The 42488-nt window shown below is 40.8% G+C and carries 36 protein-coding genes and 1 pseudogene; 28 read left to right on the forward strand and 9 right to left on the reverse strand.

From position 1 onward, the window contains the following. The 5 genes from WJP93_RS11980 to WJP93_RS12000 form a co-directional block, all read left to right on the forward strand. Nucleotides 1–1040 (forward strand): glycoside hydrolase family 2 TIM barrel-domain containing protein (locus WJP93_RS11980; protein WP_337548540.1); only part of this gene is annotated, 1040 nt, incomplete at its 5' end. Nucleotides 1041–1147: 107 nt separating this feature from the next. After that, nucleotides 1148–2179: an aminoglycoside phosphotransferase family protein gene (locus WJP93_RS11985; protein WP_227100059.1), complete on the forward strand. Its 1032-nt coding sequence runs from the start codon at nucleotides 1148–1150 to the stop codon at nucleotides 2177–2179. A 108-nt stretch (nucleotides 2180–2287) separates the two neighbouring features. Beyond that, complete coding sequence (locus WJP93_RS11990) at nucleotides 2288–2821, forward strand: prolyl-tRNA synthetase associated domain-containing protein (RefSeq protein WP_227100058.1); 534 nt, start codon at nucleotides 2288–2290, stop codon at nucleotides 2819–2821. A 235-nt stretch (nucleotides 2822–3056) separates the two neighbouring features. Next, the gene (locus WJP93_RS11995; RefSeq protein ID WP_337548542.1) at nucleotides 3057–4070 is read left to right on the forward strand and encodes a LacI family DNA-binding transcriptional regulator; all 1014 of its coding nucleotides are present in this window, start codon (nucleotides 3057–3059) and stop codon (nucleotides 4068–4070) included. A 575-nt stretch (nucleotides 4071–4645) separates the two neighbouring features. Then, nucleotides 4646–5284: a PBECR4 domain-containing protein gene (locus WJP93_RS12000; protein WP_337548544.1), complete on the forward strand. Its 639-nt coding sequence runs from the start codon at nucleotides 4646–4648 to the stop codon at nucleotides 5282–5284. Between the two features lie 305 nt (nucleotides 5285–5589). On the opposite strand, the gene WJP93_RS12005 is transcribed toward WJP93_RS12000, so the two are convergent. Beyond that, nucleotides 5590–6570 (reverse strand): AraC family transcriptional regulator, encoded by a 981-nt coding sequence (locus tag WJP93_RS12005; RefSeq protein WP_337548545.1) that lies wholly within the window; start codon nucleotides 6568–6570, stop codon nucleotides 5590–5592. 452 nt (nucleotides 6571–7022) lie between these two features. Between WJP93_RS12005 and WJP93_RS12010 the strand changes: the two genes are divergently transcribed. The 11 genes from WJP93_RS12010 (at nucleotide 7023) to WJP93_RS12060 (ending at nucleotide 19149) form a co-directional block, all read left to right on the forward strand. Beyond that, nucleotides 7023–8405 carry an ABC transporter substrate-binding protein gene (locus WJP93_RS12010; RefSeq protein ID WP_337548546.1) on the forward strand — a complete coding sequence of 461 codons (1383 nt, stop codon included), beginning with the start codon at nucleotides 7023–7025 and terminating at the stop codon, nucleotides 8403–8405. 123 nt (nucleotides 8406–8528) lie between these two features. After that, on the forward strand, nucleotides 8529–9518 hold the full coding sequence (locus WJP93_RS12015; RefSeq protein ID WP_337548548.1) for a sugar ABC transporter permease: 990 nt from the start codon (nucleotides 8529–8531) through the stop codon (nucleotides 9516–9518). Between the two features lie 12 nt (nucleotides 9519–9530). Next, complete coding sequence (locus tag WJP93_RS12020) at nucleotides 9531–10376, forward strand: carbohydrate ABC transporter permease (RefSeq protein WP_262537649.1); 846 nt, start codon at nucleotides 9531–9533, stop codon at nucleotides 10374–10376. An 84-nt stretch (nucleotides 10377–10460) separates the two neighbouring features. Next, nucleotides 10461–11483: a glycoside hydrolase family 130 protein gene (locus tag WJP93_RS12025; RefSeq protein WP_337548550.1), complete on the forward strand. Its 1023-nt coding sequence runs from the start codon at nucleotides 10461–10463 to the stop codon at nucleotides 11481–11483. A 24-nt stretch (nucleotides 11484–11507) separates the two neighbouring features. Next, the gene (locus WJP93_RS12030; RefSeq protein ID WP_337548553.1) at nucleotides 11508–12686 is read left to right on the forward strand and encodes an AGE family epimerase/isomerase; all 1179 of its coding nucleotides are present in this window, start codon (nucleotides 11508–11510) and stop codon (nucleotides 12684–12686) included. A gap of 5 nt (nucleotides 12687–12691) precedes the next feature. Then, complete coding sequence (locus tag WJP93_RS12035) at nucleotides 12692–13903, forward strand: glycosidase (RefSeq protein ID WP_317259062.1); 1212 nt, start codon at nucleotides 12692–12694, stop codon at nucleotides 13901–13903. A 19-nt stretch (nucleotides 13904–13922) separates the two neighbouring features. Further along, nucleotides 13923–15032, forward strand: coding sequence for an SGNH/GDSL hydrolase family protein (locus WJP93_RS12040; protein WP_337548555.1), 1110 nt, complete (start codon nucleotides 13923–13925; stop codon nucleotides 15030–15032). Nucleotides 15033–15111: 79 nt separating this feature from the next. After that, nucleotides 15112–16836 (forward strand): phospho-sugar mutase, encoded by a 1725-nt coding sequence (locus WJP93_RS12045; RefSeq protein ID WP_262537663.1) that lies wholly within the window; start codon nucleotides 15112–15114, stop codon nucleotides 16834–16836. A gap of 82 nt (nucleotides 16837–16918) precedes the next feature. After that, a complete protein-coding gene (locus WJP93_RS12050; protein ID WP_337548557.1) occupies nucleotides 16919–17974 on the forward strand; it encodes an electron transporter RnfD in 1056 nt (351 codons plus the stop codon). A 200-nt stretch (nucleotides 17975–18174) separates the two neighbouring features. Further along, entirely contained in the window at nucleotides 18175–18441 is a 267-nt protein-coding gene (locus tag WJP93_RS12055) for a hypothetical protein (protein ID WP_262537667.1), read from the forward strand. 39 nt (nucleotides 18442–18480) lie between these two features. Continuing rightward, a complete protein-coding gene (locus WJP93_RS12060; RefSeq protein WP_262537669.1) occupies nucleotides 18481–19149 on the forward strand; it encodes a phosphatase PAP2 family protein in 669 nt (222 codons plus the stop codon). Nucleotides 19150–19200: 51 nt separating this feature from the next. Here WJP93_RS12060 and WJP93_RS12065 read toward each other — a convergent pair whose 3' ends face one another. Beyond that, a complete protein-coding gene (locus tag WJP93_RS12065; RefSeq protein ID WP_337548559.1) occupies nucleotides 19201–20304 on the reverse strand; it encodes a hypothetical protein in 1104 nt (367 codons plus the stop codon). Between the two features lie 207 nt (nucleotides 20305–20511). Here WJP93_RS12065 and WJP93_RS12070 point away from each other — a divergent pair, with 207 nt between their 5' ends. From WJP93_RS12070 to WJP93_RS12080, 3 genes are all read left to right on the forward strand, one after another. Then, entirely contained in the window at nucleotides 20512–20709 is a 198-nt protein-coding gene (locus WJP93_RS12070; RefSeq protein ID WP_066559845.1) for a cold shock domain-containing protein, read from the forward strand. A 191-nt stretch (nucleotides 20710–20900) separates the two neighbouring features. Further along, complete coding sequence (locus tag WJP93_RS12075; protein WP_066559849.1) at nucleotides 20901–21422, forward strand: peptidylprolyl isomerase; 522 nt, start codon at nucleotides 20901–20903, stop codon at nucleotides 21420–21422. A 54-nt stretch (nucleotides 21423–21476) separates the two neighbouring features. Further along, nucleotides 21477–22349: a GNAT family N-acetyltransferase gene (locus tag WJP93_RS12080; protein WP_337548560.1), complete on the forward strand. Its 873-nt coding sequence runs from the start codon at nucleotides 21477–21479 to the stop codon at nucleotides 22347–22349. Here WJP93_RS12080 and WJP93_RS12085 read toward each other — a convergent pair. Together WJP93_RS12085 and malQ are read right to left on the reverse strand one after the other, a co-directional pair. Next, nucleotides 22254–22991, reverse strand: a complete 738-nt coding sequence (locus tag WJP93_RS12085; protein WP_118614206.1) for a lysophospholipid acyltransferase family protein — start codon at nucleotides 22989–22991, stop codon at nucleotides 22254–22256. The two genes, WJP93_RS12080 and WJP93_RS12085, sit on opposite strands and share 96 nt — an antisense overlap. A 17-nt stretch (nucleotides 22992–23008) precedes the next feature. Continuing rightward, the gene (gene malQ, locus WJP93_RS12090) at nucleotides 23009–24601 is read right to left on the reverse strand and encodes a 4-alpha-glucanotransferase (RefSeq protein WP_262537679.1); all 1593 of its coding nucleotides are present in this window, start codon (nucleotides 24599–24601) and stop codon (nucleotides 23009–23011) included. A gap of 237 nt (nucleotides 24602–24838) precedes the next feature. Between malQ and WJP93_RS12095 the strand changes: the two genes are divergently transcribed. From WJP93_RS12095 to WJP93_RS12115, 5 genes are read left to right on the forward strand one after another with little or no spacing between them, the layout of a single operon-like run. Then, nucleotides 24839–26410 carry a 4Fe-4S dicluster domain-containing protein gene (locus WJP93_RS12095; protein WP_337548563.1) on the forward strand — a complete coding sequence of 524 codons (1572 nt, stop codon included), beginning with the start codon at nucleotides 24839–24841 and terminating at the stop codon, nucleotides 26408–26410. Nucleotides 26411–26464: 54 nt separating this feature from the next. Further along, nucleotides 26465–27109, forward strand: coding sequence for a DUF5052 family protein (locus WJP93_RS12100; protein WP_308731273.1), 645 nt, complete (start codon nucleotides 26465–26467; stop codon nucleotides 27107–27109). Next, on the forward strand, nucleotides 27109–29142 hold the full coding sequence (locus WJP93_RS12105) for a hypothetical protein (RefSeq protein WP_337548565.1): 2034 nt from the start codon (nucleotides 27109–27111) through the stop codon (nucleotides 29140–29142). The genes WJP93_RS12100 and WJP93_RS12105 overlap by 1 nt, the downstream gene beginning before the upstream one ends. Before the next feature lie 21 nt (nucleotides 29143–29163). Beyond that, nucleotides 29164–29940, forward strand: coding sequence for an Imm44 family immunity protein (locus tag WJP93_RS12110; RefSeq protein WP_337548567.1), 777 nt, complete (start codon nucleotides 29164–29166; stop codon nucleotides 29938–29940). Between the two features lie 45 nt (nucleotides 29941–29985). Further along, nucleotides 29986–30276: a DUF2695 domain-containing protein gene (locus tag WJP93_RS12115; RefSeq protein ID WP_337548569.1), complete on the forward strand. Its 291-nt coding sequence runs from the start codon at nucleotides 29986–29988 to the stop codon at nucleotides 30274–30276. Between the two features lie 55 nt (nucleotides 30277–30331). Here WJP93_RS12115 and deoD read toward each other — a convergent pair whose 3' ends face one another. Further along, on the reverse strand, nucleotides 30332–31048 hold the full coding sequence (gene deoD / locus WJP93_RS12120; protein ID WP_337548571.1) for a purine-nucleoside phosphorylase: 717 nt from the start codon (nucleotides 31046–31048) through the stop codon (nucleotides 30332–30334). 107 nt (nucleotides 31049–31155) lie between these two features. On the opposite strand from deoD, the gene WJP93_RS12125 reads away from it, so the two are divergent. Next, nucleotides 31156–31413, forward strand: coding sequence for a hypothetical protein (locus WJP93_RS12125; RefSeq protein WP_066559870.1), 258 nt, complete (start codon nucleotides 31156–31158; stop codon nucleotides 31411–31413). A gap of 123 nt (nucleotides 31414–31536) precedes the next feature. Beyond that, nucleotides 31537–36354: a hypothetical protein gene (locus tag WJP93_RS12130; RefSeq protein WP_337548574.1), complete on the forward strand. Its 4818-nt coding sequence runs from the start codon at nucleotides 31537–31539 to the stop codon at nucleotides 36352–36354. A 78-nt stretch (nucleotides 36355–36432) separates the two neighbouring features. Here WJP93_RS12130 and WJP93_RS12135 read toward each other — a convergent pair whose 3' ends face one another. After that, nucleotides 36433–37029 carry a Maf family protein gene (locus tag WJP93_RS12135; RefSeq protein WP_262538743.1) on the reverse strand — a complete coding sequence of 199 codons (597 nt, stop codon included), beginning with the start codon at nucleotides 37027–37029 and terminating at the stop codon, nucleotides 36433–36435. A 226-nt stretch (nucleotides 37030–37255) separates the two neighbouring features. Here WJP93_RS12135 and WJP93_RS12140 point away from each other — a divergent pair, with 226 nt between their 5' ends. Beyond that, nucleotides 37256–38671 (forward strand): sugar transferase, encoded by a 1416-nt coding sequence (locus WJP93_RS12140; protein ID WP_337548577.1) that lies wholly within the window; start codon nucleotides 37256–37258, stop codon nucleotides 38669–38671. Between the two features lie 189 nt (nucleotides 38672–38860). Here the strand turns inward: WJP93_RS12140 and WJP93_RS12145 are convergent, their stop codons facing one another. Both WJP93_RS12145 and WJP93_RS12150 read right to left on the reverse strand, forming a co-directional pair. Continuing rightward, on the reverse strand, nucleotides 38861–39595 hold the full coding sequence (locus tag WJP93_RS12145; protein WP_118614228.1) for a LytTR family DNA-binding domain-containing protein: 735 nt from the start codon (nucleotides 39593–39595) through the stop codon (nucleotides 38861–38863). Between the two features lie 129 nt (nucleotides 39596–39724). Next, a complete protein-coding gene (locus WJP93_RS12150) occupies nucleotides 39725–40519 on the reverse strand; it encodes a gluconate 5-dehydrogenase (RefSeq protein WP_066563054.1) in 795 nt (264 codons plus the stop codon). A gap of 256 nt (nucleotides 40520–40775) precedes the next feature. On the opposite strand from WJP93_RS12150, the gene WJP93_RS12155 reads away from it, so the two are divergent. Beyond that, the gene (locus tag WJP93_RS12155; protein WP_337548579.1) at nucleotides 40776–41921 is read left to right on the forward strand and encodes a hypothetical protein; all 1146 of its coding nucleotides are present in this window, start codon (nucleotides 40776–40778) and stop codon (nucleotides 41919–41921) included. 166 nt (nucleotides 41922–42087) lie between these two features. Here the strand turns inward: WJP93_RS12155 and WJP93_RS12160 are convergent. Beyond that, a pseudogene (locus WJP93_RS12160) lies at nucleotides 42088–42488 on the reverse strand (hypothetical protein); the annotation flags it as partial.

Consider the following 42488-nt stretch of genomic DNA (forward strand, 5'->3'; position numbering starts at 1 on the left):
TGTTTGAGACAGAGGCATTTTTTGACGGTATTCAGCTGTGGAGCAGTAAATATCCGAATTTATATCTATTTAAACTTATTCTTTCAATGAGCGGACGACCAGAAGATGATTACATAGACCGTGTTGGTTTTCGAGAGGTCCGCATTGAAGGAAAAGATATTCTTGTAAACGGGGAGAAAATTTATTTGAAGGGTTTTAACCGTCATGAGGATTATGCGACAGTTGGATGCGCAATTCCATTCCAGTTAATGGTTCAGGACATGGATTTGATGCAGGAAATGAATGCAAATGCGGTGCGCACCTGCCATTACCCAAATGACGAGCGTTTTCTTGACCTTTGTGATGAGCGTGGGATGTATGTATGGGAAGAAAATCATGCAAGAGGCTTTGGCCTTGAGCGGATGCAAAATCCAAACTTTGATGTACAGTGTCGCGATTGTATTGATGAGATGATAGGCAACCATTTTAATCATCCATCCATCATTATCTGGGGAATTTTAAATGAATGTGCAAGTGAGACAGAAGAAGGAAGAGAAAAATATGCAAGACAATATGCGCAGATTCGTAGTCTCGATTCATCAAGACCGACTACATCGGCGACCTGCCGTCATTTAAAGGATATTTGTCTTGATTTGCCTGATATCGTGTCATTCAATATGTATTCGGGCTGGTACAAGGATGTTTCCATTGAGGAGACAAATGAAAGAGAGCTTGACTGGATTCAGAAAAGCGGTGGCAATGGCAAGCCTGTTATCGTCAGTGAATTTGGAGCGGCGGCAATTTATGGTTTCCGTGATCGGTCTCATTGTAAATGGAGTGAGGAAAGACAAGCCGATATCATTCGGGAAAACCTTGAGGTTTATATGAAAAATGAAGCAATCTGTGGCGTGTTTGTATGGCAGTTTGCAGATTGCCGTGTGACAGAGGAGGAATGGTTTTCCACGAGAGCACGCTGCCATAACAATAAAGGTGTTGTGGACGAGTATCGCAGACCAAAGTTCGCGTTTGATACAGTAAAAGAAATGTTTCAATCAAAATAATGGTTGAAAAAGCTGCTCTGGTAAATTTTCATCTGCTGTGCTATACTTTTTTTGTTGCCGTTTGTGTGTTGCAAGGCATGAAATTTTTCAAAGGGGATAGAAAGAGTATGAAGATAGAAATGAAAATGGAGATATGCGACATTGTCAAACAATTCTGCAATGAAGAACCCAAATCCATCGAGATCATTGATACAAGCCGCGGTGATGCTGATTTCAGAGAGGTGATTCTGGCAGAGGGAGCATCGGGACAAAAATATGTAATCAAGCTTGCGGATAATGATTTCACATTTCCAGAGAAAATTGAGATGTGGAAAAGGACCGTCGAAGCGTATCGCAGTCTTGGCTATTATTGTCCACGTATTTTTCACGATAGGACAGGGCAGTTTCCAAAAATTTCATATAAGGGTCATAATTGTGTTGCGTATCGAGAGGAGTATGCACCATATAGGTGTGTGCAGGAGCGAGGCCCCAAAATGACATATGAAACCACTTATCTGACGGATATATGGATTATGACGGCGAAAATAGCAGGAAAATACTTAGATTATGGAAAGTATCCGTCTGGCTATTGCCTGTTTGACACATTTTGCCCGAGCGATGAGGTGGACGAGGTCTTAGAAAATGCACTCAGCTGGAAAGAATATGCCGAGACGCTGCCGGAAGAGTTTACCGAACAGGTACAGCAAATCTGGCAGCTGTGGATGAAAAACAGAAGGGAGTTGGAGCAGATTTATCATACGCTTCCTACTTCTGTTTTTCAGGCTGATTTAAATCCAACGAATCTGTTGATTGACGAAAATGGAAAATTCGTTGGTGTATATGACTTTAATCTTTGCGGAAAAGATGTGTTCTTAAACTACCTGTTTCGAGAAATTTACGGCGAAGACTTTGAACCGGAAATTTCTCGAATTAAGGAAATGCTTCAGGTGGTCAGCAAGTATTACATATTTTCCGAAAGCGAAAAGAAGGCGGCGCTTATGCTGTATCGCTGCATTAAGCCTTTGTGGTTTACAAAGCTGCACAAGCTAAAAAGTCTGGAAGGTAATACCGAGGCGATAAAAAAGCATCTTGATGAGACACAGAAGAGCCTCACAGAGGAGATTGATTTTTCAGCATATATGTCTTATACAGGAAACTGAAAAATTAAGAAGAAATCAAGAAAATCGAAAAGAAAAATCGAGAAAAACCAGAAAGAAAAAATCGAAAAAGAATCAAGAAAAAATCAAGAAAGAGAGAAAGGCACTATCATGGAACTACAAAAAGGAAGACCAAAAGACACAGCGGGCAGACTGGAAAAAGAAATTCGCACCTATGATTTGTTAGATAAATTAGGTGTAGCATATGAGCGTGTCGATCATGCGCCAGCCATGACAATGGAGGTTTGCCAGGAAATCGACAAGGTATTGCAGGCAACAATCTGTAAAAATCTTTTCCTGTGCAATCGTCAGGAAACCAAGTTTTATTTATTGATGATTCCAGATACAAAGGTATTCCACACAAAGGATTTGTCTGCCCAGATCGGCTCTGCGAGATTATCCTTTGCAAAGCCAGAGTACATGGAGAAATTTTTGGATATCACACCGGGTTCCGTCAGCGTATTAGGACTGATGAACGATACCGAAAATCACGTTCAGCTCTTAATTGATGAAGATGTATTAAAGAGTGAATTTGTCGGATGCCATCCGTGCATCAACACATCCAGCATCCGTTTTCACACATCGGATTTGATCGAAAAAGTGCTTCCAGCGGTGAATCATGATTTTATCATGGTTACGTTATAAACATAGTTACAGGAAGGAACTGTTTGAATTCACAAATTGTTTTTGTGAATATTCCCAATATTAAATTCACTTGACATAATTATTAAAGCATTCTATACTTAAAATAAATTAAGAAAAGGTAATGATGCAGATTCGGACGATAGCAAGTCGATAAGATAATGCAATTAAGAATTGCTATAATTTGCATCGTTACAAAATACGACTACATAATTAAATATAGAATGGAGGCGGATTTATGGCACGAAAAGCAGTACGTCTGTCCGATATAGCAGAAAAGCTTGGTGTCAGCACAGTAACAGTTTCCAATGCACTTGCCAATCAGCGTGGTGTCAGCGAAGAGCTTCGCGAAAAAATTAAGGAGATGGCATCTGAGATGGGCTATCATGCACCAGGAACGCAGATAATGGCAAAAACGGCAGTAAATATTGGCGTGCTTGTGCAGGAACGTTATCTGGGAAATGGATCATCGTTTTATTGGAGACTTTATCAGGAACTTGCCATTGCCTGTGCAGCACACAATTGTCTTTTGGCATTCTGCGTGTTGAAGCCAGATGAAGAAAAAAATACAGTGCTGCCGGTTATGGTCAGTGATCATAGAATTGATGGACTTATAGTAATGGGAGAGATCAGCAGAGCATACTTAAGAATGCTTGAGAAAGAAGCTGGAATGCCGATGATTTTTCTGGACTTTTTTGCAGCAGAGTTTGATGTAGATTGTGTCATTTCAAATAATTTCTATGGCATGTACACAGCAACAAGGCATCTAATTAAGAAAGGTCATAAAAAGATTGCCTATGTCGGAAGCGTAAAATCAAGTAACAGCATTGCGGATAGGTACTTTGGATATTTAAAGGCGATGCGTCAGTACGGTCTTGAAGAACGTGAAGAATGGATTGTTGAAGATCGCACATCAGGTACTATGGAGATCATAGAGCCAAAGCTGCCAAAGGATATGCCAACTGCATTTGTATGCAATTGTGATCAGACAGCAAGTGTGCTTATTCATGAACTAGAAGGAAACGGCTACCGTGTGCCGGAGGATGTTTCAGTTGTTGGTTATGATAACTTTGTCTTTATGCCGGTATGCGATGTGGCTATTACAACATATGGCGTTGATATGCCGGAAATGGCAAAGGCGGCGGCAGAGCGTATTATCTCGAGGGTTAAAGGACTCGATAAGGGACCGGGTCGTCTTAGCATCATAAGTGGAAATTTGATTGACGGAGAGAGTGTAAGAGCGCTAATATAAAAATAAATAACTATTTGGAATGCAAAATATCAAAAAGAGCAGGTATGGAAAAAATACCTGCTTTTTTGCAATGGTTGTATTTATCCCAATGATTTGCAATGGTGGTATGATTTCATCTTACGTTGTAAATACACAGCTTTTAAATTTGAAGAACAGCATCTGGTCGCTGATTTTACCGCTTTGTGTTTCTTCATTTAATGTTGTAATATGTAAGACTTTCTTTAAGACAAATATTCCGAAATCAGTTATTTTTGATTTCTAAAGTGTTGATTTTTTTGAAAAATCGTATATAATATAAGTAAGAACAGAGATGTTCTCGATGTAAGAGCATCGTTAAAAGTTGTACTGCAGGTGGAGCAGGGTAAAGGTCCATCTCTTTAGATGTTTTAAATGGGCATCGAGCTTAGCAACTTAGATAAAGTTGTAGTCCACGTGGGGGACTTAATGATTTCCACGTCGTTATGGGTATTTTTACTGAATACCGAGGCTGACAACCAGCAGAAAACTCTTTAATAAAAGAAATTTTTAGAGGAGTGTGGTTAAAGATCACACTCCTCTTTGCGTATGAGGTATAAATGGCAACAAAGACAGATAAGAAAAATATGATACGACAGAATATCATAGACTCCGCAGCAATATATAGTCAAAACTTGGCAGGAAAGGTGTTTTTATATGTATATGGAAATGAATTTTTTGAGGTGTCTTTTCCTGTAGATCATTTTCTGCATTTGACAGGAGTGGAGACTAGATTGTCCGCAAAAGATTTTTATAAAAATGCGAAGAGGGCAATACTTACGAATAATCAGTTCTATTTCGATACAAGACATCCGTATGCGAATGCGAAAAAGAAACTGCCATGCTTAAAGCGATTGCCAGAGTTAACAAATGATACAGTGTGTATTCTTAAAGATATGCGAACGCTGACTATTGTGTATAAACTGAGTGTTACGAATTTGGAATTTACCTTGGGATTAACGGAGAATACAGACGATAAAGGAAATAAAATTAATGACTTTTTCTTACCAATGTCTCTAAGAGTAGAGGATTCATCAGTTGAAAAGAGTAATGATGGAGAAGTAGTAGATTTTATTTTTTCCAGAGATGCATCTGTATCTAGGTATGAGACTTTGTTGGTTAAAGATGAAAGTAAAAATATACCAAATTGTATTAAACATTTGATTAAAGAAAACTTTTACGATGATTCAAATGGATAAATACATAGTATATTTGCTGCAGTGGCAAAAAATAAAGCGGCCAAGATTGCTGTTAGCAGTTGCCGTAGCCCAAATGTGCGGAAGAAAGCGATTTTCGCGAATGATGACAGTATGTAAATGGTCCCCGAGGTGAATGTGCTTTACTGAGACAATCGTCTGCTACGCAGCCGGGGACGTTGTAGCGGGGCTTTCAAAATAACCTGTGATAATAAATTATGTAACAGGCGCCTGCGGAATTGGGTCCGTCGACAAAGTCACTTCACCGAGTGGGTCTTCGTAACTTACCGGGATCGCGGGCCACATTTTTACCGGGCTGCATTCACACTTTGGTACCTTTTCCGATACGCTCCCGGTGTCATTCCATACTCCCTGCGGAACAGATTAATAAAATGATTCGTGTTTTCGAATCCTACGGCTGTGCTGATTTCTCCGATACGGTCATCACTACACGTTAAAAGCTCACATGCTTTTTGCAGGCGAAGACAATTTAGGTAGGCAATTGGTGACTGCCCAAACGCTGCTGTAAATTCATGGGCAATACGAAAACGACTGATTTTGTATTGAGTTTCTAATTCTGCCAGCGAAAAAGGTTTGGCAAAATTTTTATGAAATGAATTACGAATAGAAATTAAATAAGAAGGAATCATATATGGGAGGCTCGACTGCGCATGGCAGCGAGCCTCTTTTATAGTTAAGCATAAAAGGCTGGTAAGCTGTTCGTCTAGCCAAAGTGGATCATTCTTGCAGTCTGAAAGAGCATCATACAGATGAGAAAGCTGTACAGGCAGCATAGAAGAACCAGAAATTACAAAAGGCTCTTTAGCTGAATCGGAGAATAGTTTATTATAATAAGAAATAGATGATCCTGAGAGAAAGAATAGATAAAACTTCCACGGTGCATTTTCTAGGTATAGACGCCAGCGCTTCGAGAGCGGAAAGAAAAACAGGGAGTATTTTTTTAAAGAATAATGGTCGAAATTATTATGATCAGTGTCATCCTTAGTTATATTCTGTGCGGTATTTTTGGTGAACTCTAAAAAACCTCGTCCTTCTGTGATGAGGAGAAGACAATAGCCGTCAGTCGGTGCAAAGTTAGCATCAAAAATGCGGATATCTGAGAGTGAGAGCGCTGCAGGAAGAAAAAGCGGCGGTTCAGGATCAAAGAGAGGGGGAATGAGTGGATTGGCATGTTCGATTAAACGTCGCATAGCTGATACGGAAACTTTTGATGCAGACGTCATGCCTGACAAAAAAATAGATAAAAAATTTGCAGTAGTGCTGACCATGTTAAAATACCCCTTTCTATACAAAAATGTAACTATTCATAAAAATATTCGAACGCAATATTGTTTGATCATTAGCAAGAATCATATATTTTTTTATCCCAGATCACAGTATAAACACTTTTTACTAAAAAAGCAATAGTTTTAGCACGAAAAAAGATTAAATTTAATAATGAATAAAAAGATTAAATTAACTAAAAAATAAGGAAAATATAAAATAAAACAGCAATCGACAAACAATAGCAAAAATTGTATCTGTAAATAAAAATAAAACTTTGATTGTGAAAATCCATAATGAGTGAATAAAACTGATTAGGGTTATTATGCTATTTTTGAAAAAATTACAAGATTCTTATATAAAAAACAAGATTAAATGATGCAAAATGCAAAAACACATGCTATTATAAGGCCATATAAATTAAGTTAAATTAACTTAATAAAACGGAGGTAAATTTATGAGAGTAAGAAAAATGACTGCACTTATGTTAGCAGGAGCAATGACAGCATCTATGGGAACTTTTGTATTTGCAGATGAGGCAAATGAGCTGCCAACAATCGATTCCATTAAGCTTGGTGAGGATTACACCGATCTGACTGCTTCAATCAAGGTTTTAACACACAGAACTGATATTGTAGACACCATTTTCCAGGATTATATCAAGAAGTTCAATGAGTCTTATCCAAACATTACGATTGAGTACGAGGCTGTTACTGATTATGCAGAGGACATTAAGCTTCGTCTGACAACAGATGATTGGGGCGATATCTGTGGTATACCAACAAATCTTCAGAAGAATGAGCTGGAAGATGAATTCATCAGCTATGGTGATAAGAAAACTCTTGATGAGAATTATGTTCTGTTAAATAATTTCGCTTATAACGGAAATGTTTATGGAATTCCTTCTACCGGTAATGCACAGGGTATCGTATATAATAAGAAGGTATTTGAGGAAGCAGGAGTTACAGAGCTTCCAAAGACACCAACCGAATTTATTGAAGCACTGCAGAAAATTAAGGATAACACAGATGCAATTCCGCTGTACACTAACTTTGCAGCAGGCTGGACCATGGGTGCATGGGATGCTTATATCGGCGGATGTGCAACAGGTGATCCTGACTTTATGAATTACGGTATGGTACATGGTGAGAATCCATTCGCAGATAATGGTGATGAGACTGGTCCATTTGCAGTTTACAACATTTTATATCAGGCAGTTTCACAGGAGCTTGTTGAGGATGACCCGACAACAACAGACTGGGAAGGCTGCAAGGGTATGATCAACAATGGCGAGATCGGCTGCATGGTTCTTGGTTCCTGGGCAGTTGTTCAGATGCAGGAGGCAGGCGATAATGCAGATGATATCGGATATATGCCATTCCCGATCACAGTAGACGGCAAGCAGTATGCATCAGCAGGTCCTGACTATTGCTATGGTATCAATGTTCATTCTGATTATGACAATCAGTTGGCTTCCATGATCTATGTAAAGTGGCTGACCGAAGAATCCAACTTCTCATATGATCAGGGCGGTATCCCGATCTGTGTAGGCAATGAGTATCCAGATGTACTTGCTGCATTTGATGGCGTAGAGCTTGTAGTAGATAATCCGGCACCAGAAGGTGAGGAAGATCTGTTTGGTGAGATCAATACTGAGTCTGAAATTTCCTTGAATGCTGATAATACACATGTACAGGATGTTCTTGAGCATGCGCTTAATGGTGACAAGACTATGGAAGAGATCGCAGATGAGTGGAATCAGGCTTGGACAGATGCTCAGGAAGAGTATGATATTACTCCTGCACCATATGTATATGGATCTGGCGTAGCTGCTGAGTAATAAAGTTCGTTTTGAAAAGAAAAAGTAAAAAATAGGGTGCAAACCTTACACAAACGGCACATCTGAGTTTTCAGGTGTGCCGTGTATGATAAAAGGGTGCGTTTTTAAGAAGGAGGAAATGCAATGGCTGCTTCCGCTACAAATATGAAAACAAAGAAAACATTTGGGCAGTGGTTTAAAAGCAGAAAGGTTCAGCAATGGCTGGTAATTGTATCATTTATGATTGTGCCTGTGCTGTTGCTTCTTGTTTTTTCATATGTTCCGTTTGCCAAAATGTTTGAATTTAGTTTATATAAGATGAAATCTTACGACAGCAAAAACAATACATATGTGGGATTTAAAAATTATATTGATGTATTTACAAGAGATGACTGTTTTAACTCATTAAAGCTAGCTGGATATTATATCGTGGCATCATTTATTCAGCTGGCAATGGCATTGTATTTTGCAACAATTCTGTGCTTCAAGGTAAGAGGAAGCTCTTTATTTAAGGGACTTATCTTCTTCCCATATCTGATTAGTGGTATCGCAATTGGATTTATTTTCAAATTTTTCTACACAAGAGGCTTCGTACTCGATACTGTTTTGTCATGTCTCGGATTAAATCCAGAGAATCTTCCATACTGGTTAAAAGATACAAGAATCAACAATGCGTCCCTTGCGGCAACATCTGTATGGCGTTACATGGGACAAAATATGGTACTTTTTCTTGGTGCAATGATGTCTGTTGATCCATGTCTTTATGAGGCAGCTTCAATTGATGGTGCAAATGCATGGCCTAAATTCCGCTATATCATGCTTCCAAGTATCAAATCTGTTATCGTATTAAATATGATTCTTTCTATTTCAGGTTCATTAAGTGCATTCGAGCCGCCATATGTTATCACAGGCGGTACCTTCGGAACAGCAACATATTTCGTTATGATGAACAGCTTAGCACATGAGAAAGGCAAGATTGGTCTGGCAGCAGCTATGGCAGTTGTATTGATGGGTCTGATCTTTATTGTAACGATCTTCCAGCAGGTAATAATGAAGCTGATTGATGAAGAGGCGAGAGAAGAGAGAAGAAATCGTAAAATACAAAAACAGCTTAGAAAACAGGGTATCAAATAAGGAGGAATTGACATGACTGCAAAAAATCGTATTGCGAAATATCTGTGGATGTTTATTAAATATTTTTCGCTGATTCTGGCAGGTTTTATTGCCGTGCTGCCGGTTGCCAGCTGTGTGATCACCGCCTTTAAGACACCGGAGGAATATGCGTCAACTAATGTTATGACGCTCCCTGGAAAATTTTATTTTAAAAACTTTACAGAAGCATTTCAAAAGGCAAACATGGGAGTGGCATTCCTAAACAGCTTGATCATTCTTGTTGTTGTATTGTTCTTCTCAATCATGTTTGGTGCCATGCTTGCCTACATCTTAAATCGTTTCACCTTCCCAGGCAGAGGCATAATTAAAAATCTGTTCTTATTTGCCAGCCTTCTTCCTGGTATTGCAATGCAGGTTACTGTTTACAAGATCATGTACAACATGCATTTGATCAATTCCATACCAGGTTATATCATTCTTCTTTGCGGAACTGATATTATTTCCGTAACAATCTTTATCCAGTTCTTTGAGAATCTTCCAAATTCACTGGATGAATCAGCTATCATGGATGGATGTACATATTTTGGTGTATTTTTTAAGATCTTACTTCCGCTGTTAAAGCCGGCAATTGTCACCGTTATGATCTTAAAGGGTGTTGGTACTTATAATGAGTATTACATGGCAAACTTATATCTGCAGGATAAGTCACGTCTTGTAACAGTTGCAACTTCACTTTACAAGTTTACAGGTCCTCTTGGAAATCAGTATAACTACATCTGTGCAGGTGTTATCATTACACTTCTTCCGGCATTGATTATCTTTATTCTTTGTCAGAAGCAGATTTACAGTGGGCTTGCTGCAGGTTCAGTAAAGGGTTAATGACCGCAGTTTTACCTAGAAACTTTAACGAAAAACAAATATATAAGGTGCGCGGCTTTGTACGTGCGCAGAAATGAGGGAAATATGAGCAAAGTTAAAATGATTAGTCCAGAAGTAAAGAACGTACCATGGCAGGAGAAGCCAGAAGGGTTAAAAGGGGCTCCTATCTGGAGATATAGTGAAAATCCGATCATTGGAAGAAATCCAATCGAGGGCGTTGCAAGAATATTCAACAGTGCAGTAATGCCATTTGAGGATGGATTTATAGGTGTATTCCGTGGCGAACAGACAAACGGTATCCCATATATTTATTTAGGCAGAAGCAAGGATGCGATTCACTGGGAGTTTGATTCAAATAAAATCCCATTTGTAGATGAGGATGGAAATCCGTTTATGCCGATCTATGCATACGATCCTCGTCTTGTAAAGGTTGAGGATACATATTATATCATTTGGTGTCAGGACTTCTACGGTGCTTCTATTGGAATGGCAAAGACAACTGATTTTAAGACATTTGTTCGTCTTGAAAATCCATTTATTCCATTTAACCGCAATGCTGTTCTCTTCCCAAGAAGGGTTAATGGAAACTTCATGATGCTCTCAAGACCAAGTGACAGCGGACATACACCATTCGGTGATATCTTCCTTTCAGAGAGTCCAGATATGGTTTACTGGGGTAAGCATCGTCATGTTATGGGACGCAGCAGTGAATGGTGGGAAAGTGTAAAGATTGGCGGAGGAGCAGCTCCGATTGAAACATCTGAAGGATGGTTGTTATTCTATCATGGTGTTTCTGGTACATGCAATGGCTATGTGTACAGCATCGGCGGCGCAATCCTCGATATTGACAATCCGTCTATCGTAAAGTATCGCTGTGAGAACTTCCTTTTGACACCAGAAGAGTGGTATGAGGAGAGAGGCTTTGTTCCAAATGTAACATTCCCGTGTGCAACGATCCATGACAGTGTTTCTGGTAAGATTGCTGTTTACTATGGATGTGCAGACAGCTATGTAGGACTTGCCTTCACAACAGTTGATGAGATTGTAGATTATATTAAGACACACAGTCATTTAACAGAGTCTGACACTGAGATCGGAAGAAGATAAAAGGCAAACAGGAGGCAGCGTGTCATGCAGGAAACATATAAAATGAAACAGCAGATACAGGATCATCTTGATAAAGTCATCCTGCCATTTTGGGAAAGTCTTAAAGATGATGAGTACGGCGGATTTTACGGTTACATGGATATAGATTTAAATGTGGACAAAAAGGCTGTCAAGGGATGTATTTTAAATAATCGTATTCTTTGGTTTTTTGCAAATGCGTATTTGAACCAAAAGCGTCCAGAGCTTCTTTCTTATGCAAAGCATGCATATGAATTTTTAAAAGAGGCATGTCTTGATAAGACATACGGCGGTGTTTATTGGTCTGTTACATTTGATGGAAAGCCTGAGGAAGATATGAAGCATACATATAATCAGGCATTTGCGATTTATGCACTTTCTTCCTATTATGATGCATCAGGTGATACAGAGGCGCTCGATATTGCATTTAGCATTTATGATGTGATTGAGGCACACTGCAAGGATGATAAGGGATATTTAGAAGCATTTGACCGCAATTTCCAGCCAGTAAGCAACGAAAAGCTCTCAGAAAACGGCGTCATGGCAGAGAAAACAATGAATACGCTGCTTCATGTATTTGAAGGCTATACGGAGTTGTATTGTGTGACAAAGGATAAGAGGGTAGGAGAAAATCTTCGCTGGATGTTAGACATTTTTGCGAAAAAGGTATATAATCCAGATAAGAAGCGTCAGGAAGTGTTCTTTGACAAGGATTGGAATACACTGATTGATCTGTATTCATATGGTCATGATATAGAGACATCATGGCTGATTGACAGAGGATTGGAGATTTTGAATGATCCGGCTGTGACAGAAAAGCTCTCCCCGATTACAGATATACTGGCAGAGCAGATTTACAAAATTGCTTATAAAGATCATTCTGTAATCAACGAATGTGAGAGAGGTGTAGATAACACAACGCGTGTATGGTGGGTTCAGGCAGAATCTGTTCTTGGTTTTATGAATTATTATCAGAAGCATCCAGAAAAGACAGAGTACTTTAAGGCTGTACAAGATATCTGGGAATATATTCAAACGTACATGGTTGATAAGCGCCCTGGTTCTGAGTGGTTCTGGGATCTTGATGAAAATAAGCAACCGTCAGACAAAAAGCCAATCGTAGAGCCGTGGAAATGTCCGTATCACAATGGACGTATGTGCTTTGAAATGGTTAATAGGCTTTAAGAGCAATGAAGAAGACAGGAGGAGATAATACAATGAAGCTTCATGAGCAGTATTATGTGGAAAAAGCAAAAGTAGAGAAGCTGATTGCAAAGAAGAATCAGAAGTCAGATTTTTATAATGGTATTTATGATCGTTACACTGATCCAGTTTTGACAAGAGAGCATATCCCGGTTGAGTGGAAATATGATGTAAACCCAGAGACTAACCCGTATTTTATGGAGCGTCTTGGCGTGAATGCCGTATTTAACTCTGGTGCTATTGAGTTAAACGGAAAATATTATTTAATTGCCCGTGTTGAGGGAAATGACAGAAAGTCCTTCTTTGGCATAGCAGAGAGTGATTCACCAGTAGACGGTTTTCGTTTTTGGGATTATCCGGTGCTGCTTGATGATATCTGTCCAGAAGAGACAAATGTTTATGATATGCGTCTGACAAAGCATGCAGACGGCTGGATCTATGGTGTATTTTGTTCTGAGAGCAAAGATACAAAATCAAGTGATCTTTCAGCAGCAGTTGCAGCAGCAGGAATCGTGCGCACAAAGGATTTAAAGCATTGGGAGCGTCTGGACAATTTAAAGACACTTCATTCTCCTCAGCAGAGAAATGTTGTGCTTCATCCAGAGTTTATTCATGGCAAGTATGCATTCTATACCCGTCCAATGGATGATTTCATTGATACTGGAAGCGGCGGCGGAATCGGATTTGGTCTTTGCGAGGACATTGAGCACGCTGTTATTGATGAGGAGATTATCACCAGCAAGAGAAAGTATCACACAATCACTGAGGCAAAGAATGGTGCGGGTGCTGTTCCGATCAAGACAGACCGCGGATGGATTCATATCGCACATGGTGTAAGAAATACAGCAGCAGGTCTTCGTTACGTTATTTACGCATTTGCAACTGCACTTGACGATCCATCTAAGGTAATCGCAGAGCCATCAGGCATGTTAATCGGACCAAGAGATTGGGAGAGAGTCGGCGATGTATCAAACGTTGTATTCACAAACGGTGCGATTGAGAAAGATGGAAATGTGTATATTTATTATGCAGCAAGTGATACAAGACTTCATGTGGCATCTACAACAATAGATAAACTTATAGATTATGTATTCTCAACTCCATCCGATCCAGGCAGAAGTGTTCTTTGCGTACAGCAGCGATGTGATTTGATCAGAAAAAACTTAGAATATATCAATAAGTGCAAAGAAGAAGAGTAAAAAAGGAAAAAATTAGGATATGGACAATATGACACGATTAAAAAATCTGATGAAGCGAGCTGCAAACGGTGAATCTCTTGTAATCGGGTTTTTAGGTGGTTCTATCACGCAGGGAAGTCTATCGTCAACACCAAAGACTTGCTATGCGTATCTAGTCTATGAGTGGTGGAAAAAATCATTTCCAAACGCGGCATTTTCCTTTGTAAATGGTGGAATTGGCGGTACAACTTCTCATTACGGCGGTGCGCGTGCATGGAAGGATGTACTATGCTATCGTCCTGATATTGTGACGGTTGACTTTTCAGTTAATGATGATGCAAATGAGTTTTTTGAGGAGACTTACGAGGGAATGCTTCGTCGTCTGCTTGCGGCACCGTCTGATCCTGCAGTAGTTGTGTTAAACAATGTATTCTACGATATAGGAAAGAATGCTCAGAATTATCATAACCGTATTGCAGATCACTATGGTATCCCACATGTCAGCATTAAGGACACTGTTTATCCTGATGTGGAAAGCGGTAAGATCGTGCGTGCTGATATCACGCCTGATAATTTGCATCCAAACGATAAGGGACACCGCCTCGTTGCAGATGAAATCTGCAAGCTTCTTGATTCCATAAAGGCAGAGATGGAAGAAGAAACGATTGCGGGCGAAAATATCGAAGGCAAAAGCACAAAGACAGAGGCATCGGTATTGCTTCCAGCACCACTCACAGAAAATGCTTACGAGCATAGCCGATTGATTCAGATTCAGGATAACGAAGCTATTCTGGATGGCTTTTTGGTTGATCCAATTGAGAAAAAAGGAATGCTTGATATTTTTAAAAATGGATGGACAGCAGCGCATACAAATGATAAAATTAGTTTTGAGATCGAATGCAGATGTCTGGCTGTTCAGTACCGTAAATCGGTACAGCAGCCGGTACCAAAGGCCAAGGCAGTAATTGACGGCGATGAGGCACATGCGGTGATTTTGGATGGAAATTTTACAGAGGACTGGGGTGACTGCCTTTATTTAGAACCACTTCTGCATCATGCAGAAAAGAAGGTTCACAGGATTGAGATCATAGTAACAGATGCAAAGGATATTGTGCGGCCGTTCTATCTGGTATCACTGATTGTTTCATGAACGACATGTAACCTTGTGACGAAGACTGTGCTGAGCCACAGCGCATTCGAGAAGTTAATTTAGAAAGGACAAGAAAAACATGGACGAGAATGTTAAGAAAAATTATGAGTACTGGTGTACATCCCCAATCTTTGATGATGCCACAAAGTCAGAGTTAAAGTCACTTGAGGGTAATGAGGATGAGATCTTTGATCGTTTTTATAGAGAGCTGGAGTTTGGTACAGGTGGTCTGCGCGGTGTAATCGGTGCAGGTACAAATCGTATGAACTTCTACACTGTAGGAAAGGCTACACAGGGTCTTGCAAACTTTATCAACAAGCAGGGTGCTGCAGCAAAGGGCGTTGCAATTGCATTTGACTCTCGCCGTATGTCTCCTGAGTTTGCGGATACTGCTGCATGTGTATTAGCTGCAAATGGAATTAAGGCATATATTTTTGATAGTCTGCGTCCAACACCAGAGCTGTCCTTTGCACTTCGTACACTTGGATGCACAGCAGGTATCGTTGTAACAGCCAGCCACAATCCGCCGGAATATAATGGATACAAGGTATACTGGGAGGATGGCGCACAGATAACAGCTCCTAAGGATGCACAGATCATTGGCGAAGTAAATGCAATTAAGGATTATGCAGAGATCAAGAAGATGACTACAGAGGAAGCAAAGGCTGCAGGACTCTATGAGGTAATCGGAAAAGAGATCGATGACAAGTACATGGAAGCATTAAAGAAGCTTGTTCTTCATCCAGAGGCAATCAAGCAGATGGCATCTTCCTTAAAGATCGTTTATACACCACTTCATGGAACGGGAAATGTACCAGTTCGCCGTGTATTAAAAGAGCTTGGCTTCGAGCAGGTAACTGTTGTTCCAGAGCAGGAGCTGCCAGATGGCAATTTCCCAACAGTATCCTATCCAAACCCAGAGGACAAGAAGGCATTTGCACTTGCACTTGATCTGGCAAAGAAGGTTGACGCAGATCTTGTCCTTGCAACCGATCCAGATGCAGACCGTCTTGGTGTATATGCAAAGGATACAAAGACTGGCGAGTACAAGGTATTTACAGGAAATATGTCTGGCATGTTAATCTGTGAGTACGAGATGTCACAGAAGAAGGCACTTGGCATTCTGCCGGATAACGGTGCACTTGTTACAACAATCGTATCCTCTAACATGGCTCAGGCTGTAGCAAAGGAATACGGCATGAAGTTTATCGAGTGCCTGACTGGATTTAAGTATATTGGAGAGCAGATCAAGTTCTTTGAGCAGACTGGAAGCAACGAGTATGTATTTGGCTTCGAGGAGAGCTATGGCTGCCTTGTTGGAACACATGCAAGAGATAAGGATGCTGTTGTTGCTGTTATGGCACTTTGTGAGGCTGCTGCTTACTACAAGACTCAAGGAATCACACTGTGGGATCAGATGTTAAACATCTACAACAAGTATGGTTACTACAAGGAAGATCTGTTCACCATGACCTTCAAGGGTGCAGATGGTGCAAAGAAGATGCAGGATATGATGGACGCATACCGCAAGAACACACCAAAGCAGGTTGGTGCATATAAGGTACTGCGCCTGCGTGATTACAAGAACGATGTCATCACCGATCTTGCAACTGGCGAGACTGTACCTACAGGATTGCCAAAGTCAAATGTACTTTACTTCGAGCTTGAGAATGATGCATGGTTCTGTGTTCGTCCGTCTGGAACAGAGCCAAAGATTAAGTTCTATGCAGGTATTAAGGGAACTAGCCTTGAGGATTCTGCAAAGAAGCTTGATGAGCTGATGGAAGCAATTAGAAATGCATAATTAAACCGTGTAAAAAAACAAGATTGCTGCAGACTGGCTTTAGGCTGCTAGTCTGCAGTGTGTGATGTGAGGAAAATAAAATATGAAGATACTGCCTAATAACAGCAGTCTCATATATAGTGGAAGGATCGACTTGAGCGATCCTTTTGCTATAGTATGGACATATCCGGGAACATTTGTAAGAATGAAATTTAAGGGCACACAATTATTTATCCATGTGCGCAATAAGCATAATTACTGGAATAACTATCTTGGCGTTGCCGAAGGTGATGCACAGACAAAGCTTCTGCTTCCAGAGGAAGGTGAGGCGACAATAGAAATCCCGCTGCAGACAACACAAGATAACATTCATGAGGTGACGATCTTTAAGCGTCAGGATGCCTGCCATGAGCTGACGATTCTTGGCTTTGAAATTAATTGTAACACTGATGATGAATGTGAGCTTCTTGAGGCATCGCCATTGCCGCCGCGGCGCATAGAAGTGTACGGTGATTCTGTCTCAGCAGGAGAAGTATCAGAGGCAGTTGACTATGTCGCAAAAGCAGATCCAGAACATAACGGAGAATACTCAAACAGCTGGTATTCCTATGCATGGATTACAGCACGAAAACTTGATGCACAGCTGCATGACATCGCTCAGGGCGGTGTAGCTCTTCTTGATAATACAGGCTGGTATCATGAGCCAGACTATATTGGTATGGAACAAGTTTGGAATAAGATGCGCTATAATCCTGACTACGGCACTGTGAAAGAGTGGGATTTTTCAAAGTATACGCCAGATATTGTTATAGTAGCCATTGGTCAGAATGATTCACATCCAGATGACTATATGAAAACTGATTATGAAGGTGAGAAGGCTAAGAACTGGAGAACACATTATAGACAGTTTTTAGCAAAGTTAAGAGAAACTTATCCAGATGCATGGATTATCTGCTGTACAACACTTTTGCAGCATGATATCGGCTGGGATATGTCTATAAGTCAGGCTGTTTTAGATATCGCTGACAAGAAGATTTCCCACTGCGTATTCCAACGAAACGGAAAAGCAACACCGGGACATCTTCGTATTCCAGAGGCAGAGGAGATGGCAGAAGAATTATGCCATTACATCCACAGCCTAAACATTGAAGGATACTAATAAAAGGTAATTAATTGACGAGTAGCTTGACATTTACGGTTAGAATACTTATAATGACAGGTGCTTTCGTATGAGATCTGATAGCAGGCTGTTGGAGATAACAAGGCTGGCTATTTACAGCAGGTAAAGTGGCCAAGTTATAGATGGACAAGTTTATTTTAACATACGGAAAATCATAAGAATGGATAAGAGGTAGTACTATGTATTATGTACCGGATGGCACCACAAAGTGCGGATTCTATGAGTGCAAATGTTGTCGGAGTCGTTTTCTGTCGCTGCAGACAATGAAAAAAATCCCATGCCCTTACTGTGAGCAGGATGCTGATATGGAGATTGGACCAGACGAGTCAATGGAAGAATTGACAGACACGGCAGAGCTTCAGGAGATTGTAGAGGGCGAAAATGTGGAGAAAATGGATCGACTGCTTAGCCTTGCAATCACAGGCGGCGATTACGAATGGCTGTAATCAAAAGAGACATTAAAGGGATGTGAGTGAGGTGTCTGAATGAAAAAATTGTATGAACGCGCCTATGTATTTTTTCAAAAATATCCGTTGATGATATCCATCGGATATATGTGTATTTATTTTCCGATTTTCTCTTTGCTAGAGCAATTTTGCGAGCCAAGGTATGTGATTCACTGTGCGTTAGATGATATGATTCCATTTAATGAATGGTTTGTTATTCCGTATGTTATCTGGTTTGCATTTGTGCCAGGGATGGTGCTGTTTTTTCTTAGAAAAAGTAAGGAAGATTATATTAAATGCTGTAAAGTTATTTACGGAGGAATGTCAATCTGCCTTCTGATTTATTATCTATTTCCAAATGGTCTTTCTCTTCGACAGCCGCTTGAAGACAAGAATATTTGCTGCATGATTGTTAACCAATTAAGAAGTGCCGATACGCCGGCAAATGTCTGTCCTAGTATCCATGTTTCAAGCACGATTGGCATTTTGTTTGTCCTTTTCCATTCGGAAAAGCTAAAGAATTATCGAAAGCTTAAAGCAACTATGCTAGTACTAGGAACCTTTATTTGTATTTCCACTGTTGTGATAGATCAGCATTCTGTAGTAGATGCTGTGTGCGGTATGATGCTAAGTGCTGTTTTGTTTTATTTAGTGCAGCTGTCAGAGGTGCCAGATCAAGTTACTGTATTTGAAGAAGTTAAGCGATAATAAAAAATGCTGTGTACGTTTTTATGTACACAGCATTTTTTGATGGATTAATTAATCCTTTGGCATAACAATTTTAGGCATCTTGTGCGGTGGCTGATTTTTTGGACCGCCATTTTTTCTGGTTGGATCTGGCTTGCCAAGGAATTTTTCAAGATCATCTGGCATATAGGTTTTTAATTCTGTCCATGTAGCAGCAAGGGAGAGTGCAGCAATAACAATGTAGATAATCTCGCAGACAGCAACGCTTTCGATGACTCCAGTTGCACGTACTGCAAAGAAGATTCCGAAAATTAGCTGAACGCAGACAGCCTTGAACATACTTGTCTTTGCCTTGCGATTTAGGAAAATGCCAATTAAAACAGCAACGCCAAGGAAGGTCAGCAGCTGGAATACAAGATCAGTTCCCAAAAACAGAAATTCCAGTGATGGTGTCTGGATAAATTCAGCCATAGAATTAAGTCCATTTTGAATCTCAGAAGGCTCCATACCCTCAGTCAGCATAGAGGAAACACTAGAAATAAGCTGTCCCTGATTGATTGAGATGGCAGCGGAAAGATAGCTCATCACATAGGAAAGACCCTGTGTCACGATTGGAAGAAGTCCAACACCTAAGCCAAGAAGCACAGAGCTTGCAAATGCATTATTTTTGTTTTCTGGTAAGTTTGCTTCCTCAGGATTCATATTTTTTCGCATTGAGTGGCGCATAGAGAAGCGTGAGCATACAAATATTGCCAAAAAACTAAATACGATTAAAAATGTGACGTGCATAACATCTGCCGCAACTGTGTTGGATGATAAAAACTCCTTAACAGGTGCAATTTGTGCAGCTAAAAGCTCGATGACAGTAGGAATGATGCCAACGCCGACCATGTAAGCAAGAAGTCCAAAAGTCAATGCATACACATCAAAACGGAAACGGTTTTTCATACGGATGATCAAATACACTGGAACAGCAATCATAACAGCAAGTGCGATCACCATTAAAATGATTGACAGAACTGGCACACGCATGGAATAGTCAAAGGCAAAATCCTCTGGCACCATAGATGTGACGGCTCCACCCTCAGCAGCAGTTTCAGCAACCGTTTCGGCTATGCTTTCAGCTGCAGATTCAGCGGCAGTAGAGGCCGCTGCGATGATAGATAAGAAACTCATAATTCCTCCTTAATTGCTTCAATATTCAGTACAGAAGCGTATAAATTTAACTATATCAAAGATGAAAAACAGTGTCAATATAAGCTGTTTATACTTCATTATTTTTTTAGGATTTCATTGACAATGTTTGGTCAATGTGTTATGCTAACCGTGTTGGCGCGATAGCAGAAGCTGCAACGCTGCAATTTATTTTTTGGAGGTATCACCATGAAGGGTACAGTTAAGTGGTTCAATAATCAGAAGGGTTATGGTTTTATTTCTGATGAGTCTGGTAAGGATGTATTCGTACACTACTCCGGACTGAACATGGAAGGCTTCAAGTCTCTGGACGAGGGCGCTTCTGTAGAGTTCGATGTAATCGACGGAGCTAAGGGACCGCAGGCTGTTAACGTTACAAAGCTGTAATTGAAACAAGCCGCCGCGATTAATTTCAATTATACCATGTACCTATTCTTTTTTAATAAATGAAATATCGTATTAGGTAGTGAGATTAAAAGCAAAAGACATAACAGTTCGCTGTTATGTCTTTTTCAGCTTAAACACAAAAATCTGCGCGTTTTGTTCGCGCAGGCAGACAGAAAGGTTTGGTTATTAAAATGGCACAGAATCCAGTAGTTACTATTGAGATGGAAAATGGCAGTGTGATCAAGGCAGAGCTGTATCCACAGGTTGCCCCGAACACAGTAAACAACTTTATCAGCCTGGTAAAGAAGGGATTTTATGATGGCGTAATCTTCCACCGCGTAATCAGCGGTTTTATGCTGCAGGGAGGAGATCCGGACGGCACAGGTATGGGTGGCCCGGGCTACAGCATTAAGGGTGAGTTTACACAGAATGGTTTTCAGAATGATTTAAAGCATGAGCCGGGTGTACTTTCCATGGCAAGAACGATGATGCCAAATAGTGCAGGCAGCCAGTTCTTTATTATGCATGAAGCAGCGCCGCATTTAGACGGTGCATACGCCGCATTTGGTAAGGTAACAGAGGGTATGGATGTAGTTAATGCAATTGCAGCAGTACCGACAAACTACAACGACAGACCGCTTGAGACACAGCGCATGAAGAAAGTGACTGTTGAGACTTTTGGTGAGGAATATCCAGAGCCAGAGAAGTGCTGATTTTAAGGAAGTTAAAAGTTCTATGCGCGTGACTTTTGACCCTGGTATCATAATATGAAAAAAACAAAAATGACAGAAAAAGGCGAAGTGGTTCTCACCGATTCGCCAGAAGAGGCCCGCACTCTTCAAAAAAGCATTCCTGTCATCGGCATATGTACTCCCGGACAGGATAAATCCTGGTCCGGGATTTCTTTTTTAGCCGAGGATTGGGAAGATGTGGATGATGAATATGCAGAACTTGCGTACTGCAGATATTATCATCTGCCAAGGGTATTGGTTTGTGGAGAGTGGTCAGTGGTAAGTGAACAAAAGTTAGTGATTGGTGGCCAGAATTTTGAAGAACAAACACATACTTGGTTAATTCGAGAGGCAGACAAAAAAGATGCGAAAGCATTTGAAACACTCTATAATGACGATGAAGTAAAGCGCTTCCTACCTTATCCACTAGAAAAACAGGCGCAAACTTGTAAAGACTGGGAAGACTGGATTAAAAGCCTGCACCAGTATGTTTATCCATCGGAAGAGCCATCTATGTGGGTATTAGCAGATGAAAATGATGATATGATAGGGCGGATAGGGCTCGAATACAAAGAGAAAGATGAAGAAAGTGGTATCCCTAGCGGATATTATCTAGGCTATGCGATATTGCCAAAATGGAGAAAAAAAGGACTGGCCGCGAAAGCAGCCAGTCGATTATTAAAATATTGTTTTGAATATTGGCAGCTAAAAGAAGTCTATCTTCTTTGCAGCAGCGAAAACATGGCATCTGTAAAAACAGCACTTGCGTGCGGATTTACAAAAATGTCATCAATTGAAGTGCCGATACAAAACTCAGTCTTCCTTCAAGATATCGTCGAGCATTGCCTGAATGATCGTGCGTGTGTAAGCACCAGCCTGCTTTTTTTGTTCGCGAGGAAGGCTCTTTAAGTCAATCGGCTCACCAAAACGAATTGTGATCGCAGCACGGCGGATGAATGGAAAGTGATTTTCCAAAACATCTGCTGAGTGCGCGATTGCAACAGGAACAACAGGACATCCAGCCTTGTCAGCCATCTTTAAGCTGCCTTCCTTAAATTCAAGCATACTGCCTTCTTCACCACGGTTTCTAGTGCCTTCTGGGAAGATCCATATAGAATGACCGTTTTTAAGCTCATCGACACCAGCGAGGATTGTTTTTAAACCCTCTTTTACGTTGCTTCTGTCTAAGAACAGGCAATGAATATAGCGCATCCAAAGACGAAGAAGCGGAACCTTTGCCATTTCTTTTTTAGCCACATATCCGGTAATACCTGGAAGCAGGCGATAGGATGTGATGATATCAAAGTAGCTTCTATGGTTGCCTACATACAGCACAGCGCGATCCTTTGGAATGTTTTCAAGACCCTCTGCCTTGACCTTGGTGCCGCTTACAAAGAGAAGCACACCAAAGATCCACTGAATCATGCGTCTTGAAATCCGATCCTTAAGATCGGGATTTTTTTTGCCAATTAACCATAAGATGAATGCAGGTATGCATCCAATTACCAGATAGAGAATGGCAATAAGCAAAACTAGTATAAGTCTTATCATGGAAACCTCAATTCAATTTATTCCTCTGGAGCAAGTCCAGGTGCAGTCTCACCAGGCTTAATGGAGCCTTCTGGTCCTTCCTCCTCCTCGATTGGCTCAAGCGGCTCGCATCTGCCAAATAACTCAGTCATCTTGCGAAGATTTGCTGCTAACTCAGGAGTCAGGTGATCCTTGCGGAAGCGGAATGCCCAGTTGCCGCCGGCAACAGATGGCGTGTTCATACGACAGTCACTGCCAAAACCAAGAAGATCCTGAATAGGATAAATAGCGTAGCGTGCGATAGAACCCATAGCCGCACGAATCATATCATAATGAATGATATTTCCGTCAGTATTTAAGTAGCGGCGAACACGATCCTGCAAAGCTGGCTTAAGAGTCTGATACCAGCCCATGGTGGTGTCATTGTCATGTGTTCCTGTGTAGCAAATGCAGTTCTCAGTGGTGAAACGATGCGGAAGAATGTCATTGTCTTTTGGATCACCAAATGCAAACTGTAATACCTTCATGCCAGGCAGGTTAAAGTCATCTCTTAACTTCTCAACGCGAGGAGTGATGATGCCAAGATCTTCAGCCCAGATCGGAAGATCCTTGCCGAATACTTCCTGCATACGAAGGAACAGATCCTCATTTGGTCCCTTCTTCCATTTTCCGTGCATAGCAGTTTCTTCACCATATGGAATTGCATAGTACTGCTCAAATCCGCGGAAATGATCGACACGGATGTAGTCAACCATATTTAACTGACCCTTGATACGACGCATCCACCAGTCATAATGTGTCTTTTTGTGGTAATCCCAGTCATACAGCGGATTGCCCCAAAGCTGTCCTGTAGCAGAGAAATAATCCGGCGGAACTCCGGCAACAACGGTCGGATAGCCATCCTTTTCAAGCTGGAACAGTTCACGGTTTGCCCACACATCTGCACTGTCAAGTGCAACAAAGATCGGAATATCGCCGACGATCTTGATGCCATTTACATGTGCATAATCGCGAATTGCGTTCCACTGACGGAAGAAGATGAACTGAATGTACTTGTAGTATTCGATGGAATCAGCCAGACGCTCACGCCATGCAGCTTTAATCTCCTCATCAGGGTCACGCAGATCATCTTCCCACTCCAGCCAGCATGCACCGCCGTGTGCGTCCTTACCTGCCATGAAAAGTGCATAATCGTCCAGCCAATCCTTTTCGTGCTCACAGAACACATCAAATTCCTTAAGCATACACAGATCAGCTGATTCCTTAAAGATCTCATAGGAACGATGCAGGATGCGCAGCTTTGCTGGAATAACGTCGCCATAGTAGATGTGATCTGGATTAAAGTGCGGATAATTGCGTAAATCATCACCATAAAGAAGACCGTCCTTGATCAATTCATCAGGGCTGATTAAAAGCGGCTGTCCTGCAAATGCTGAGAATGCCTGATAAGGAGAATCTCCATATCCTGTGTGGCCTAACGGTAAAATCTGCCAGAGGCTTTGTCCGGCACCAGTCAGGAAATTGATAAAGTCATAAGCACCCTTTCCGAAGTCACCGATTCCGTATGGAGAAGGGAAGCTTGTTGGGTGGGCGAGTACGCCTGAGTAACGTTTAGATAATGTTTTTGCCATAAAGGTACCCCAAACCTTTCTCTTAGATTATAGTATAATAGTTTTACGGCAGTTAGAAAAATATTGAACTTTCATACTGCTACGTTTGAATAAATACAAGTATAACACTAAAAGAAAATATTTACAAGATCACATGATTTGTGTCAAGGCATTTTTTTCTTGAATTTGGAACGTGTATCGGGTATACTGAAAACGTAGCAGATAAGTAAGGAAAGAAGCAAAAAGAAGGAGAATGAAATGAGCGTCAGAGGAATTCACACCGATGTAACAGATATGCGTGAAAAAATATTCACCGAAGTAGCAAGACTTGCTTACGAAGGCGGAGATTATTCCCGTTTGGAGGAGCTTCCATATAAAATCGTGCCGGGAGAGTTGGCCAGCTTTCGAGAAAGTGTATTTACAGAGAGAGCCATTGTCGGAGAGCGTCTTCGACTTGCGATTGGACTACCAAACCGTACACTCGCTGAGCATGCACCAGTGGCTGATGGTGTAAATGAAAGTGCAATCACAGAGCGTTACTATGAGCCGCCGCTGATCAACATCATCAAGTTTGCCTGTCATAAGTGTCTTGATAATAAGACAGTTGTGACGAACATGTGTCAGGGATGTACTGCACATCCGTGTGAAGAGGTATGCCCGAAGGGAGCCATTGTTGTAAAACAGGGTGGAAAATCAAAGATTGACCCGGAAAAATGTATCAATTGTGGACGCTGTCGTGATGCATGCCCATATGGTGCGATTGTTAAGATGGAGCGCCCGTGCGCAAAGGCATGTGGTATGCACGCAATTCATAGTGATGAGTATGGCAGAGCAGATATTAATTACGACAAGTGTGTATCTTGTGGTATGTGTCTTGTAAACTGCCCATTCGGCGCAATTGCTGATAAAGGACAGATCTTCCAGACAATCTTAGCCATGAAGGCTGGAACGAGAGTATATGCAGCTGTAGCTCCGGCATTTATCGGTCAGTTTGGACCAAAGCTTACACCAGAGCGCTTCCGTGAGGCGATGAAAGAGTTAGGCTTTGCAGATGTGGTAGAGGTTGCGGCAGGAGCCGATCTTTGTACGATTCAGGAAGCAAAGGATTTCCTTGAAGAAGTGCCTGAGAAGATTCCATTTATGGGAACATCATGCTGTCCGTCATGGTCTGTTATGGCAAAGACTGAATTTCCGCAGTATGCTAACTGCATTTCCATGGCTCTGACACCAATGGTATTTACAGGCCGTATGATTAAAAAGGCAGATCCTGGATGTAAGGTAGCTTTTATCGGACCATGTGCAGCTAAAAAACTTGAGGCAAGCCGCAGAAGTGTGCGAAGCGATGTTGATTTTGTACTGACCTTTGAGGAAGTTATGGGTATGTTTGAGGCGAAGGGTATTTCCTTTGATGATATAAAGGCAGGAGATCCGCTTCATCATGCAAGTGGAGACGGAAGAAATTTTGCTGTTGCGGGTGGTGTTGCAAATGCAGTTGTGAATGCAATTCACCAGATTGATCCAGATCGCGAGGTCAATGTAGTTTGTGCACAGGGACTAGACGAGTGCCGTAAGATGATGCAGATGGCAAAGGCTGGAAAATATAATGGATACTTGCTTGAAGGTATGGCATGTCCGGGAGGCTGCGTAGGCGGTGCCGGAACGATTCAGCCAATCAAAAAATCAGCAGCAAATGTAGCAATGAATAAGAAAAATGCTCCATTCCCATCTGCAACACAGAGTGAATATAAGCAGATGATTGACTTTTTGGAGGAAAGGTCGGAAAAGACGCCTACAGCAGAGGCAGCAAAGTCAGAAGAGAAATCTGAATAAAAATATTTTGTCTAGCTGCGAATTTGCCTGCATAGCAAGGAAAGTGAGAGGGGTATGGATAAAAGACGAAAGAAAAGGGTATGGTTTTTGACAGTCCTGGCAACAGTGGCTGCTCTGTCACTCTTCGTTTTTAGCGGATGCGCAAAGCTTGCATCCGCGATCAACGATATCAAGGGCAGCCTGATTGGAAATCAGTATACCATTTACACGTATGATAATTTTGGAAATCTAGTACTAGAGACAAGCGGAAAGAAGATCGACATTGCCGGAAATCCAGTCAAAAATACTAGCTACGATGAAAACGGCAAGGTTATTACCGGATATGAATTATCATCTGTTATCACAATCACTATTGATGGCAATGAGATTGAGTCATGTGGCGATACCTGCATCTTTGTGCAAAAAGGACTGACTCCAGATGTTGATTTTACAACTGAGACAATTCAAAGTTCAGGCTCTGTTTTAGACATTACATCCTTGTCTGCAAAGCTGAATCAGTACAAGAACAAGTTTGGAAAAGCGCGTGTCGTAGTAATTAAATCGCAGCTTGGAAATCCAATCATGGCATTTTCAGGAGACAGTGTCTACTGGGAGATTCCGGAGGATTTGCCAAAGATGACAAAGCTTATGATTGACGGAAAGGCACTCTATATTCACAGGGCAAACTTCCAGATTATTGATAAGGAATTGATTGAGTAATGGAAAATCGACAATCAAAAAAGAATGTTTTAAAACTTAGTGTTTTTGCTTATATTCCGATAGGAATTTTGATGCTTTTAATGTCAGTTCTTGGAGCTGTATTTCAGAGCAAAACGTGGAATATAGAAATTTTTTGCACGATCAAAATTTGTGAGATAGTGGCACTTGTGCTTCCGCCTGTCTTGTTGGTGATTGGACTTTATCAGAAGAAATGCTATCAAAAAAAGTGGGATCAAGGTACATTTGCAAAAGAACGGCAATTTCTTATTGAACAGAGAAGTAAGGCACAGGATGTGACAGAACAACAACTGAAGGTACTGCCTAAAATTCGAAAGAGTGCAGATAATCGTGCAAGGCTTTTAATTGCTTGCTCGGTAATAGGAGCAATTTCAGCTGGGATTATTGGAAATGCGGTCGTCTATATCATTGTCGCCATTTATATGGAAATGGGACTTTCTAGACTTTGTTTTCGAAAAGAGAGTGATCCGTTTATACTAGGTGACAATGATCTTTCGAAAGAAAAATATCCGTACTTGTACCAGATGGCCGAGCGTGCGAGAGATGCACTTCATTGTAGCGGAGACATCGTAATTACGGTCACAGGTGAGTGCAACATCGGAATCAAAAAGGTTGCTGGCTATTACAATATCGAACTGGGAGTGATGTTAGCTGGAATTGAAAGCGAGGACGAACTTTTTGCGATGTTCCTTCACGAATTTGCTCACATGAAAGAGGAAAAGCAGGATGGTTCTGGAATCGAATACGAATACCGAAATTGGCTTTTGTATGGTATGGTGGAGAGCAATCTCCAAGCAATAACAGAGTGGATGTTTCTTTATCAGGATACTCGCTATCAGTGCGAATTTGAATTGTATGAGTATGCTAGTTCGCTGATGAAGGAATTGAAAGCTGACCAGTCGATGGCAAGTGTGCGTCAGGCAGCAGCCTCAGGACTTTTAAAGCTTTTTTATTTTGATGTATTTTCATGGGAAGAACAAGGAAATAATTTTGCTCCGCTCTACGCACCGAAACAACCATCTAGCCATTTTGTAACTGAGCAGATTGATTATTGGCAACAACAGCTGTCTAAGCGCGAGGTAGATTGGCGCAACTTGATGGAGCATGAGCTACCGGCACAGTCAGATTCTCATCCGACAACTAAGATGCGTCTGGATGCACTTTGGATCACTTCATATCAGCTTGTGAAAGATACGAGTTGTGATACATATCGCAAAGAACAGAAAGCTGTTTGTGGGTTGATGGATCAGCTGATTTATTGCGAATTAAATGAGGAGTATGAAGAAAATCGCAAAGAGCAATATTTAGAGCCGTATAAGCAGATTCAGGAATGGAAAGATAAGGGACAGCCAATCTTGCAACATGAATATGCAGGAATCTTGGATGCACTCCTTCAGGTAGGAGAGGTGGAAGAGGCTCTTTCGTTTTGTGATCGAGTGATACGAGAACTGCCCCCTGAAATTTCTGCCTATGCTTATTTTACAAAAGGACGAATTTTAATCAGACGGTATGATGAGCGTGCAATTGAGTTGATTTATCAGGCAATCGAAAATAATTCGAATTTGATTCAAAATGGATTGGATGAGATTGGGTATTTTTGCTGTCTGATAGGAAACCGTGCAGAGCTAGAGCGCTATCGCAAAATGGCCGATGAGTTTATGCAGAAGAACGAAGATGAATATCGTCAATTGGGTATCTTAACACCGTCGGATCAACTTGAGCGCGAAGAACTTCCAGATGGAAAATTAGACACCATTCTTTCTTATATCCATTCGGTTGACGAGAACCAAATTCAACATATTTGGCTTGTTCGAAAGATTCTTCCAACTGGTATGGCTTCCAGTGTATTTATTGTGCAGTTTAAGAAAGAATGTCCACCGGATCAACAGGAAGAAATTTACCAAAAACTATTCTGCTATTTGGATACACTAGACGACAGGTGCTATTCTCTGATACTTTATGATAAGTTGATGTGTAAAAATTTCAAAAAAGTGAAGGGAAGCTGCGTTTGTTAAAAAATAATGGTAGATTCACTTTTGGATGATATCAGAAAAAATGAGTATGGAAGCGCGTTGACAAGTGTTGGTGTATTCGCAATCATAATGAAGGAAGAAATGTATGATTCTGGTGGCTACTGTGAACGACAATACTACAGTAAGGTGAGGAAGGAAGCAGATATCAGGTTGCGGTTAAATTATAAAAGTTTCTGTAATGCAGAACCTGAAAAACGCGTGGAACTATATGAGCAGCATGTAAGCAGAGCGTTAGAAATAGCAGCCGACAAAGCGAAAATTGCTGATCCTGAATTTCAAAGGGACAAGTTAGTATATGATGTTAGACAGGCATTTGGTCTAACAGAAAAGGAAGAAAAAGTGAAAAATAAAAGTACAGTTATTTATCTGGCAGGGGAGACAGAGGAAAGGGCTGTGAAATGTTTTCGTGAAGTAATGCAAGTAGTTGATCCGATGTTGGATGAAATAAGAGCCAGAAGCTACGGAAATGCATTGAGAGAGCTTGGCATTTTTGCAGTCATTATGAAAGAAAGTTCTTATGAGGAAAGCTGTTGGAAAGAGAAGCGATATTATAGTGCTACAAAGACGGCTGCAGAGGTGAGACTGCGAATAAATTATAGAAATTTTGTTTTTGCAAAGCCAGAAAATCAGATTAATATGTATAAGGAACTGATTATAAGAGCATTTGAGATTGCTGTGGAAAGGATACAAAAAATCGACAAGCAGTTTTGCGGTGAAGAACTGCTTTGTGATGTAAATAAAGCATTGGGAGCAGTGAAAAGAAACTTGTATTGGGTTTGAGTAAATGATATAAATATTGCTTTTAATCACTATGGAGGAAAAAACATGGGAGAAATGACAAAAAATCAAAAAAAGGAAGCACTTCGTGCATGGAGACAAAAAGAGAAAAAAAGCTACTGCTTAGAGCAGGAAGAAGTGGAGGAGCTTTTTGAATATCTAGAGGAAGCTTTACAAGCGGAAGAGTGCGATCATTCGTTAAAAAATACAGAACAGTGGATACTTGATAACATTGATGATGAAGAAAGACGCGATCAAGTAAGACGAGAAATAAAAGAAGATGGTGGTTACTGTGACTGCGAAGTGTTGGGTAATTGCTACGAGGAGTATGATATTTAAATGTATAAAAAAGGTGCGCCGAGGAAAGTAATCGGCGCACCTTTTTCATAATGTTTTATAAATTTTCAAGAGCAATCTTCATCATGTTAGTGAAGCAAGTCTGACGTTCTTCGGCAGTAGTGATCTCTGGGCTTATAAAGCTGTCAGAGATTGTTAAAAGGCAGGCTGCTTCTTTGCCTAGTACCGAAGCATTTGCAAACAGTGCAAAGCTTTCCATTTCAACAGCCAGACAGCCGCGCTCGTCGCGAAGCTTTTCCCAATAGGTTGGCTTTTCATCAGACGGCTGACGGTAGAAGACGTCACTAGAGTGAATTGCACCCTCAATCATATTAATTCCAAGACGCTTTGCGGCAGTGCGAAGGGAATCATTGAGTGCTTTGGATGGATAGCTCTCATCCTTGTCGTAGCCAGACTGAACCTTTGCATAGGTGGACTCACTGACTGCGGAAGTAGCAAGAACAACATCATAAATCTTTGCGTCAGAGCTGTAGCTTCCAGCGCTTCCGATACGAATGATACGGTCTACATCATATTCCTTAAATAACTCGTAGGAGTAGATACCGATACTTGGCATACCCATTCCGCTGCCCATAACGGTAACTGGTTTTCCATTATAAGTTCCGGTATAAGCAAGCATACCACGTACTTCATTTACAAGAACGGCATCCTGTAAAAAGGTATCAGCGATAAATTTTGCGCGCAGCGGATCGCCAGGCATTAAAACAGTTTTTGCAATCTGACCTTTTTGTGCATTATTATGTGGTGTTGGCATAAAAAAACCTCCTGTCTTTTCTGAAAAAGTGTTATACTAGATTTAGTATAACATAAATTTAATGGTATGCCAATATAAATTTGTGCAGATGAGAAGGGAGAATATCAATGTTTGAACGAAAAAAGGCATTAAAGGAAATCGAAGAAAAATTAAATACAGTTCAAATGTATTTGGAAAATAATTATAAGGATCTTACGCTGCAGTCATATAAGGATGCAAAAGAAGTGGTTGAGCGGTATGAGAAAAGCGGTCTGCTAAAACAAAAAGATAAGGATATGATTCAGAAAAAGATGGCAGAGTTTGATGCCAAGCTTGTGCACTACGGACATACGAATGTATCAGAGTTTTTAAAAGAGCGCTATTAGTTTTCGTAAGGAATTTGTAAAGAATAACGTGTTTTATTAAGGTGACATTGCAGAGAACGGCTGTTATACTGAAAGTAAAGAAAAGGTGAGGGAGAATGACCCTGACCGGACAGGAGGTCCGATATGATGAAGATGAAACGACAAAAAGCAAAATGGAGTGCAGTGTTGACATCAGCCGCTATGCTCATGATTAATATTCCAGTATCGGCAGAGGAACAAAGCCAATATATAAATGGAGTTACTCAGATAAATGGATATACAGAATTTGAGCAGCCGCAGGTGATCGAAAATCAGGATATGGCACAGCTTGGCTACAGCGATATCCGTGCATATGAGATTGAGAATGCAGGAGAACTGGCATGGTTTGTTCAGCATTTTTATGCAGGAGATTTAGAGACACAGAATGTAAGCTTAGCCGACAACATTGACATGAGCGCGTTAGCAGCGTATTCATGGACACCGCTTGGATATTATAATGTCGAGACACAGACAGGAAAAAGCTATGACGGTGTATTTGATGGAAATGGTTACAGTATCAGTAATATCATTCTGAACCAGATAAACGGTGTGGACTTAGTCAGCAAGGTATCAGAAGAACAGGCAGCAGTGCTTGGAACACAGCCTATTGAAAATATTGCGCAAAATGCGCTTGCAGGTGTATTTGGCTATATTGGAAGTGCAGGCCATGTTACAGAGCTTAAACTGGAAAACACATCTATCACGTCAAATGCAGATGCAGGTGTGTTAACAGGACGAAATGAAGGAAGCATTAGTGCCTGCGTCACATCAGGCGCATCAGTGACTTCTTCAAAAAGTGATGCGTTTGTAAGTGAGTTTGCTGCTGATAATGAAAACAGGATTGAATCTGTTTACTCAAGTAATTTCAGCATTACAAATATGTTGGGAGAAGATGCAGTTACGCCGATTCTGTTAAATTATGCACCAGGATATTCAAGCATAACAGGAAATGGAAGCGTATCAGCTGCATTTACAGAGCATAAGGAAAGTGTAGAAAACAGTCTTTTTGTGACAGAAGCGCCTGCAGGTGTAACAGTACTTGACACGTCACAGTTTGCAGATGGAGCGGCAGCATGGTCATTAAATTCAGGTTTTACAGATCCAAAGTTTTCACAGCTTATAGGAACGGATCAGATGCCTGTATTGATTAAAAAGACAGACGAGAGTTACTCACGTGTCTATAAGTGGACACTTGATTATGCGGATGAAGCAAGAGAGGATTCTGTTGTCTATACAAATGGTATTGTGCCAGACAGCATTTTTACAGATGGATGTCAGTGGCAGATGGCAGGAGCAGATGGCACGCTGACTGATGTTGTATCAGGTATGGCAATTGAAAATGATGTAACATTAATTGAAAAGTCAGTCGAACCAACGCCAGAACAAACTCCGGAGCCGACACCAGAACCAACGCCTGAACCTACACCAGAGCCGACACCAGAACCAACCCCAGAACCAGTTCAGAAGATGGATCCGGTTTACACAACTCCAGTTGGACTGGAAGGATATGTGACAAGACCATTGTCAGAGATTGAGCTTCCGAGTGATTCTAATGGTCATTTTGAGTGGCAGACTGATCCTGCAACGACACTTCCAGCACAAGAGGAAGCACAAGCAGCAGTTCGTTATGTTCCAAATGACACTGAAAACTACAATATAGTAGAAAATATTGTCATTACAATCAAGATCAATAAATTAGATCCGACACCGCAGACGCAGTGTCCAGACAGTATCAGTATTGATGAGGGACAGTCACTTGCAGCTGTTGAATTGCCTGAAGGATGGAGCTGGCTTGAAGCAAGCATTATCCCGGAAAATGGTATTTATACAGCAGTTTATACACCAGAAGACACGTCTATCTATAATACAATTACTGCATCAGTAAATGTGACTGTAAATCCGACAAAGCCAGCCGATACAGAACCGCCTGTTATCGCAGGAATTGAAGATGGAAAAACATATTGTGAAGCACAGACAGTAACGGTGACAGATGAAAATGCTGTTACAGTTACAGTAAACGGACAGCCAGTTTCACTTGATGAAAATGGAAGTTTTACGTTAGAGCCGGGAGAGAATCAGTTAAGTGTTTCTGCAGTAGATGAGGCAGGAAACATGACTACTGTAATTGTAATCGTGAATAATGGTCATACATTTTCAGAGGGAAGCTGCGTCATCTGTGGTGCATCTGATCCTGATTATGTGCCAGAACCTACAGAAGATACAAATATTCCTGATATCACGCTCACAGCATTAAATGAGGATGGTACTGCGGCAGACGGACAGGGTACAGATGGCTGGTATCGCACAAAAAATATTACTCTCACTGCACCAGAAGGCTATAACATTATTGAAAATCTGTATGACAGATCAGGCAGAATGCCAACTCTTGATATTGAATTAGAGGAAGGCGAAAACCATATCGTATATTATCTGATAAAAGAAGATAATACAACAGTCAGTGAGCAGCGTACAAAGATTTTATATCTTGATACAAAAGCCCCACAGATCAATGGTCTTGAAGAAGGAAAGGTTTATTGTGAAGCAGTAACCTTTAGTGTTGTGGAAGAAAACCTTGATCTTGCATCAAGCAGCATTCCAGAGTCAGTAAGCCAAAATTCAGATGGAAGCTTTACTGCATCACCGGCAGCAGGTGTTCAGAAAATCGTATTATGCGATAAGGCAGGAAATGAGACATCAGTTCATATCACAGTAAATGGAACTCATACATTTGAAAATGGTGTTTGCGTTCACTGTGGAGCATCTGATCCTGATTATGTGCCAGAACCTACAGAAGATACAAATATTCCTGATATAACGCTCACAGCGTCAAATGAGGATGGTACTGCGGCAGATGGACAGGGTACAGATGGCTGGTATCGCACCAAATACATTACTCTTACTGCACCAGAAGGCTATAACATTGTTGAAAATCCTTATGCAAGATTACGCAGAATGCCGACTCTTGATATTGAATTAGAGGAAGGTGAAAATGAGATTGAGTATTATCTGATTAAAGAAGATAATACAACAATAAGTGAGCTGCGTACACGTAAATTATATCTTGATACAAAAGCCCCGCAGATCAATGGTCTTGAAGAGGGAAAGGTTTATTGTGAAGCAGTAACCTTTAGTGTTGTTGAAGAAAACCTTGATCTTGCATCAAGTAGTATTCCAGAGTCAGTAAGTCAAAATTCAGATGGAAGTTTTACTGCATCACCGGCAGCAGGTGTTCAGGAAATCGTATTACGCGATAAGGCAGGAAATGAGACATCAGTTCATATCACGGTAAATGGAACTCATACATTTGAAGATGGTGTTTGCGTTCACTGTGGAGCATCTGATCCTAATTATAAGGCACCGGCAGTACAGTCAAATGATGTACCAGATGCAGTGCCGACAACACCAGATGCAGCAGGAAACTGGTACCGCAAAAATACCATTAAACTGACAGCACCTACAGGCTATTATATCAGCCAGACAAGTGATGAGTCATCATTTGGCACAGCAACTAGTCTTGATCTTACATTGAATGAAGGCGAAAACAAGATTACCTACTATCTGCTGAGCACAGACGGCAAGGTTATCAGTACAGAGAAGACATTAACAGCGAATTTCGATCAGACAGCGCCTGTAATTAGTGGCGTAGAAGGCAAAAAGACATACTGTGAGGCTCCGACACTTACAATTAGTGATGCAAATCTTGTACAGGTTACAGTAAATGGTACTCCAGTATCGCTGACTGCAGAAGGAACGCTTACAGTTTCTCCAGCAGAGACAGAACAGACTATTAAGGCAGTTGATGCAGCAGGAAATGAAGCAAGCATTACCATTACAGTGCACAACGGTCACAGCTATGCAAATGGTATCTGTACTGTATGTGGACAATATGATCCGCAGTACACTGTAAATGTAGATGCACAATTCTTAACTCAGGGTCTTGGAAGTAATGGCTGGTATCGTGCAAATGCTACGCTGAAAGCACCAGATGGATTCTATATTGCATTTACGAATGACAGAGGATCATTTGGAACAAACAAACAAATCGTAATCACCGAAGAGGGAAGCTACACAATGAAATATTATCTTATGAATATTTCAAGTGGAGCAATTAGTCAGGAAAAGCAGATAAGCATTAAGCTTGACAAGACACCACCAGTGATTAGCGGAGCTGAATCTAATAAGACATATTGCTTAGATCAAAAGATTACACTTACGGTAAAAGATGAAAATCTATATTCTGTTAAGTTAAATAATCAGGAGATTGCATCAGAAAGCAGCTTAAATACAAATGATACCTTTACCTATGAAATTACAAAGGCAGGCACGTATGTATTTACAGCAGCCGATGCCGCCGGCAATTTGGCAAGTGTAAGATTTACTGTGAATGAGAATCATACATGGAATGATGGTGTTGTACAGAAAGAAGCAACAACAACTGCAGTTGGAGAAAAGCTTTATACTTGTACAGTATGTGGTGCAACAAAGACAGAAGAGATTCCGATGGTAACGACACCAGAGGCAACAACGCAGACACAGGCGACTACAACGCCAGAGGCAACAACGCAGACACAGGCGACTACAACGCCAGAGGCAACAACGCAGACACCAACGACTACGACACCAGAAGTAACAACGCAGGCACAGACAACCACGACTACAGCGCCAAGTACGGCACCAAGTACAGCACCGAGTACAGCACCAAGCACGGCACCAAGTACAGCGCCAAGTACGGCACCGTCATCAGCTGCATCAGAAGCTAGCACAACACTTCCAATGCCAACCACACAGTCTGGTCAAATCAACCAGATTCTTGGTATTGAGGATGCCAGCGGAATAATCGGAATTATTCTGGTTGTGATTGGAATTATTCTTGCGGCAGCAGTAGTGGCAATGATCATTCTTACAAAGCGTAGCAAAAAGTAAATAAAAATGATTAGCCCAAAATAAACGAGGCGGTATCCGTAAGGGTACCGCCTTAATTTGCCTAAGAGAGCTGAATACTTATTTGTGAGCTGCATTTTGAAAAGCAGCAAATTCATGATAAAGACGAGAAACAGGAAGGCCAACAACGTTAAAATAGTCGCCTTCAATGCCTGAGACATAGATTGAAAAAGTACCCTGAATTCCATAGGCTCCAGCCTTATCAAGTGGTTCTCCTGTTGCAACGTAAGAGGCAATTTCATCCTTTGTCATTTGGCAGACATGTACATTTGTCTCCTCGTAGAAGCTTTTTTCGCGAAGACTGCCATCAGCGCAGACTTCAATTAGTGTCACACCGGTATAGACCTGATGTGTGCTGCCCTGAAGCATAGAGACCATTCGCACGGCATCTGCGCTGTCCTTTGGTTTTCCCAATATGCGATTTTCAAATGCAACGATAGTATCAGCGCCAATTACATAGCAAGGAGCTTTTTGTGCCTTTGCAATTTCAAATGCCTTTTGATGAGCCAGTTCACATACAATATCACATGGAAGCGTTTTTGTGGTGACTTCCTCACCCTTTGCCGGGCAGACAGTAAAATTGAAGCCGGCAAGAGCTAACAATTCTTTTCGGCGTGGGGAGCCAGATGCTAAAATAACAGGTTTTGTAAGATTCACGATAAATACCATGCCTTTCCATATTCGTTTACTTCGCTGATACTATACCTTTTTTTAAAGTAAAAGTAAACAGGAAAAGAAATCAAATTTCTATGTAAGCATGAAATTTATCGTCTCTGTTTACTGAGACATCTAGCAAGACGCGTGAATTGAAAAATCAAGTTGTTTAAAGAAAAGAATTATGATACAATAAACAAAAGAAAAAAAGGGAAAGGAATTTCTGAACATGAGTCAACAAAGGAAAAACATGCAGGATTATCTGCTGATTTGGATTGACGCGGTTTGTCTCGTGATAAGCTATATTGCAGCTTGTTTTCTTGCATCCGTTTTTCGGAAGTTTATATTTGATTTTTCTTCCGTATTATCATCTCTTTGGATGATTTTGATCAGCTATTTTTTGGTATTTCTGTCGTTCAACATGAATCGCTATTTCATGAAGCGAAACAAATATGAAGAAATTACATATACGATCAAGTTAAATATTATTATGGGAGCTGTGCTTATTGCTGTATTTTATGTTACTAAAAATACAGAGCTGATCAGCAGAAGCGTATGGGCATTAACAGTACTGGTCAATATGGTGCTAATGGCTGTGACACATTTAATCTGTAAGAGAATGCTTCGTACTATTTTTAAAAATAAAAAAGCAGATCATCTCCTTGTATTGACGACATCTGATCGTGTAAAAACGCTTGCAGAGGACTTAAGACGATATAATACTTACGAGAATTATCTGATTACGCTTGCGATTACAGATGGTGATTATGTTGGAGAAGATATCGAAGGCTATCGTGTTGTGGCAAATGGCGACAATGTGATTGAGGTAGCAAGCAGGGAAATTGTTGATGAAGTATTTTTAGTGCTTGATGATCAAAGAAAAAACGAAATCATTGAGTATGCTGAGCAGTTTGCTCAGATGGGTGTAGTTGTTCATGTAAATATTGACCTTCTTGATCATCTTGGCGCAGGTTATCAAAGAGAAGTTACTCAGATTGGAAATCACTATGCGCTCAGCGTGGCACCAAGATTTTTTGATTTTAACAAGCTTGTAATGAAGCGTATAATAGACATTGTAGGAGCGATAGTAGGACTGATGATTACAGCAGTTGTGATGCTTTTTATCGCACCAGCTGTAAAGCTAGAATCTCCTGGACCACTCATATTTAAGCAAAAGCGTGTGGGAAAAAATGGACGTTATTTCTATATTTATAAGGTGCGCTCTATGTATCAGGATGCAGAGGCGCGCAAGGCCGAGCTTATGGAAAAGAATGAAATGAAGGGCTTTATGTTTAAAATGACGGATGATCCGAGAATCACAAAGGTCGGCAAATTTATTCGTTCAACTAGTATTGATGAGCTTCCACAGTTTTGGAATGTACTAAAGGGTGATATGAGTCTTGTTGGAACAAGACCACCTACAGTAGATGAGTTTAAACAGTATGAGGCGCGTCATAAGAGACGTCTAAGCATGAAGCCTGGTCTGACAGGATTGTGGCAGGTCAGTGGACGAAGCAACATTGAAGACTTTGAGGAGGTTGTTCGTCTGGATTGTGAATATATTGATAACTGGAGCATTCAGCTTGATATTCAAATTATCTTAAAAACTGTTGTCGTAATCTTTAAGAAAGTTGGATCAAAATAAAAGATAACAAAAAAGGACCGGTGTGTGGGAGCCGGTCTTTTTTTGTACAAAGAAAGTGTGTAAAATAAGAAACTAACCAACTAATGTGTGTGAAGCAATGTTGATGTAGTACAAAAAATTTAACGCTTTTATGCGAAAAAGTCAATATAGTATGAACGAAAAGCAAAATTTATGAATGAAAAGCAAAAATCAAATTTCCAAAGTTTGATCTCGTGTCTTTGAAAAACAGTAGTCACGCCAGGTTTGTTCAATACGCTTGGCATTGCGCAGTGTAACTGGAAGAGTCTGGCCGTTTGAAAGAAGACAGCTGCCAGAAGAAAAGCATTTAATATCATCCATGTTGCACAGGACACCTCTGCTGACAAGAAGAAAATGACGGTCAGATAAAAGCTGTTTTGAGAATGTACCAAAGGCAGCACAAGGATGGTATTTCTGACCATTTCGGTCGGTGATCCATGTATAGTGAGAGTCAGCCACGATGCATACAATTTGTGAAGCAAAAATGCGAACCTCAATTGCATTTACTGAGAATGAAATGAAGGTTTCAGAAGCTGGAAGGTGCAAAGAGGCATCATTCAGACATGCAAAAATCGCATCTTTCTGATATGGTTTTAGAATATAGTGGAATGCATGGACACGAAAGGCATCTGGCATGTAATCAGCAGAGGCAGTCAGAAAAATTAAAATAACATGGCTGTCAATCTGACGCATTTTGCTTGCCGTCTCAACACCGCTCATACCATTCATAAAAATGTCCATAAAAACAATATCGTATTTATCAGACGAAAAGGAAGACAAAAAAGCATCTCCGCTGTCAAAACAATCAGATTCAAATAAAATCTGCTTTTCGCATCCATAGTCAGTAATCAAAGACAGAAGTATCCCACGTTCAATTTCAGAATCATCTACCAGTGCAATGCGCATAACGATTTATCCACACCTTTCTATTATATTTAGCAACGCTTTTTAATGGCTAAAGAAAGCTTCGCATATGTGTCAAACAACGCGAAGCTTTCTTTTTATGTACTATTTAAGTACGATTCATCAGATAAATTACTGTGGCTGCTTTCCAATGTAAGCTAAGATACCACCATCTACGTACAGAACATGTCCGTTTACGAAGTTGGAAGCATCAGAAGCAAGGAATACTGCCGGGCCTGCCAGGTCCTCAGCTTCTCCCCAGCGAGCTGCCGGAGTCTTGGCAATGATGAACTGGTCAAACGGATGACGGGAACCGTCTGGCTGAATCTCACGAAGCGGAGCGGTCTGCGGAGTAGCAATGTAGCCAGGTCCAATACCGTTACACTGAATGTTGTACTCACCGTACTCAGAGCAGATGTTTCTGGTTAGCATCTTTAAGCCACCCTTAGCTGCTGCATAAGCAGATACGGTCTCACGTCCAAGTTCAGACATCATGGAGCAGATGTTGATGATCTTTCCATGACCCTTCTTGATCATGCTCGGAATAACAGCCTTTGCTACGATAAACGGAGCATTTAAGTCAACATCGATGACCTGTCTGAACTGAGCAGCGGTCATCTCGCACATCGGGATTCTCTTGATGATTCCAGCATTATTTACGAGAATGTCGATTACACCAACCTCAGCCTCGATCTTTGCAACAAGCTCGTTTACAGCATCCTCATTAGTAACGTCACAAACATAGCCATGAGCCTTGATTCCAGCTTCTTCGTATGCAGCAAGACCCTTATCAACTAACTCCTGCTTAATATCGTTAAATACGATTGTAGCACCGGCAGCAGCCATACCCTTAGCGATAGCCATACCGATACCATAGGAAGCGCCAGTAATCAGCGCAATCTTACCTTCCAGAGAAAAAGAAGACATATCCATGGTAAAAAAACCTCCTTAAATTTTTTGACGGAACATACAAAAATATGTCCGTCTAATTGTGTATAGTATACCATATCAAAAGAAACCAGTCAACAATAACGCGTGTTGTAAAATGTAAGATATTTGTAAGCGTAATATCTTTGCAAAAAAGGGCGTAGTATGGTAGTATGGGTATGATAAAGCTGTGTAATGCAGGAGAGTAATGTTGGAAATGAAAGTGGCAACATATAGTGTATGGAGGGAACGTTTCATGAGAAAAAGAATGATGCTGTTTGCGGCAGGGACAGTGATTTTTGTCAGCACGGCACAGAATACTTTTGCAGAAGAGGAAACGGGTGGAATAAGAAAGATTGCAGATATGATCACAGAGGCACGGCAGATAGCAGAGGGAACTGAGATGCTTTCGGCATCGATGACGCTTGGTGATATGGAAGTATCGGCTGGAATGACGATCCGTATGACGCCAGACAGTGCATCTGTGGACATGCTGTATTTAAGTGCACCAAATGGTGATGGAACATTTTTTGATTTTGTATCAGAGGATGTACTTCGCGTGTTTGGCACAAAGGCATATTTAAATACAGAATCGGTTAAAGAGATGATATCGGAACTGACAGAGGAGAACCGCATTGACGAGGAAGAGAATGAGAATGTGCTGCAGGCAGCAGATTCACTTACAGAAGACTGGATTGGTCTGGTAGGTTCTTCAATAGGTCTGGATGAGTTTAAATATGATGATTTAATAGGGGTGTTTTCAGGTCTTGCGGCGGCACATGATGCAGGCTCCTACACAATTAATCTGAAAAATGATCAGATAGGGCAGCTTTTGGAGCGCATCGATATGCAGATTGAGCAGGAACAGTTAGATAAAACATTTGTCGTTGACTGGGAGCCACTTCTTACACCATATGTGGATGCAGTAATAGAAGGAATGAAAGAAGCTGATCCAGAAAATGCTTTTGATCAGGATAAAAAGAAAAAGCAGATATTTGATACTCTTCAGACTACATTTTGTTCGCATGAAGATGATGAGAAAGAACCATTAGCTGTGCAGTTTGAGAATGCAGTTTCAAAAGGTCTTGAAGTTAATGCATCAATCTGTGTGGGAAAGGATGGCGCAGCAGGCACATATGCATTTGAAGTGACAATTGAGGCAGAGATTCCAGACAAACTTCAAGAGGAATGGGGAATTGAAGATCTTTCTCCAGTTGTCGGTGAGACGGAAGGGCTTTTGACACAGACAGATGAGCCAGATATAAAGAATGCATTATTTAGTTTTGTAGTAAGCATTGAGCCAGCAGAAGAACCGATTGAAATAGATGAACCAGGGGATGGTATTTTGTGGATGACAGACTTACTGAGAGAATGGGCAGTACAGGGTTTGATTTTACATTGACATACTCCCACGGTTAAAACCGTGGGATTCCTTAGATTCTTGTAGCGTCATCCAGCCCTATAGACTGAAATATAGCCACAGTATTCAGGATTTATGCTGATGGGATTTCATACGTCGTGTACTACTTTCTCAGCAAAAGACCTATGCCGAAGCCTTATGTATGTTCTTAAAATCCAAAACATTGTCTCATCGACAATCCACTTTCCTTCATTTTTAAAATCAACTGATCCTGCAAGTTTGCAAAATGTTCAAATTCATACTCACATTTTTCTCTGTCGGGATGTTTAAAATCCAAATCTGCATTTCGAATTAAAAATGCCGAATATAAATCTCTCTGTACCTTTCTATTTCCAATCTCCTTTTCTCTTTGTGACAACGGAATCTTTTCATAAGTATCCGTTACATGGTTGTATTGGCTTGCCTTAAATTCCTTTGTATCCACTTCTGCATAGACACCTCCAACTGCCTCCGCTTTTCTTTTCAATTCTAGCAGAAATCTTGCAGGTGCACGGCGGTTGATGGATCTTCCAAAACGTTTTTTTCGCTTATATTTCTGAATCACCTTTA

Source organism: Anthropogastromicrobium sp. (genome assembly GCF_037349415.1).
GTDB lineage: Bacteria > Bacillota > Clostridia > Lachnospirales > Lachnospiraceae > Anthropogastromicrobium > Anthropogastromicrobium aceti.

Excerpts from the sequence above, each read along its gene's own strand:
- WJP93_RS11985 (WP_227100059.1), top strand. The coding sequence starts at position 1,148 with ATGAAGATAGAAATGAAAATGGAGATATGCGACATTGTCAAACAATTC.
- WJP93_RS11990 (WP_227100058.1), top strand. The coding sequence starts at position 2,288 with ATGGAACTACAAAAAGGAAGACCAAAAGACACAGCGGGCAGACTGGAA.
- WJP93_RS11995 (WP_337548542.1), top strand. The coding sequence starts at position 3,057 with ATGGCACGAAAAGCAGTACGTCTGTCCGATATAGCAGAAAAGCTTGGT.
- WJP93_RS12000 (WP_337548544.1), top strand. The coding sequence starts at position 4,646 with ATGGCAACAAAGACAGATAAGAAAAATATGATACGACAGAATATCATA.
- WJP93_RS12005 (WP_337548545.1), bottom strand. The coding sequence starts at position 6,570 with ATGGTCAGCACTACTGCAAATTTTTTATCTATTTTTTTGTCAGGCATG.
- WJP93_RS12010 (WP_337548546.1), top strand. The coding sequence starts at position 7,023 with ATGAGAGTAAGAAAAATGACTGCACTTATGTTAGCAGGAGCAATGACA.
- WJP93_RS12015 (WP_337548548.1), top strand. The coding sequence starts at position 8,529 with ATGGCTGCTTCCGCTACAAATATGAAAACAAAGAAAACATTTGGGCAG.
- WJP93_RS12020 (WP_262537649.1), top strand. The coding sequence starts at position 9,531 with ATGACTGCAAAAAATCGTATTGCGAAATATCTGTGGATGTTTATTAAA.
- WJP93_RS12025 (WP_337548550.1), top strand. The coding sequence starts at position 10,461 with ATGAGCAAAGTTAAAATGATTAGTCCAGAAGTAAAGAACGTACCATGG.
- WJP93_RS12030 (WP_337548553.1), top strand. The coding sequence starts at position 11,508 with ATGCAGGAAACATATAAAATGAAACAGCAGATACAGGATCATCTTGAT.
- WJP93_RS12035 (WP_317259062.1), top strand. The coding sequence starts at position 12,692 with ATGAAGAAGACAGGAGGAGATAATACAATGAAGCTTCATGAGCAGTAT.
- WJP93_RS12040 (WP_337548555.1), top strand. The coding sequence starts at position 13,923 with ATGGACAATATGACACGATTAAAAAATCTGATGAAGCGAGCTGCAAAC.
- WJP93_RS12045 (WP_262537663.1), top strand. The coding sequence starts at position 15,112 with ATGGACGAGAATGTTAAGAAAAATTATGAGTACTGGTGTACATCCCCA.
- WJP93_RS12050 (WP_337548557.1), top strand. The coding sequence starts at position 16,919 with ATGAAGATACTGCCTAATAACAGCAGTCTCATATATAGTGGAAGGATC.
- WJP93_RS12055 (WP_262537667.1), top strand. The coding sequence starts at position 18,175 with ATGTATTATGTACCGGATGGCACCACAAAGTGCGGATTCTATGAGTGC.
- WJP93_RS12060 (WP_262537669.1), top strand. The coding sequence starts at position 18,481 with ATGAAAAAATTGTATGAACGCGCCTATGTATTTTTTCAAAAATATCCG.
- WJP93_RS12065 (WP_337548559.1), bottom strand. The coding sequence starts at position 20,304 with ATGAGTTTCTTATCTATCATCGCAGCGGCCTCTACTGCCGCTGAATCT.
- WJP93_RS12070 (WP_066559845.1), top strand. The coding sequence starts at position 20,512 with ATGAAGGGTACAGTTAAGTGGTTCAATAATCAGAAGGGTTATGGTTTT.
- WJP93_RS12075 (WP_066559849.1), top strand. The coding sequence starts at position 20,901 with ATGGCACAGAATCCAGTAGTTACTATTGAGATGGAAAATGGCAGTGTG.
- WJP93_RS12080 (WP_337548560.1), top strand. The coding sequence starts at position 21,477 with ATGAAAAAAACAAAAATGACAGAAAAAGGCGAAGTGGTTCTCACCGAT.
- WJP93_RS12085 (WP_118614206.1), bottom strand. The coding sequence starts at position 22,991 with ATGATAAGACTTATACTAGTTTTGCTTATTGCCATTCTCTATCTGGTA.
- malQ (WP_262537679.1), bottom strand. The coding sequence starts at position 24,601 with ATGGCAAAAACATTATCTAAACGTTACTCAGGCGTACTCGCCCACCCA.
- WJP93_RS12095 (WP_337548563.1), top strand. The coding sequence starts at position 24,839 with ATGAGCGTCAGAGGAATTCACACCGATGTAACAGATATGCGTGAAAAA.
- WJP93_RS12100 (WP_308731273.1), top strand. The coding sequence starts at position 26,465 with ATGGATAAAAGACGAAAGAAAAGGGTATGGTTTTTGACAGTCCTGGCA.
- WJP93_RS12105 (WP_337548565.1), top strand. The coding sequence starts at position 27,109 with ATGGAAAATCGACAATCAAAAAAGAATGTTTTAAAACTTAGTGTTTTT.
- WJP93_RS12115 (WP_337548569.1), top strand. The coding sequence starts at position 29,986 with ATGGGAGAAATGACAAAAAATCAAAAAAAGGAAGCACTTCGTGCATGG.
- deoD (WP_337548571.1), bottom strand. The coding sequence starts at position 31,048 with ATGCCAACACCACATAATAATGCACAAAAAGGTCAGATTGCAAAAACT.
- WJP93_RS12125 (WP_066559870.1), top strand. The coding sequence starts at position 31,156 with ATGTTTGAACGAAAAAAGGCATTAAAGGAAATCGAAGAAAAATTAAAT.
- WJP93_RS12130 (WP_337548574.1), top strand. The coding sequence starts at position 31,537 with ATGATGAAGATGAAACGACAAAAAGCAAAATGGAGTGCAGTGTTGACA.
- WJP93_RS12140 (WP_337548577.1), top strand. The coding sequence starts at position 37,256 with ATGAGTCAACAAAGGAAAAACATGCAGGATTATCTGCTGATTTGGATT.
- WJP93_RS12145 (WP_118614228.1), bottom strand. The coding sequence starts at position 39,595 with ATGCGCATTGCACTGGTAGATGATTCTGAAATTGAACGTGGGATACTT.
- WJP93_RS12150 (WP_066563054.1), bottom strand. The coding sequence starts at position 40,519 with ATGTCTTCTTTTTCTCTGGAAGGTAAGATTGCGCTGATTACTGGCGCT.
- WJP93_RS12155 (WP_337548579.1), top strand. The coding sequence starts at position 40,776 with ATGAGAAAAAGAATGATGCTGTTTGCGGCAGGGACAGTGATTTTTGTC.